Origin of the sequence: Flavonifractor sp. An82 (assembly GCF_002159265.1) — a bacterium.
GTDB lineage: Bacteria > Bacillota > Clostridia > Oscillospirales > Oscillospiraceae > Flavonifractor.
This window is the reverse complement of the sequence record NZ_NFHG01000006.1, coordinates 55,519-111,661: the sequence shown is the minus strand read 5'-3', so window position 1 is coordinate 111,661 and position 56,143 is coordinate 55,519. Positions and strand designations below refer to the sequence as shown.

Annotated in this window: 58 protein-coding genes and 1 pseudogene (2 of these 59 running past the window's edge); 8 read left to right on the top strand and 51 right to left on the bottom strand. The window is 59.9% G+C overall.

What is annotated here, in order from left to right; all coding sequences use genetic code 11:
* The 36 genes from B5G34_RS08605 to B5G34_RS08430 form a co-directional block, all read right to left on the bottom strand.
* Positions 1-66, bottom strand: the 5' portion of a protein-coding gene (locus B5G34_RS08605; RefSeq protein ID WP_087336118.1) for a GNAT family N-acetyltransferase. It extends 783 nt beyond the left edge of the window; 66 of the gene's 849 nt are visible here — the first part of the coding sequence; the start codon lies at positions 64-66; its stop codon lies off the left edge, out of view.
* Between the two features lie 163 nt (positions 67-229).
* On the bottom strand, positions 230-640 hold the full coding sequence (locus B5G34_RS08600; RefSeq protein ID WP_087336116.1) for an ATP-binding protein: 411 nt from the start codon (positions 638-640) through the stop codon (positions 230-232).
* Positions 641-645: 5 nt separating this feature from the next.
* Complete coding sequence (locus tag B5G34_RS08595) at positions 646-2,235, bottom strand: PP2C family protein-serine/threonine phosphatase (protein WP_162609454.1); 1,590 nt, start codon at positions 2,233-2,235, stop codon at positions 646-648.
* A 68-nt stretch (positions 2,236-2,303) separates the two neighbouring features.
* Positions 2,304-3,110: a GNAT family N-acetyltransferase gene (locus tag B5G34_RS08590; RefSeq protein WP_087336113.1), complete on the bottom strand. Its 807-nt coding sequence runs from the start codon at positions 3,108-3,110 to the stop codon at positions 2,304-2,306.
* Between the two features lie 123 nt (positions 3,111-3,233).
* On the bottom strand, positions 3,234-4,985 hold the full coding sequence (locus tag B5G34_RS08585) for an MATE family efflux transporter (protein ID WP_275532292.1): 1,752 nt from the start codon (positions 4,983-4,985) through the stop codon (positions 3,234-3,236).
* Positions 4,982-5,848: a phosphatidylglycerol lysyltransferase domain-containing protein gene (locus B5G34_RS08580; RefSeq protein WP_087336109.1), complete on the bottom strand. Its 867-nt coding sequence runs from the start codon at positions 5,846-5,848 to the stop codon at positions 4,982-4,984. Before B5G34_RS08580 ends, B5G34_RS08585 begins: the two co-directional genes overlap by 4 nt.
* Before the next feature lie 14 nt (positions 5,849-5,862).
* The gene (locus B5G34_RS08575) at positions 5,863-6,162 is read right to left on the bottom strand and encodes an STAS domain-containing protein (RefSeq protein ID WP_087336108.1); all 300 of its coding nucleotides are present in this window, start codon (positions 6,160-6,162) and stop codon (positions 5,863-5,865) included.
* Between the two features lie 71 nt (positions 6,163-6,233).
* Complete coding sequence (locus tag B5G34_RS08570; protein ID WP_087336106.1) at positions 6,234-6,644, bottom strand: ATP-binding protein; 411 nt, start codon at positions 6,642-6,644, stop codon at positions 6,234-6,236.
* Positions 6,645-6,649: 5 nt separating this feature from the next.
* Entirely contained in the window at positions 6,650-8,641 is a 1,992-nt protein-coding gene (locus B5G34_RS08565) for a SpoIIE family protein phosphatase (RefSeq protein WP_162609452.1), read from the bottom strand.
* Positions 8,642-8,696: 55 nt separating this feature from the next.
* A complete protein-coding gene (locus tag B5G34_RS19395) occupies positions 8,697-10,844 on the bottom strand; it encodes an ATP-binding protein (RefSeq protein WP_087336102.1) in 2,148 nt (715 codons plus the stop codon).
* Between the two features lie 23 nt (positions 10,845-10,867).
* Positions 10,868-11,254, bottom strand: coding sequence for a DUF4280 domain-containing protein (locus tag B5G34_RS08555; protein WP_087336100.1), 387 nt, complete (start codon positions 11,252-11,254; stop codon positions 10,868-10,870).
* A gap of 13 nt (positions 11,255-11,267) precedes the next feature.
* On the bottom strand, positions 11,268-11,996 hold the full coding sequence (locus B5G34_RS08550; RefSeq protein ID WP_087336098.1) for a hypothetical protein: 729 nt from the start codon (positions 11,994-11,996) through the stop codon (positions 11,268-11,270).
* The gene (locus B5G34_RS08545) at positions 11,993-12,583 is read right to left on the bottom strand and encodes a DUF4255 domain-containing protein (RefSeq protein WP_087336095.1); all 591 of its coding nucleotides are present in this window, start codon (positions 12,581-12,583) and stop codon (positions 11,993-11,995) included. The genes B5G34_RS08550 and B5G34_RS08545 overlap by 4 nt, the downstream gene beginning before the upstream one ends.
* Before the next feature lie 18 nt (positions 12,584-12,601).
* Positions 12,602-15,088, bottom strand: coding sequence for a hypothetical protein (locus B5G34_RS08540; protein WP_087336093.1), 2,487 nt, complete (start codon positions 15,086-15,088; stop codon positions 12,602-12,604).
* A 31-nt stretch (positions 15,089-15,119) separates the two neighbouring features.
* On the bottom strand, positions 15,120-15,518 hold the full coding sequence (locus B5G34_RS08535; RefSeq protein ID WP_087336091.1) for a hypothetical protein: 399 nt from the start codon (positions 15,516-15,518) through the stop codon (positions 15,120-15,122).
* A gap of 16 nt (positions 15,519-15,534) precedes the next feature.
* Positions 15,535-18,117 (bottom strand): hypothetical protein, encoded by a 2,583-nt coding sequence (locus B5G34_RS19390; protein ID WP_087336089.1) that lies wholly within the window; start codon positions 18,115-18,117, stop codon positions 15,535-15,537.
* Between the two features lie 38 nt (positions 18,118-18,155).
* On the bottom strand, positions 18,156-18,887 hold the full coding sequence (locus B5G34_RS08525) for a hypothetical protein (RefSeq protein ID WP_087336088.1): 732 nt from the start codon (positions 18,885-18,887) through the stop codon (positions 18,156-18,158).
* A gap of 43 nt (positions 18,888-18,930) precedes the next feature.
* Positions 18,931-20,709 (bottom strand): hypothetical protein, encoded by a 1,779-nt coding sequence (locus B5G34_RS08520; protein ID WP_087336086.1) that lies wholly within the window; start codon positions 20,707-20,709, stop codon positions 18,931-18,933.
* Positions 20,702-21,808 (bottom strand): hypothetical protein, encoded by a 1,107-nt coding sequence (locus B5G34_RS08515; protein WP_087336084.1) that lies wholly within the window; start codon positions 21,806-21,808, stop codon positions 20,702-20,704. The genes B5G34_RS08520 and B5G34_RS08515 overlap by 8 nt, the downstream gene beginning before the upstream one ends.
* 27 nt (positions 21,809-21,835) lie before the next feature.
* Complete coding sequence (locus B5G34_RS08510) at positions 21,836-23,905, bottom strand: baseplate J/gp47 family protein (protein ID WP_087336082.1); 2,070 nt, start codon at positions 23,903-23,905, stop codon at positions 21,836-21,838.
* 37 nt (positions 23,906-23,942) lie between these two features.
* Positions 23,943-26,861 carry a baseplate J/gp47 family protein gene (locus tag B5G34_RS08505; protein ID WP_087336080.1) on the bottom strand — a complete coding sequence of 973 codons (2,919 nt, stop codon included), beginning with the start codon at positions 26,859-26,861 and terminating at the stop codon, positions 23,943-23,945.
* The gene (locus B5G34_RS08500) at positions 26,858-27,277 is read right to left on the bottom strand and encodes a GPW/gp25 family protein (RefSeq protein WP_087336078.1); all 420 of its coding nucleotides are present in this window, start codon (positions 27,275-27,277) and stop codon (positions 26,858-26,860) included. Before B5G34_RS08500 ends, B5G34_RS08505 begins: the two co-directional genes overlap by 4 nt.
* 30 nt (positions 27,278-27,307) lie before the next feature.
* Positions 27,308-28,096 (bottom strand): phage baseplate assembly protein V, encoded by a 789-nt coding sequence (locus B5G34_RS08495; RefSeq protein WP_087336076.1) that lies wholly within the window; start codon positions 28,094-28,096, stop codon positions 27,308-27,310.
* On the bottom strand, positions 28,096-29,190 hold the full coding sequence (locus B5G34_RS08490) for a hypothetical protein (RefSeq protein WP_087336074.1): 1,095 nt from the start codon (positions 29,188-29,190) through the stop codon (positions 28,096-28,098). Before B5G34_RS08490 ends, B5G34_RS08495 begins: the two co-directional genes overlap by 1 nt.
* 29 nt (positions 29,191-29,219) lie before the next feature.
* The gene (locus B5G34_RS08485) at positions 29,220-29,951 is read right to left on the bottom strand and encodes a LysM peptidoglycan-binding domain-containing protein (protein ID WP_087336071.1); all 732 of its coding nucleotides are present in this window, start codon (positions 29,949-29,951) and stop codon (positions 29,220-29,222) included.
* A gap of 24 nt (positions 29,952-29,975) precedes the next feature.
* The gene (locus B5G34_RS08480) at positions 29,976-33,053 is read right to left on the bottom strand and encodes a hypothetical protein (protein ID WP_087336069.1); all 3,078 of its coding nucleotides are present in this window, start codon (positions 33,051-33,053) and stop codon (positions 29,976-29,978) included.
* Entirely contained in the window at positions 33,053-33,469 is a 417-nt protein-coding gene (locus B5G34_RS08475) for a phage tail protein (RefSeq protein WP_087336067.1), read from the bottom strand. The genes B5G34_RS08480 and B5G34_RS08475 overlap by 1 nt, the downstream gene beginning before the upstream one ends.
* A gap of 43 nt (positions 33,470-33,512) precedes the next feature.
* Positions 33,513-34,034 (bottom strand): phage tail protein, encoded by a 522-nt coding sequence (locus tag B5G34_RS08470; RefSeq protein ID WP_087336065.1) that lies wholly within the window; start codon positions 34,032-34,034, stop codon positions 33,513-33,515.
* A 19-nt stretch (positions 34,035-34,053) separates the two neighbouring features.
* Complete coding sequence (locus B5G34_RS08465; protein WP_204245934.1) at positions 34,054-34,260, bottom strand: DUF6760 family protein; 207 nt, start codon at positions 34,258-34,260, stop codon at positions 34,054-34,056.
* Positions 34,261-34,373: 113 nt separating this feature from the next.
* Positions 34,374-34,733 (bottom strand): phage tail assembly protein, encoded by a 360-nt coding sequence (locus B5G34_RS08460; RefSeq protein WP_204245928.1) that lies wholly within the window; start codon positions 34,731-34,733, stop codon positions 34,374-34,376.
* Between the two features lie 82 nt (positions 34,734-34,815).
* Positions 34,816-35,295: a phage tail protein gene (locus B5G34_RS08455; RefSeq protein ID WP_087336059.1), complete on the bottom strand. Its 480-nt coding sequence runs from the start codon at positions 35,293-35,295 to the stop codon at positions 34,816-34,818.
* Positions 35,296-35,337: 42 nt separating this feature from the next.
* A complete protein-coding gene (locus B5G34_RS08450; protein ID WP_087336057.1) occupies positions 35,338-37,101 on the bottom strand; it encodes a phage tail sheath subtilisin-like domain-containing protein in 1,764 nt (587 codons plus the stop codon).
* A gap of 120 nt (positions 37,102-37,221) precedes the next feature.
* Positions 37,222-37,647 carry a hypothetical protein gene (locus tag B5G34_RS08445; protein WP_087336055.1) on the bottom strand — a complete coding sequence of 142 codons (426 nt, stop codon included), beginning with the start codon at positions 37,645-37,647 and terminating at the stop codon, positions 37,222-37,224.
* 15 nt (positions 37,648-37,662) lie between these two features.
* Positions 37,663-38,049, bottom strand: a complete 387-nt coding sequence (locus tag B5G34_RS08440; RefSeq protein WP_087336053.1) for a hypothetical protein — start codon at positions 38,047-38,049, stop codon at positions 37,663-37,665.
* Positions 37,967-39,022, bottom strand: coding sequence for a DUF947 domain-containing protein (locus B5G34_RS08435; RefSeq protein WP_087336051.1), 1,056 nt, complete (start codon positions 39,020-39,022; stop codon positions 37,967-37,969). Before B5G34_RS08435 ends, B5G34_RS08440 begins: the two co-directional genes overlap by 83 nt.
* Entirely contained in the window at positions 39,019-39,381 is a 363-nt protein-coding gene (locus B5G34_RS08430) for a response regulator (protein ID WP_087336049.1), read from the bottom strand. The genes B5G34_RS08435 and B5G34_RS08430 overlap by 4 nt, the downstream gene beginning before the upstream one ends.
* 302 nt (positions 39,382-39,683) lie before the next feature.
* Here B5G34_RS08430 and B5G34_RS19480 point away from each other — a divergent pair, with 302 nt between their 5' ends.
* The 4 genes from B5G34_RS19480 (at position 39,684) to B5G34_RS08410 (ending at position 43,539) form a co-directional block, all read left to right on the top strand.
* A complete protein-coding gene (locus B5G34_RS19480; protein ID WP_087336048.1) occupies positions 39,684-40,898 on the top strand; it encodes a LuxR C-terminal-related transcriptional regulator in 1,215 nt (404 codons plus the stop codon).
* A 422-nt stretch (positions 40,899-41,320) separates the two neighbouring features.
* Positions 41,321-41,995, top strand: a complete 675-nt coding sequence (locus tag B5G34_RS08420) for a LytTR family DNA-binding domain-containing protein (RefSeq protein ID WP_087336046.1) — start codon at positions 41,321-41,323, stop codon at positions 41,993-41,995.
* A 39-nt stretch (positions 41,996-42,034) separates the two neighbouring features.
* Entirely contained in the window at positions 42,035-42,766 is a 732-nt protein-coding gene (locus B5G34_RS08415; RefSeq protein ID WP_087336045.1) for a LytTR family DNA-binding domain-containing protein, read from the top strand.
* On the top strand, positions 42,763-43,539 hold the full coding sequence (locus B5G34_RS08410; protein WP_087336043.1) for a GHKL domain-containing protein: 777 nt from the start codon (positions 42,763-42,765) through the stop codon (positions 43,537-43,539). The genes B5G34_RS08415 and B5G34_RS08410 overlap by 4 nt, the downstream gene beginning before the upstream one ends.
* A 98-nt stretch (positions 43,540-43,637) precedes the next feature.
* On the opposite strand, the gene B5G34_RS08405 is transcribed toward B5G34_RS08410, so the two are convergent.
* The 3 genes from B5G34_RS08405 to B5G34_RS08395 are packed head-to-tail and all read right to left on the bottom strand — an operon-like array spanning position 43,638 to position 45,195.
* On the bottom strand, positions 43,638-44,066 hold the full coding sequence (locus tag B5G34_RS08405; RefSeq protein ID WP_087336042.1) for a cupin domain-containing protein: 429 nt from the start codon (positions 44,064-44,066) through the stop codon (positions 43,638-43,640).
* Positions 44,053-44,469, bottom strand: coding sequence for a MerR family transcriptional regulator (locus tag B5G34_RS08400; protein WP_087336041.1), 417 nt, complete (start codon positions 44,467-44,469; stop codon positions 44,053-44,055). Before B5G34_RS08400 ends, B5G34_RS08405 begins: the two co-directional genes overlap by 14 nt.
* A gap of 12 nt (positions 44,470-44,481) precedes the next feature.
* Positions 44,482-45,195: a carboxymuconolactone decarboxylase family protein gene (locus B5G34_RS08395; protein ID WP_242956937.1), complete on the bottom strand. Its 714-nt coding sequence runs from the start codon at positions 45,193-45,195 to the stop codon at positions 44,482-44,484.
* A gap of 227 nt (positions 45,196-45,422) precedes the next feature.
* Between B5G34_RS08395 and B5G34_RS08390 the strand changes: the two genes are divergently transcribed.
* From B5G34_RS08390 to B5G34_RS08375, 4 genes are all read left to right on the top strand, one after another.
* Positions 45,423-46,274, top strand: coding sequence for a papain-like cysteine protease family protein (locus B5G34_RS08390; protein WP_087336037.1), 852 nt, complete (start codon positions 45,423-45,425; stop codon positions 46,272-46,274).
* Between the two features lie 146 nt (positions 46,275-46,420).
* Complete coding sequence (locus B5G34_RS08385; protein WP_087336036.1) at positions 46,421-46,936, top strand: YcxB family protein; 516 nt, start codon at positions 46,421-46,423, stop codon at positions 46,934-46,936.
* Positions 46,937-46,943: 7 nt separating this feature from the next.
* A complete protein-coding gene (locus tag B5G34_RS08380; protein ID WP_087336034.1) occupies positions 46,944-47,303 on the top strand; it encodes a hypothetical protein in 360 nt (119 codons plus the stop codon).
* Between the two features lie 443 nt (positions 47,304-47,746).
* Positions 47,747-48,646 carry a hypothetical protein gene (locus tag B5G34_RS08375; RefSeq protein WP_087336033.1) on the top strand — a complete coding sequence of 300 codons (900 nt, stop codon included), beginning with the start codon at positions 47,747-47,749 and terminating at the stop codon, positions 48,644-48,646.
* Between the two features lie 345 nt (positions 48,647-48,991).
* Here B5G34_RS08375 and B5G34_RS08370 read toward each other — a convergent pair whose 3' ends face one another.
* From B5G34_RS08370 to B5G34_RS08315, 12 genes and pseudogenes are all read right to left on the bottom strand, one after another.
* Positions 48,992-49,870: a DUF4261 domain-containing protein gene (locus tag B5G34_RS08370; RefSeq protein ID WP_087336031.1), complete on the bottom strand. Its 879-nt coding sequence runs from the start codon at positions 49,868-49,870 to the stop codon at positions 48,992-48,994.
* Positions 49,867-50,580 (bottom strand): hypothetical protein, encoded by a 714-nt coding sequence (locus B5G34_RS08365; RefSeq protein WP_087327705.1) that lies wholly within the window; start codon positions 50,578-50,580, stop codon positions 49,867-49,869. Before B5G34_RS08365 ends, B5G34_RS08370 begins: the two co-directional genes overlap by 4 nt.
* Positions 50,581-50,591: 11 nt before the next feature.
* Positions 50,592-51,071: pseudogene (locus B5G34_RS08360) on the bottom strand (hypothetical protein); the annotation flags it as partial.
* A gap of 27 nt (positions 51,072-51,098) precedes the next feature.
* A complete protein-coding gene (locus tag B5G34_RS08355; protein ID WP_087336029.1) occupies positions 51,099-51,743 on the bottom strand; it encodes a DUF3885 domain-containing protein in 645 nt (214 codons plus the stop codon).
* A gap of 14 nt (positions 51,744-51,757) precedes the next feature.
* Positions 51,758-52,117: a hypothetical protein gene (locus B5G34_RS08350; protein WP_087260317.1), complete on the bottom strand. Its 360-nt coding sequence runs from the start codon at positions 52,115-52,117 to the stop codon at positions 51,758-51,760.
* Between the two features lie 18 nt (positions 52,118-52,135).
* Positions 52,136-52,663, bottom strand: a complete 528-nt coding sequence (locus B5G34_RS08345; RefSeq protein WP_087336027.1) for a hypothetical protein — start codon at positions 52,661-52,663, stop codon at positions 52,136-52,138.
* Between the two features lie 75 nt (positions 52,664-52,738).
* Complete coding sequence (locus B5G34_RS08340; protein WP_087327686.1) at positions 52,739-53,356, bottom strand: DNA alkylation repair protein; 618 nt, start codon at positions 53,354-53,356, stop codon at positions 52,739-52,741.
* 101 nt (positions 53,357-53,457) lie between these two features.
* The gene (locus tag B5G34_RS08335; RefSeq protein ID WP_087336025.1) at positions 53,458-54,207 is read right to left on the bottom strand and encodes an SMI1/KNR4 family protein; all 750 of its coding nucleotides are present in this window, start codon (positions 54,205-54,207) and stop codon (positions 53,458-53,460) included.
* 25 nt (positions 54,208-54,232) lie between these two features.
* Positions 54,233-54,667 carry a hypothetical protein gene (locus tag B5G34_RS08330; RefSeq protein WP_087336023.1) on the bottom strand — a complete coding sequence of 145 codons (435 nt, stop codon included), beginning with the start codon at positions 54,665-54,667 and terminating at the stop codon, positions 54,233-54,235.
* Between the two features lie 16 nt (positions 54,668-54,683).
* A complete protein-coding gene (locus B5G34_RS08325; RefSeq protein ID WP_087336021.1) occupies positions 54,684-55,796 on the bottom strand; it encodes a hypothetical protein in 1,113 nt (370 codons plus the stop codon).
* Positions 55,793-56,071, bottom strand: coding sequence for a hypothetical protein (locus B5G34_RS08320; protein WP_087290187.1), 279 nt, complete (start codon positions 56,069-56,071; stop codon positions 55,793-55,795). The genes B5G34_RS08325 and B5G34_RS08320 overlap by 4 nt, the downstream gene beginning before the upstream one ends.
* A 28-nt stretch (positions 56,072-56,099) precedes the next feature.
* Positions 56,100-56,143: the 3' portion of a CbrC family protein gene (locus B5G34_RS08315; protein ID WP_087336019.1), read on the bottom strand. The gene runs 820 nt beyond the window's last position; the window shows 44 of its 864 coding nt (coding positions 821-864); its start codon lies beyond the right edge, outside the window; the stop codon is at positions 56,100-56,102.

Below are 56,143 nucleotides of genomic sequence, written 5' to 3'. Positions count from 1 at the left end.
GCCGGGAACATACTGCAAAAACGCACTGTCCGCAGGCCCAACCGTCCGCAAGGTCAGCCGTTCCATGCCCTTCCCTCCTCCCGCCGGTCCAGATTGGCCAAATCTCAGCAGAACGTTGTAACTTGATCCGGCAAGCAACTTATTTGTTGTCTATATTATACCATGTTTCCTTGTCCTGTTTTCTGCGTTCTGCCACCCTTGAGAGGCTTCTGTGCCACGTGGACCGGGTTCAGATGTTTTTCTTAATGGTGAGAATGTTCTTTCCGTCCTCATAGTTGTACTCCACTGCATCCATGCTCTTCTTGACCATCAGGATGCCCAGACCGCCGATCTCACGCTCCTCCGCTGAGAGGGTGATGTCGGCGTCCTCCTTGGCCAGCGGATTGAAGGGCTTGCCATTGTCCAGAAACTGGATGGTAATTTGGAGGGGTGAGCCTCCCACACAGCAGCGAACAGTGGCCTCGCCTACCTGCTCCGGACGGTAGGCGTAGTGGGCAATGTTGACAAAGATCTCCTCAACCGCCACATCCAACTGAAACTTCACTTTATAGGGGCAATGATACTGCTCCAGCTGCTCTCCGATAAATGCCTGGACCTGCTCCATCTGATCCAGATTGGCAGGAAAGTTTCGCTCCTCCACCTGCCTCACCCCTTCCCACCGTGATACTTGAGCCCCAGCATGGTAATATCGTCGAACTGCTCCGCCTCGCCCACAAAGCTGTCAATGTCATTCTTGATCTTGTGCAGCAGATCATCCACCGGCAGATCGGGCTGCTCATTCAGGGCGTTCTGCAGGCGGTCGTCGCCAAAGAGCTCCTGAGCTCCGTTGGTGGCCTCGGTCACGCCGTCAGTGTAGAGATAGAGGGTGTCTCCCTGGGCCAGTTCCATAACATTCTCCCGGTAGCGGAGACCCTCCATCCCCGCCAGCACGAAACCGGGCCGGGATTTGAGCCATTCAAAGCTGCCGTCCGCATGCCGCAGCAGAGGCGGGTTATGGCCGGCGTTCACATAGGTGAACTTACCGGTGCTGATCTCCAGTATGCCCATCCAGGCGGTGACAAACAGGCCCGCGTCGTTGCCTTCACACAGCTGCTCATTGGTCTGCGTGAAAACCTCCCCGGGGCAGTCCTTGTTCTGGGCGTGGTTTTTGATGAGGGTCTTGGCAATCACCATGAACAGCGCCGCAGGCACGCCCTTGCCGGACACGTCGGCAATGACCACCGCCAGATGGTCGTCGTCCACCAGGAAGAAGTCGTAGAAATCGCCGCCTACCTCCTTGGCAGGGTTCATGATGGCGTAAATATCAAATTCGGTGCGCTCGGGGAAGGCAGGGAAGATCCGGGGCAGCATATCCGCCTGGATCTGGGTGGCCACGTTCAGCTCCGCGCCAATGCGCTCCTTCTCGGCAGTCACAGAGGTCAGGTCCTGGATGTACTCATTGATCTCCAGCTCCATGGTTTTGATAGCCTCGGACAGAGCCTGGATCTCATCGCCGGTGTGGATGTTCAGCTGGGAGATAGCCGAGCGCTCCCCACTTTCACTGTCCGCAGCAGTACGGCGCACGCCGGTAGTGGCACCTCTGCCCTCGCTGGTCCGCCGGTCAGACACATACTGCAGAGCGGCCCGGGCCACCTGGTTGATGGGATTGACTACAAATCGGTTGACCAGTAGTACCAGAATGACACAAGCGGCAATCATAGCCAGAAGGACAGCGAGCAATACCGCCCGCAAAAATTCCATGCGATCGGCCATGACATCGTCCATGGAAATATCCACACTCATCATCGCATATCCTTCGCCCTGATCATCGTACATCCATACAAGGGCAGAACACAGCCATCCGTATTCAGTCTCGCTGATGTATACCAGATTTTCTCCGACCTTAACGGAAATGTACGCCGGTTCTATCTCCGCAAATTCTACTTCAGAGTCGCTGTCCATGATATCATAGATCGCATCTCCAATTTCTACATCTCCACCGTTCTGCGGAACCAGAATATACAGATACTGCGCCGCATCGTTTGCCTCAATCAATTCACATAATACAGCTCTCTGTTCCTCATAATCCTCATCCTGCTCCAGTGTCTTTGCATATTTTTGGACCTTTTCAGAGTCCAACATGGAAATAGCTGTCTCCGCAAGGTCGATTGCCATCTTCTCATAATGCTCATCCATGGTACCGGCATATGTACGATAAGAGAGCACGATCGCCACAGCACCGATGATAATCGACATGCAAATAATCCCAATAATTGTCTTTGTTCTAAGCGAGAGTTTCATATGCTCCTCCCCATTTCTCCTGATTATGCCAAGCTCAATCCCATCCACCCATTTTGAAAATTCAAGTGCCCAAAACTTCCCCCATTGGGGATCTTGTCCTCATCAGATATTATGGGAAACTGAAAAATAACCTCATCTGTATTCCAGGTCGCGCAAAAAAAGGGGGTCAGTTTTTTTGCAGTTTCGGGATCCAGCGTAGTTTCCAGAATTTCCAGTACGTTTCCATTCTTTCTGCCAAATATAATATTATCGTCATCTTCATGCGCAGTCACGATCTTTGCAAATCCGCCGCAAAAACGATTTTCTGCCAAAGCATAATCCACCGCAGCCTCATCCCACCGCAAATATGGATATGCCGAAAACTTTCGGTCTCTTATCTTTGTATATGACTCAGCATCCGCTTCATGAAGCTGGAAGGACATATATGTCCCTTCCTTTAAGAATTTCTTTCTGGAAAAGAAAAATGATGCTTGAAAGCCCCGCTTACGATAATATTCTTCAGATCCGCTGATTGGAACAAATATGAAGGTCGCATTTCTCTGCTCGCAAAACCACTCCGCGTAGTTCAGCAGGTTTTCAAAAATGCCTCTCTTTCGAAATTGTGGCAATACTCCACCCGCATATCCATAATAAGCCTTCCGGCCTTCAATGAGACATGGCAGCAGATAAACTACCCCCATAACCTGTCGGTCCTCCAGCCATACCAAAGGTTCGCATGTAAAAAACCTTCGCTCCATGAAAAGGCGGATATATTCTTGGCTATCACCAAAGCAGACCTCCCATATCCGGCTAAGATCCTGGATCATCCACTTCTCTCCCTTGACTACCATGAAATCATCCCCTCACACCAACATAGGCTTAGATTCTTTAGGTCTTCTGCATACCACACACATTGATTTTTTCGTCTTCCATATATGAAAACGCCACACCACTAGCAACCATATCTTTTTAAATCATATCCGTACCAGCAGGGTGTTAAAGCCTTGGAAGTGGCGATAGTAGAACTCTTTGGCTTTTTTCTTTACCATCAATACTCCCATACTGTCCATGGCCATCTCCTCGTTATCTGCTTCTGTGATGCGGTGCGTGCGCAACGAGAAGGGGTCAAAGGCCATAGCGTTGTCCCGGATATGGAGGTCAAATACCCCCGGTTCCGACTGAAACAGCGTGATCTGCATGTAAATGTCCTGGCGGCCAGACTCCTGGGCATGGGTAAAGATAGCCTGGCTCATCTCTTCCATGGCCATGGTAACAAAGAAGGTCTGCTGCATACTAGCCCCCTGCATCCCACAGAACTCCTCGCATTCTTCCAGCAGTCCGGACAATTCCTTTGTGTCCTGCTGGAGCATACGATGAAAAATAGGAGTCTCATCCAGATCGGCCATCATGAGTTCGCCCTTCTTGATTGCCAGCATTCTCCACATTCCAATAATGATCAGAGAGAGGTATTCGTTGGCAGGGTAGACCAGCCAGAAAAAGGACAGCGGACCCATAGAGAGCGGAACGGCAAGGGCCAGATATACCGCAAAGGAGCGCAAAAAGGTAAGCACCATGGTCTGAAATTCCTTGCCAATGGACTGCCAGTAGGCGGACAGCAGCAGACTGGCACCCGCTCCAATGCCTCCCACACAATACAACCGCAGAGCCAGTGCTCCCATGGCTACCATATCCTCCGATAAGCCGAACAGCCGGGCAATTTGAGGGGCAAGAAGGGCCACCGCCGCCAGCAGCAGCAGACCCAGAATTCCCCCCCATTTTAAAGCTAGATGTAAGGTGTCGCGCTCCGCCTTTCTGTTACGCTCCCCATGAAAAGTGGCAGCCAAAGGTTGAATGGTGGCAGCCACACCATCAAAGAGGCCCACCACCAGGTAGGAGATGTTGAGTACGACGTTGAATACTGCCAGCCCGCTCTCTCCATGGCGGCTGATGAGCAGGTTGTTGATGACCAGGAAAAAGAGGAACTGCCAGATGTACTGGGATGAACTGGAAAACCCAGTACGGTAACACTGGAACATGACCTTCAAATTAGGGCGGGGCAGGCCCAGACTGAGGATATTGGGCTTTTGGAAAAAATGGGGCAGATAAATCAGCACCGCTGCTCCAACACCTACAATGGTGGAGTACACCGCGCCGTTGATTCCCATACCGAAGCCCAGCACAAAGACAAAGGACAGCGCCACATCCAGCAGATTGGACACCGCCAGTCCCACACTTGCCCGCCGCTCCCCATCATCGCACCGAAGAAAATAGTAAAACAGCATGTTTAAAAAGAACAAGGGCGTCGCAGCCAGCAAACGTACAGCATAGGCACGGGTCATTACATAGACATCCCCCTGGGAGGGGTCTGCCCCCAGCAGACGAATCAGAGGTTCTACAAAAACCTCTCCCAAAACTGCTAACACAACGCTTACCATCAAGGCCAGCAGCAGCATTTGGTGGAATACATCCACAGCCTGCTTCACTTTTCCACTGCCCATGAGCTGGGCAAAAATTACTGAACCACCTACAGCCATACCCATATGGAGTACATTGAACACCATAAAGATAGGAGACACCAAACTGATAGCGGCCAGCGCCGACTCGCCCATCACCATGCCTACGCACAGGGCATCAGCAAGGTTTGCTAATCCCAAGCACACCGAAGCAGCTACCGCCGGGAAAAAAAAACGATAAAATATTTTGGTTGTAAACGCGGATTCCTTCATACCGGAATTCCTTTCCATAAAGGAGTAATCGCCACTGGAACTGCTTGAAGCTTATTATTCTTTAGTCCGGGCAAATTCAAGTCTTCTTCCAAGTTAATCCATTTTATCTGTTCCGGAAGGCGCCGATACAGTTCCCATTTTACATAATTCACCGTAGAAGGAATCAGTGTTTTCTCGACATGAAAATCAAAGATATCCGGTGCGATCGTTTTTCCAAACGCAACCGCCTGCGGTCCTTCTTCCGTCCTGGCCAAGATTCCTTGGAATCCAAGCGCCTCAAACTCTGTCAGCCCGATCAGCGCAGCATCGCCATCCCCCGTTCTTTCGCGGAGGGCCTCCCAGCTGAATAATACATGCTTGGCTTCTTCCATATTTTCAGGGCCCAGCGGCTCGATTATCCAGTTATGACGTTCACGGGCTTTCCGAACCTTTGCCCGCAGATTTCGATAGGCCCCGCCTTGCATCTCTATCTGTGCCATCCTGTCACAGATATACTCAGAATCTCCCCAGGCCTCTTCAAAGCGGAACCGATCCGGGAACTGTTTCTGGATAAAATCCATATCCTCCTGACGTACATAATGCAAGGAGAAATCCTGGCACTCCAGGCCCATCTGAAGAAAGCGAATCTGGGCCTCCTCGCTGCCGCATGGATAAAACCATGCATTTTCTCCTCGCAGCAAGAAGCGAATAAAAAACGCATCGTCTTCCAAACAAACGGATAGTTTCAGCGCATTCTGCCAAAGATACAGCGATGTAAACGCATGAGCGCTAAGAGTATGTCCCGTTTTGGCACGGATTTCATCGATGATCGGACGGTCTTCCAGCTGAATCGGCCGGCAACGCTGCTGCATGGTATCTAACATAAACGATCCCTCGATTATGACTCAATCGTCAGAATATCTACAAAACCGGTCACCTCAAAGACTTCCATGATGGTCTCATTTACGTGGCGCACCACCATCCGCCCCTGCTTGTTCATCCGCTTCTGGGCGGACAGGATCACCCGCAATCCTGCCGACGAGAGATAGGACAGCTGCTCCATATCCAGCGTCAACTGGGTAACGCCATCCAGGGAAGCTGCCAGCTCCCCTTCCAACTGTGGTGAGGTAGTGGTGTCCAGTCGGCCTTCCAGAAACAGAGTAAGGGCGGTATGGTCCATCTTTTTTGTGATCGTCATCTCATTTTACCTCATTTCTTTGATTTGAGACAGTGCAGAATTTGCTCATTATTTCGCATATTCTGCGACTTTTAAATATTTTTTGTCAAAGTCAGGACGTTCTGTCCATCTTCATAAGTGTACTCCACCTGATCCATGGATCGCTTGACCATCAGGATCCCCAGGCCACCGATCTGCCGCTCCTCGGCTGAGAGGGTAATATCCGCGTCCTTTTTTGCCAGCGGATCAAACGGAACCCCCCGGTCAACAAACTGCACGATGATTCGCGGGGGCTCCTCCTCCACCCGGCAGCGGATCAGGGCCCACCCGGGCTGGTCCGGCGGATAGGCGTAACGGGCGATGTTCACAAAGATCTCCTCCACGGCCACATCCAGCTGTGCACGGGTCCGTTCGGAGTAGGTATGGCCCTTCAGCTGCTCCAGCACAAACATCTGCACGGATTCCAACTGATCCAGAGCCGCGGGGAAACGTTTTTCTATCATAAGCGTTATCTCCTCGTTTGCTGTCTCGATCCGCTTTGAGCGGATGAGCCTGCTGTCAACTGTCGGGTCACGGTGATCACATCCATGTCCTCCAGGGATTCAAAGACCACCCGCTGGGTATTCTGGCGGATGTAGGCCGCCGCCCGGGCCGCCGCCTCGCCCCGGGTGTACTCCAGTGGATCTCTCCCGCCCATGGAGCCTTTGATCTGGAGCAACACGGTACCGTTCTCCTCTGTCACAGCACACTGGGCCAGGAAGCGGGCATCCGGCTCAGCCTGACCGCAGCACAGTACAAACAGCTCGTCGGCCAGCACCGATGTCTCGGCGATTTGCCGGCCGGTAAAGGCATTGGCCTCCAGCTGCCCCCGGAGGAAGTCCAGCAGCAGGCGCTCTCCTTCCTGCCCTGCATTCAACACACAGTGGGCCATGGCCCTGTCCCTCCGGCGATACTCCAGGGCCAGCATGGCATAGCCGTCCACCTGTACCTGCCGGGAGTAAGCCCCAGCTGTATCCCGCACAAACTCCAGTTGCCGCTCCACCCCCAGTCCCCGGCTCTGGCTCAGGTTCAGGGTGGCCCGAAGCTGGTCCTCTGCAAAGTCCTTGCCCAATTCGTTCTTGATCTCGCCCAGGGCCCGGGTATGGAAAAACATCCGGTCGCTCTGCCGCAGTTCCAGCTCCAGCACCTGATAGACCACGTTCTCATTCTGGCCCAGGGGGGCATAGGGCGGGGCCTTCACCCACTCATACCGGTCCTGGCTGCGCATAAGTAACGGAACCTCCTGTCCGGCGTTGATGCAGGAGAACTTTCCCGTCATTCCGTCCAGCACGCCCACCAGAGCGTGGAGGACAAAGGCCCCGCTCATCTCATGCAGCTGGCTGTTGGCGGCGGTCATAGCCGCCGCCAGGGACAGGCCGGAGCGCAGCTGGCTTTTGATGGCGGTCTGGGCCATGGCGGTGTAGAGGGCCTGGGGGATCCCCTCCCCCGGCACCGCCCCAATCACCACGCACAGCCGGTCCTGATCCAGCATGAAGTAGTCGTAGAAGTCGTACTCCACCTCACGGCCCCGGCACAGCAGGCCGTGTACCTCAAACTCATAGCCCTGCTCCCGCTCCGGCAGCTCCTTGGGCAGCATGGACTGGTTAAGCTCATTGGCCAGCTGCAGCTCGATCTCCAGCTTCTGCTCCCGCACCGCCAGTTCCTTCTGTTCAAAATTGTTCAGGTCGATCTCCACCAGCATCATGCGGAAGGCATCGGACAGGGTCCGCAGCTCATCATGGCTTTTGATCTTCACCTTGGTGAAGGTGGACTTGTTCTCGCCGCCCTCATAGTCCTGGGCCGCCTTGGTCAGCAGGCGGATAGGCCGGACCAGGATACGCCGGACCACCAGCATAAAGGCCACGATCAGGGCGGCAGCCAGGCAGACCAGCAGCACCCCCATGCTCACCAGAAAACCCTGTTCCCGTGCGGCAGCCTGCCCCATGTCCCGCTCTACCACAACATAGGCCGCCACAGCGTCCCCGGTCTGGGACACAGGGGCAACGGCAAGCATCCGCCAGCCCAGGTCGGCATCCTTCCAGAAGACGGGCTCGGGCTCCTCACCCTCCTGCAGCAGCTCCAGCGCCGTATAACCCAGACCTCCGGGCATCCACTTGTCTCCCGCGGCCAGCAGGCCCTCCTCCCTCCGGTCCCCGGCGCACAGCCGGATTTCTAATCCGTCGTCCTGAGGCTGGACCACAGCCACAAAGGAAGCGACCTCCTGCGTCACCGCCTGAGACAGGATCTGCTGGAGGCGTGCGTCCCCCTCCCCGTTCTCCGGATCTGCCTGTCCGGCCAGTTCCCGGGCCAGCGTCTGGCCCTCCTGTCCGTAAAGCATCCGGGTATCCCGCAGGTAGGTGCGGTAGCTCATGAGCAGTGCGGCGGTACAGAGAATCAGGCTCATGAGCAGCACCATGAGCAGCAGCTTATTCCCCAATGTAAAGCGCGCATTGCGTTTCAATAGCGGTCCACCTCGTTTCTGCCTCTGTAAAGCCGGTTCGGAACCGGAAGGCGCTTTAACCGTCCAGCAGGTCTGCGTATTCCCGCAGTTCCTCCCGAACGACCACGATCTCATTTTTCTTCAGCTCGCCCACCGCAGCCCGCAGCAGCTGGGACATGCCGATGGGCTGATCCTCCAAAGCCGCCAGGAAGGCGGCGGAGAGGACGATATTCTTGATATGTCCGCCGGAGAGCTCAAACTTCTCCGCCAGAAAGGCCCAGTCCACATCACCGGATACCGGCGCCTTTTTGGGAATGGTGCGGCGGTAGATCTCCTCCCGCATGGCCGGGTCAGGGAATGGAAAGTGGACCACATAGGTGATCCGGCGCATAAAGGCCGCGTCGATGTTGCCGATGAGGTTGGTGGCCATGATGCACACCCTGTCGTGCTCCTCGATCTGCTGGAGCAGGTAGGCCACTTCCACGTTGGCGTTGCGGTCGTGGGCGTCCTTTACTTCGCTGCGCTTGCCGAAGATGGCGTCGCACTCGTCAAAGAAGAGGATGCAGTTGGACTTTTTGGCTTCGGTAAAAACGGCCTGAAGATTCTTCTCTGTCTCACCGATGTACTTGCTGACGATCTGGGAGATGTTGATCTTATACATCTCCATATTCAGTTCATTGGCGATGACCTGGGCGCACATGGTCTTGCCGGTACCGGGCGCGCCGGCGAAGAGGATGGACAGCCCCCGGCCGTAGGTCACTTTTTTGTCAAAGCCCCAGTCGCTGTACACCCTGTGGCGGAACTTGATGTGGCCGCAGGCGTGCTGCAGAAGCCGCTTCTGATCTGCCGGCATCACCACATCGTCCCAGTGGAAGGCGGGGCGCACCGGGGTGGCCAGATCCCCCAGCTTGTGCACCACCTGGTGGTAGCAGCACTGGTGCATCTCCCGGCTGGGAACAGCCTTTTCCCCATCCAGCCGGGCCAACCCCACCGCCTGGCGGCAGGCCAGCTCCACCTGCCGGGGGGAGAACCGGAATTTGGAGGCCAGTTCCTCCACCGTCAGGCCGTCCCCCAGCGGCGTATCCCCCAGGAAGGCCCGGAACAGGTCGATCCGCTCATCCTCGGTGGTATCAGGCAGCTCCAGTTCCACACTCAGGCGGTCCAGCCGGGCCCGGATGGGCAGCTGGGAGAGGAAAAACACCTTCTCGTGGGCGGGCTCCAGGTCCAGGATGGTCTGGAGCAGCTTCTCCTCCGGCGGCAGCAGCTTACCCTCTCCGTCCCGCCCCTCCATGTGTCCGCAGCACAGGCAGGCCCCGGTGAGCCGGGCGGCCAGCACCCCTTCCCGGGCCAGTTCCTCCGGTTTCTGACCGTCCAGGGAGAGGAACACACAGCGCTGCCCGGTGCGGGCCATCAGGTGCTCCACCTGGAAGCGCTTGCCCGAGCCCGGGCCGCCGGTGATGCAGATCACCCACTCCCCCGGCTCCTGAAACAGCAGGTCCAGCCGCCGGGCGGCCTCCTGCCCGATAACCAGGGGACCGGAGGGCGCCTCCGCCGCCCCGTCAAACAGCCGCAGGCCGGGCAGAGGGGCCACCGTGCCGGTACTCAAAAACTCCAGCACCGTGGGGCACAGCACCAGCTGGCCCGCCGCCAGCCGCTCCCGGTCAAAGAGACTGGTAAAGGTGTCCCGTCGGGAGAATCGGGACAGGTATTCCTCCATGTTGTGCTCCAGGGGGAGAAAGAGCTGCACCGCCAGGGCCGGAGAGGGCGCCTTCCGGGTGATGTCGTCCTGGAGGTAGGCAAAGAGCTTCTCATACTTCTGATCCAGCACTCCGGCATAGGCCAGGGCCACACAATCCTGCTCAAAGCGGTCCAGGCCGCACCGGCAGAAAAGCCGCAGCAGAGGAAACTCTCCCTCCGTTCGGTCCAGCCGGGCCTGAATGGCGGTACGGGAGGCCTCCAGCTGGGCGGCCTCCTCCCCACTGAGTTGGGCGGACAGACCCAGCTGGGCGGCCTTGGCCAGGTTGTGCTCAAATTCCTCCCGGCTGACCACCAGACCCATCATGTTCCGCATGTCATTTTTGGGACCCAGCCACTGATGATGCTTATAGAAATAATAGAGCCGCAGATCCAGCCAGGCAAACAGATCGTCCATCAGATCCCACTGGGTATCATAGCCCCGGCCCATCTTCTCATAGGCCACATCCCGCAGGTCGTACTCCTCCATGGCACTCCCCCCTTTCCTGTATGTCAGGGCACCTTTACCGTCTGGGCCGGGGTGACGCTCACCTGGATCACCCCTCCGTAGGCGCACATGAGCTTGCTGCTGTTATTGAGCAGCGGCCGCTTGCACACCAGCACCGTGGGGCACCCCGGCATCCAGCTTACGGTGGCGGGCACACAGGGCGCCGGCGTCAGGGCCCCCATGGCCGCCGCGGTGGCTGCCGCCACCGCCGGATTGCCCAGGTTGGAGCACATGCCGAAGGTAGGCACGTTGACCATGCCTGCTCCGTCCAGGATGGTGGCCGCCGGCATGCCGCCTATGGCGACGGTCATCTGGCTGGTGACGGTAAGGGGCGCGGGAGCCGCGCCGAAGGAACACTTGCATACGGCGGTCTGGACTGCTGGCTGTGCCATCTTCCTTCTCCTCTCACAGTGAAATGGTCTTCTTGTTTTCCCCCGGCTCCAGGGTCAGGCTGGCAATTAGGCCCTTTGTCTCCGAATAGAGCTCCAGCTTGCAGGCAGACCGGAATGCAGCGGACAGACTGCCATCCGGCCCGGTGTGATAGCACTGGGCGGGCAGCAGGGAACGGCTGCGGCTGTGAGTCCGACTCAGGGGACGGGCCACCGTACCCATTTCCTCCGCCAGCTCACGGAGCAATACGATCTCGCTGTCTTCCCCGTCGGCGATCAGGTAGGGTCCCGGCGGAACCTCGTCGGGCGAGCCTTTGCAGTAGATCCGGAACTGATCGCTCCCCGCCTCCGCCTTTGTCTGGGCGATCTTCAGATCCCACCGGGCGGGAACCGCCAGCCAGAACTGCATCCCGGCGGCGGGGCCTCCACCCTCCGTCAGGGTGAGCGCCAGCCGAGTGACCGCCTCCCGGAAGGGGTAGCCCTCCCCCGGCTTCATGGCGGCCTCCAGCTCCTGGGTACCCCCGTCGGCCTGGAAGTCCACCCACTCCTCCTGGTAGCCGTGGCTGTGCAGGGCCAGCCGGTGGGGGCCGGGGGCCAGATCCAGCAGCACCAGCAGTCCCCCGGGTTTGGACAGGGGCCGCACCGGCGCTCCATCCAGGGTACACACCAGGGCGGAACTCTCCAGAGGCTGGCCGGTGTAGCCGTCCCGCACACGGCAGACGGCGCTGGCGTGCATGGTGATCATGATCCCACACCTCCCGGCTTCTGCTGGGTGTCGATGGTGACGTCGGTGACCCGGCTGAACCGGCGCTCCCGCTTGGAGTCGATCTCCACCCCGGTGAGCAGCACCACAAAGGACAGCTTATAGGTGGTGGAGTTGTTGTTCCAGATCTTCAGCAGCTGGTCCTGGGTGGTCTTCTCCAGCACCACATGGATTCTGGCGTTCTGCTCGGCCAGGGACCCGCTGAGATACTGCTGGTCGATGACCGGGTGGTCCCGGAGCACCTGCAGGGCGGCCCCCACCATGCGGTACTGATCGGCCTCCTTCAGCTGGGCGGGAGCCTTGGAGTGGGCGGTGACCAGAAAGCGCAGGTTATACCGGGTGGGGCGTACCCGCTCCACCTCCCGGCTCACCTGGTAATAGCCGCTCTGGGCCCCCTGGGTATCCTCCTCCACCTGATAGAGGTAGAGGGTGAGCTGATTGTTTTCACTTTCATGGGGGGAGCAGAGGGCAATGAGCTCCCGGTTGCCGATGGGCTCCGGCGTCAGGGTGTCCCGAAGCATCTCCACCAGGGCGTTGCCCGCCTCCACCAGCGCGGTATAATCCGCCATATCTCCCGCTCCCTTCTCTCAAGATCCCTGGGCCGTCTCCGTGGGGGACGGCTCAGGCGACTGCTGGGTCTCGGTCTCCTCGGGGGCCTGGGTCTCCTGCTGGATGGCCTGGGCCGCTTCCTCCTCCTGCCGCCTCTTTTCCTCCTCGGCCTGGCGGGCTGCCTCCTCACCCCGCAGGATCTCGCTCTGGAACAGGGTCCCAAAGGTATCCGACATCCAGTCGTACTTCTCTGCCACCCAGCCTCCGGAGAGGGTGTTGAGGCTGTTTGCCTGGTGGGCAAAGGTGCCCATGGCCTGATAAAGTGCGGCAATGGCTTCGTCCCGGGCACACTGGGCGGCATACAGTGCCGCCTTGTCCGCCGTCCCTCTGGCATAGGCCTGGGTGACCTGATCCACCTGACCGGCGGCATCCACCGCATCCTCCCGGGCGGTCCGTACCGCCTCATAGGACAGGCCCAGCTCCAGCACCGCCGATTTGACCTGCCGCTCCAGCGACGCGGCATCCACCTCATATCGTCCGGCAGCCACGCTCTGGGCGTAGGTCACAGCCGCACTGCACAGCCCCGACACATCCATCTCCACCGGGTCAAAGGTGAGGATAACGGCCTGGAGGTCGTAGTTTGCCGGGTCCAGCTTGCACAGCTCCTGCACGGTAAGACTGGCCTGCTCCTGTGCCGTACGGTACTGGGCCAGCCGGCGGTCCAGTTCGTCCAGGTCAGCCTGGGCCTGATCCACTGCCTCCTGGCTCCCCTGGCCCCGCTGCAGCATGGTCTGGGCCTCTGCCAGCGTCTGCTGCAGGAGGGGCTGGCTGGTCTCCAGGCAGGCGGCCATCTCGCCGTAGCTATAGAAATCGATGAGGGCGTCCATCAGGTCCTCCCCATCCTGGGCAGTGAGCATCAGGCCAAGCAGCCGCTCCACATCCTTCTCAGAGGCGGCGGCGCTGCCTCCCGACCCGCTTCCGCCGGAGGCCCCTCCCGCCCCATCCAGGGCGGCCAGCAGCCCGTCCAGCCGCTCCTGGGCCTGGGCCGAACCCGACTCCACCGGCAGGCCGCCGGTCTGGGTCATGTCCCGGCTCCAGCACAGCTGGACCGGGGGCTGGCTGCTCTGCTGGCTGAGCAGGTTGCACACATAATCCTCATAGCGGTACTGCCGCTGGTACCAGTCTCCCCCTACCGTGCCGTTGGGCTGGAGAACGCCTCCCTGGAGCACGCTCTCCTCCGGCTGGCTCTCCCGGTCCTCCACCGCCCACAGCGCGGCCTGGGAGCCGCTCTCCCAGGGCAGCAGCTCCGCCCAGATACTGTCGTCCTCAGGGGCAAACCACAGACGGTAGACCTGGGCCTCTTCCTCCTCCTGCTGATAGCTGCACAGGGCAGTCAGGCCCAGCGTGGTATGCTCTATCACAAAGCCCATCTCGCCGTCCTGTTCGGTGAGCTCCGCCTCCCCAAAGGCCTCCCGCAGCTGGGCGGCGGTAAGACTCAGCAGCCAGGCGCCGTCCAGGGTGCCCTGGTCGAACTCCCCGGCGTAGACCGCCTTGCCGCTCTCGGCGTACAGGGTGCCGTACCCGTCTGGGGTCAGATCATCTGCCCCTCCATCATACCACAATTTGCCTTCCTGATACCACTGAATTGCTCCGGTGGTTTTTCCCGCGGAAAACTCCGCCCGAATCTGATCGCCGTCACTGCGGTAAATGGTACCGCTTCCCTCATACAGTCCCTCGGCAAAGGAGCCCTGATAGCACATCCGCCCCTCCTGGTCGTACTGGGTACCCTCTCCCTCGTACAAACCGGCAGCAAAGCTGCCCACATAGGACCGGGTGCCGTCGGGGTAGTAGGCAGTGCCCTCTCCCTCATAGAGGCCGTCCACAAAGGTCCCCTGATAGTACTTGACCCCGTCCTCGTAGGCCACGCCCGTACCGTTGATCTGTCCGCCGGAGAACTGACCCTGATAGACCAGCACGCCCCCCTCATAGAGGGTGCCGTCGCCGCTGCGCTGGCCGTCCACAAAGTCTCCCTCGTAGCGCAGCAGGCCCTCCTCGTCGTACTCCTTTCCCTTGCCCTGGAGCAGTCCCTCCTCCAGGGTGCCCTGGTACATGGGGTTCTGCTTTGCCTCGTCATAGTAAACGATGACCCGCCCAGACCAGTCGGCCAGCCGCTCATCTCCCTGATAGAACTTGGCCACGAAAAAGTGGCTGAGCAGGAAGGGCCAGACCACAAAATAGATCAGCAGCCCCAGCAGGATCAGCCCCACCGCCAGCAAAATGAGGAAGGACTTGGAGATAAACAGGCGCTGGGTCTCGATATAGTCCGCCCGCTTGGTGGGCTTCTTGACAGCCACCGCCGCTCCCTGGAAGGACTTGGTCGCCACCTTGGTGGCATGGCGGGAGAAGTTGGTGATGCGGCGCAGATAGGACCAGGCCCCCACCAGCTTCCGGGTAAAGAAGGCCCGGATGGTGCGGAAGAAGATCCCGAAGGAATTGGTCAGTTGTCGCAGCAGATAGCTCAGCAAAGGAAGTCCCCCTATGTATGGTCTGGCGGGCTCAGCGCCCGAAAATTCCCAATCGGTTCAGCAGATAGATCCCCACACCGATGGCTGCCACCACGGCTATGACAGTGACCACCCGCAGCACCTGCCGCTTCCGGTAGCCCTCCATCACATGGAGGGGCTGCACAGGAGAGCGGCGCACATATCCGTCGGGCGCCGGCCGGACCGGTCCCGCCGGTTCCGCCGTGGTCCGGCCGGGCGGCGGCGTGCGCCCTCTCCGGCGGCCGCTCCGACTCCGCAGGGCTGCCTCCCCCTCGGTCATGGCCCGTCCGGCCCAGCGGCTGGCCTGGTTGACCAGACTGGTCTCCCGGCGCACATTGCCTCTTACCCGGGCGGCCGCATTGCGGGCGGCTGCCTCGGCCTGATTTCGAATGATATCAAATTGTGTGGCCATGGATCTTCGCCCTCCTTCACTGCCCGGAATCCAGACTGATCTCATCCTCCGGCCGCTTCTCCAGCCGGTCGGCCAGATACAGGTAGTACCGGGCGCCGCCGTCTCCCGTGTTGTGGTGGACCAAATTGAGGAAAATACGCTTGGCCTGGGAGAAATCCCGGCTGTACAGGGCATACACACCCTGGGAGAATCGCTCCCCCGTGTCCTCCTTCACCTTACGGATCTCGAAGGCGTCGCCGTCAAAGATCTCGTAGGTCCGGATGGCCTGGCCGCCCTCCATGCACTTGCCCATGTACCGGCTGCCGTAGCCCCGGGCCTGCCGGATCACCGCCTCGGTACACAGGATGTTGGCCTCCAGCCGTCCGCACAGCTCCACCAGATGCTTGGCCACCGAGAAGCTGGAGGAGATAGAGGCGGGCTCCAGCTGGTTCTCGTCTCCCACCACGCCCAGCATCACATTGCCCTCATCCAGGGCGATGCGTACGGCGACGGGGGGGCGGCCGTTCAGCTCTCGTTCCCGGTTGATCTCCATGATCACCTGCTGCACCGCCACCGCGGTGCTCACCGCCGCGGCGCTTCCCCCTTCAAAAACGGCGTCATAGCCGTCATAGGCAAAGTTGAACACCGCGCCCCCCTTCTGGGTGACGATGGAGGCGGTGCGCTCGATGATCTCATTGATGTTCTCAAAAAGCTCCCGGCCGCTGCGCTCATACACCTGAGCCGGGAAACGGAACCACAGCATCATGGCCGCCAGATCCCGGGAGACAAAGGTCTGTTTGTCCACCTCCTGGATGGTGGTCTTGCCCAGCAGGGAAAGTACCCGCTCGGGCACGAACCGCCGGTAGGACTGGGCCAGCTCCTGCTGCTGGGACTCCACATCCTGCATGGCGGCAGACAGGGCGTTGACGTCGTCGGCCAGACTGGCCAGTTCGTCGCCGCCTCCCACCCGGACCCGGACCTGCCGTCTGCCGGCCGCCAGCTGCTCCATGCCCCGCAGGGACTTGCGCACGCCCAGGGTGATCCAGCACAGAATGGCCAGGGTGAGGGAACTCAGCAGGGCCGCCAGGGCCACCAGCCCCCGAACCATCCATTGGGTGGCTGTCCTGCCCGCCTCCAGCAGTGGGCCGCCGTCCACATCCACCGCCAGCAAGTACTCTCCCAGAGCCTGATAGAGCACATAGCGCACCTGCCCGCTCCGGCTGTCTGTCCAGAAGAGGCTGTCCTGGTCCATGGCCTGCTCCGCCCGGATCCGGTCAAAGCTGGCCGTCAGCTCCCCCCGGAGACCACTTGCCTGTCCCGTATTGCTCTCCGTCAGGACCCAAGCCCCTGTCTCCGACCGGGTATAAACCGATACGGCGGCGTCCCGGTACAGCTCCGAAGCGCCGGCCAGACTGCCGCCCAGCTCCAGTGGCAAACCCTCCCCCGGTTCCATGTAACCTGCGGTCTGTACCGCAAGGGCACGCATCAGGGAGTCCGCCTCCCGTTCCGCCGTCTGCCGGCTGGCTGCGTCCACCGGTCCCTGCACCAGCGCGCCGGTCCCCAGAACGGCCACGGCCACCACCAATGCACCCCAGCGCACCAGCATGGGCAGGCGGAACCGGCGCTGCTCACACACCGCATACCACAAAACCACGGTGATCACCACAATCCCCAGAGCCAGTCCCGCCAGCTTCAGCGCGCACTGGGCCGCCGAGGGATAGAGCATCCTGCTCAGGTCGGACACCGTACTGCCCCGGTCCAACAGAAGGGTATCCCCGTCCATGAGCAGCAGGACATCCCCCTCCCGGGTGACCCACAGATCGGTACAGCGGTCCAGGTCATAGGCCTCCTTCTCCAGGGACAGGATGGGATAGGGGCTCCAGTCGGCAAAGTCCGTATAAAACACCTCAAGACCGGCACCATCCACATAGCAGAATCCTGTGCCAGCCTGCGCCAATTCTATTACAATCTCATTTCCCTCCAGGGGAATCACCGTTCCGTCCGTCCGGACCAGTCCCTCATCCCCCGCCAGCACCTGGGTGCCATCGGACAGGGCCAGGGCCGCCTGCAGACCGTCCTGGGTGCAGGTCTCCACCTTCTCCAGGCCGCCGGTGGCTCCGGTCCGCCGGTAGAAGGTGGCGGTATCCTCCTTCATCACCGCGAAGGTAACCACGCTGTCCACCTGGGAGAAGCTGGACAGCTCCACCGCCGCCATCTGCTCCCGGAGGTTGTCTCCCGGACAGGACTCGCTGAGCAGCAGCTCCGCCGTCTCCCCCTTCTGGGTGATCCGATAGAGCTGGAGGGTGGTGTTCTCCCCAATTTCATACAGGCCCAGGTAGATGGCGCCCCCCGCCGCCGGAAACAGAACGGCGGGTACCCCCTCCTGGGGCAGTTCTTCCGCAGTTAGACGCCAGCGGGCGGTCTGCTTTCCGGTCTGATCTCCTACCGCCAGCACATAACCCTGCCGGTCCCGGCCCAGCACATAGACGCTTCCCTCCGCGTCGGCGGCAGCCAGCAGGTAGCGGGCCTGCCCCTTTCCTGTACGGAGGATGGAGATCTGCTCCGCCGCGGTCTCCCGGAAAAGGAGGGCGGCGGCGCCGCTGAGCAGCGCCAGGATCAAGATAAATATGCTCCACCGTTTTACCTGTTCCGTACCGATCACCTCGCCTTCCGCCGGGCGGCCCGCCGTTTTACGCGGCCCACCAGCAGGGAGCACCAGCGGCGGACCACGTTCTTCTTCTGCAATGCTTCACAGGCGGTCCGGATCTGCTCCTCCCGGCTCCGCCACAGGGCGTACAGCTGCACCGGACTGGTGCAGCGCCCCTCCTTCAGTTCATCCAGGAAATCCAGTTCCTCTCTGGGGGAGCTCCAGCGGGGCCGCAGGATCTTAAAGGCCTGGTCCCCCGCCAGATAGGCCGCCTCCCGGGGATTCATGTCCTCCATGGGAACCATGTGGTGCCGCAGACAGATCTGCCGGTTCGTCAGATCCACCCGCACATTCTCCGACAGCAGCAGGGCGCAGGCCATCTCCGCAGGCAGGTCGGCCAGGTTGAGCACCTGCTGGAAAAACTGCCCGGCGTAGTGCATCCGGTCCTCCCAGCTGTGCCGGTCCCCCTTGTAGAAGACCTGGTCGATGGGGACCCCGCCGCAGTCCTGGAAGACGGCCACCAGGCTCTCCCCCTCCAGGAACATGCCCTGGAAGGCCGCGCAGCCCTCCAGCCGGTCAAAGCAGGAGAGATACCGGCGGAGAAGGGGGCCCTCGTAGAGATTGAGCAGACAGCCGCCCATCTCCCGGTCCAGGATATCCACCGCCTCCGCAAAGGCGTAATCCTCCCGGCTGTCGGCCACCCGGACCACCTTATAGCGCTCCCGCACCAGCATGGCATCCACGGCGTTTCCCCCTCTCCGCCGGAACTGGTCCGGCTCTTCTTCCTTACTCCACGATAACAAAGGCACTGGCGCTCACCGAGTCGTCCGCCCCGGACACCGCCACGATCTCATAGGTGCCGGGCTGCTCGGGGGCCTGGTAGAGGCCGTTGCGGTCGATGACGCCGCCGTTGTCCTCCTTGACGCTCCAGATGACACTCTTATCCTCGGAGCCCACCACCTCGGCCTGGAACTGCAGCTTCTCCCGGCAGCCCAGCCGGGAGAACTCCGGCGTCACGGTGAGGCTCACCCGGCGCTGGGACAGGATGCGGCTGGTGTCCCGCTCCGGCTTTTGGGCAAAGTAGTGGACCCGAATCAGATTGCCGTCCACCGTATCGTGGAGCCACAGGCCGATGCGCATGGTCCCCCGCTCAGGATAGACCAGGGCGGCCGCCTCCACCCAGGGGGGCGCGCATTTCATGGACTTATGCTTGAACACCTCGCTGTTGCCGCACAGCAGGGCGATCTCCTCCCGCTCCTTGTCCACAAACTCCACGCTCAGCCGCACGTCCACCGCCCCGGCCCCCAGGCCGTGGGCAATCTCTTGGGAGAAGACCCGGCTGTTCACCCGAATGCCGCCGGGCATGGTCAGGTCCACGGTACCGTGGGCCACGGCGTAGTCGTACTGCTCCGGGGAAGGGATGCCGAAATCCAGATGGAGGGCCCCGGAGGAAGGCTGGTATACCGCCTTCACATCGGGCTTCTGCCAGTACTCCAGGCTGCGCACCGAGGTGGTCACCGTAAACTCCCCGGCTGCAGAGCCCTTGGCCGCCCCCTCCGTCTTTACACTCTGCTGGAAGGGCAGGCTGGTCACGCCTCCCACAAAGACCCCGCCGGCAGAGTGGATCAACTCCAGCTTGGCCAGATAGAGAGGCAGGTCCCGGCCCCGCAGGTGCCGGCTCAAATCATCCAGCCGCATGCGGCGCAGACGGCAGTCCTCCTGGTCCCGGCACAGGTGGACGGCGGCCTCCACGTCCAGATAGTTCTTGTAATGATGGCTGCCCAGCTCCACGTTCAGCTCGCAGCCGTTGGGGAAGAGCCGGCTGTCCACATCACTGAGGGCCTTGGCCCGCAGGGGGAACTCCACCGTGTAGACGCACCGCTTCTCCTCCCGGCTCTCCCGCCAGGCCAGGCGCACCCGGCCGTTGTCGCTCTCCACGAAGGTATTCTCCCCCTCCAGGGAGAACTGCACCGGCGGGGTGTTCTCGTTCTTCACCACCAGCACCTGAACCTGGAACTCCTCCCCGGCACACAGGGTGGAGGGGACGGAGAGCACCAGAATGAGCTCCTCGCTCTGGTAGAGCACCGACACATTCTCCCGGCCCTCGGTCTCCAGCAGGCTCTGGTAGGCGGGGGGCTGGGCGGTGAGGAACAGACGGAAGCCCTCCCGGGTCAGATCAAACTGCCGCTGGGAGCCCACTTCGGCGCCGGTGGCATTTACCGGCTCTACATCCTGCTCATCGTAGGCCAGGCACAGATAGGCGTCCTGCTTGCCCGCCAGGGTCTCCTGCCCCTCCAGCATCTGGAGCTTGCGGAAGAGTGCCTCGGGGACGATGATCTCCCGTCCCTGGTAGTCCAGAGCCATGCCGCTCTCGATCATCAGGGTGGACTCATCGCTGGCGGTGACTCCCAGGCCGCACACCACGCCGGCGCCGTGGACCAGCCGGTTGAGCAGCTCCCGCTTGGTGCAGTGGTAGCGCTGCTCCACTTCAAAGTCCCGCACCGTGAGCAGCTTCCCGTAAAAGTACCGGTTGCGCTCAAAGGGGAAAAAGTTGGCGTTATTCATGGTTGGCTCCTCCAATCGTGGTGTCGTAGTGGATGGTGGCCTGCTCGTCGATCACCGCCGGCACATAGCCGCCGATCCGGGCGTTAATGCCCAGGTAAGTGTGCCAGTCCAGCTGGACACAGGGCTTGAGCTGGATCATCTGCATGGTCATCCCGGCGGGAATGACTTCCTCCATGTCCCGCTGGAACTGCTCCCGCTCCTTCTGGCCGGAGAAGGTGTCCTCCGGCAGCAGGACGAAAAACCGGTAGGGGTCCTCGCCGTACAGCCGCCGGTAGAGCACCGGGTCCCGGCAGTCGGGCCGGTTGGGGGAGACCTGGAAGGGCTCGATGAGGATAGGCTCCCTTCCGGTGAGGCGGCGTACGCTGCGCCGCACCCCCTCCACGGTGTACAGCTCCTCGTAGTCGGGCAGGGCGGTGGAGATGCGCTCCCGCAGCTCCTTCTCGCTCTCCCCCCGCTCCACGCACACCCAGGAGGCCAGATACCGCAGCAGGTCTCCCTCCGCGTGCCGGTAATCGGCCTGCCCGGAGAGGGCGTCGATGGCCCGGTCCATGTCGGCGTACATACTGTCAAAAATGGACAGGAAGCGGTAGGTGAAGTCCTCCCCCTGATAGATGGCTGGGAGGTAATCGGTCATGTGGTCGCCGCCCATCCACAGCCGCAGCTTACGGATCACCGGGGCCCGTGCTCCGGTGGCTGTCAGCTCCAGCATGAGCCATAAATAGCGGCCGGTACAGGGCAGCAGGCAATCTCCGCTCTCGGAGACCGGCGGGCCGAAGATCTCCCGCAGGGCAGGGACCGGGTCCCCCTCCAGGGTGCGGATGCCCTGGTCCAGGTCGGACCAGTCCCCCCACCGGCGGGTGTCGGCGGCCCGGGCGTAGATCCGCAGGGCGGTGTCCGGCGGCAGATCGGCCTCCACCGCCGCCCGGCCCCAGAGAAAGCCCGTCTCCCCGCTGTCCACCGCCGTCAGGCAGTACACGCCGGTGGACGCCCGGCCGGGATCCAGGCGCAGGCCGTCCTCCCAGGGCTCCACCTGGAAGAAGTACCCGCCCATCCACTGCTCCGCGCAGCAAAATACCATCTGTGCCTGGATCGGCTCCATACCGCGGTTCCCTCCTTATCCTCGTGATCAGCGGCCGCTGCCCGGCTGGGGCAGCCGCTCCACCCGCAAACGCTCCAATCTGGGAATGGCCCTTCTGGGAAGACGGATGTCTCCCTCCTCGTTCTGGTAACAGCCCGGGGCGGCGGTGCGCAAAGTAGCCTCCCGGACCTGAAGCACGCCGGGGGCGGCCTGGACCAGCGCCAGGGCGTCTCCCGCCCGCAGGGTGCCGCCGATGCCGTTCTCCGCCAGCCAGGTAGAAAAACGCTGCCGGAGATCTTCCTCCATCTCCTCGCTACCCCCCCGCAGGACCACCTCCGCCTCCAGGTCCACATAGACCGGCGGCACCACCTTCACCTGGGTACCGATGGGGCGTACCCGGTCCATCTGTGCCTGCACCGCCTCCAGGAAGCGCCGGTCGGGCAGGGGGCGCTCGCCCGCCCCCGCCGGCACCGCCACCACCGTTACGGTGGGCAGGCGGCTGACCCCGGTGGGCTCCTCCGGGTCATAGCCGGGCAGAGCCCTGGCCGCCGCCACCCGCAGGCCCGGCGTCTCCCGGGCCAGGCGCTCATAATCAGCGGCGGAGACGCACTTGCGGGTGTGGTCCAGCCTCTGCAGCAGCCTGGCCTGGGCCTGCGCCGTGGTCTCTCTGTCCCGGCCGCCCCGGGCGGCCTGACAACAGACCGTCTGACCGTCCTCAAAGGCCAGCTCCGTCCCTGCCGGAATGTTGCCGCCCGCCCCTCGGGTCAGGGCCAGATCGGCCACTAGCACCGCCCCCTCTCCCGGATGGAGCAGGGCGCCGTGTTCTCCATCGCCGAAGGCGATAGTCTCCCGTATCGGGTCGTAGGTAAATACCCGGTCTCTGGGACCGCAGGCATACAGATCGTCTACGCACCGCCACAGAGTGGGACGGACCTGTCCGTCCCGGTCCAGGGTATCGCACAAAAGAACCATGGACTCCGTCAGGGCTACCCGCCCCTTCAGGTCCAGGAAAAACCGCTCGCCGGGCAGCCCCTTGGCGTCAAAGAGAAGCCTGCTGCTGTGGACTGCGTCCAGAGCCACCACCAGCACATTGTCCTCCCCGTCCTCAAGGGCGGCGCCGGTATCCATCTGAATCACCCGTCCATCCTGGGTTGCGGCGGCCTGCCACAGCCCGGTCTGCTCCCAGCGCTCCTTGGTACGGAGAAAGACCGCCAACTCTCCGTCCCGGGCCAGCCCATCGGGCAGACAGACGATCCAGTCGGGCCGGGCCGGCGCCCGGAAGAAATAGCTTTTGGCCCAGGTCTCCCGCTGCACCGCGGGCCACCGCCCGGCGGACAGGCCGGACAGGCGGACCTGCTCCTCACAGCCCGGGTCCTCCAGGGTAAGCACCAGCCAGTGCAGCCCCTCTTCATCCGCCGGCCATGTTCCCTCCGGCCGGAGGGTCACATAGCCGCTGACGCTGAGGGCGTGGGTCTCGTCCTCCAGAAAGGTGGGCCCCTCCGCCCCCTGACAGGTCCAGCGGATCAGCCGGGGAACCTGCTCCAGCGAGGCAAAGGGATTGCGGGCTACGCCCGCCGGGGACTCCACATCGAACCACAGCCGCAGATCCCCTTCACCCAACTGGGAAAAGCCGATATACAGCTGAGAAAAGCAGCCGTCCTTTTGGCTGAAGGGCTGGAAGGTAACGTGCCGGTCCTCCAGCAGCGCCCCCACGTCCATCCGCTGTTCCCCCTGGACGATCTGGATGCGGGCCACCGCCGGGCGCAACTCGGGCATGGTCTGCTCCAGTTCAAAGGGGATGCCCTCACGGGTGGTCAGCCGCTCCCCCGCCAGCCGGGCGGGGCTCTCCGGCCCCAGCTCCACCGCGCACCGGGCAGGGGCAGCGGGAAGCCTGGTCACACCCGCTAAATCAAGCAGCTTGCACCGCAGGGGATCGGTGAACTGATTCATGTGGTACTGCTGCATCTCCTTGTACCAGGCCATCAGTTCCAGAATGGTGATCCCCGGGTCGTGGGCGTTGTGGTCGGTCCAGACCGGGCACAGCCAGGGCAGACGGCCCTCCGCCGATTTTACGATCTCCTCATAGGTCTGGTCGTCCAGGTTCCTGGCGTTCAGCATGGGGCCGTCCCTCCCTCTCGTCTCAAATCTATCATCCTTACTCCACCTGGATCAGGTGGAGTCCGCTTCTTACCGTGGCATAGGGGAAGGCGCCGTCCTCCTCCAGAGGCACCACCCGGGGTATGCCGGCCTGATCGTACCAGCCCTCCAGCAGGATGCTGCGGACCAGGCGCACGTTGGGCGTATCCCGTACCGTCTGCCACACCTGGGCAATGCGGATCTGCTGGCCGATCTCCCGCTCCCGCCAGCGCACGTTGATCAGTTCCTCCAGCCGCTGGGCGATGGCCTGCTGGGTGGCGGCCCCCTGGTCGGGATCGGCCATCTCCACCGTCACCGTACTGCTGACGGTGATCACGGTGGAGGCCACCACATGGAGCCGTCCCTCGGCGGCCATGACGCAGTCGCACTGTTGGGACAGTCTGTCATAGATCCGCTGGCACAGGTCCTCGGTGACCCGCCGGCTGTCCAGGTCGCATCCCTCCACCACCACGCTCACATGACCGGGGGCGTAAGCGCCGGAGGCGTCCCGGCTGGGGAAGCACTTCACGTGCCGGGCCTGGGGAAAAGACTGGGAGACGATCTCCTCAAAATCGCTCACACCGGCGGCCCGGCCCCGGTGACGCAGGGCCTTGCTGCCGATGGCGTCCACCTTTTCCGGCGTCAGGCGGTCGGTGCCGCCGCTCATGGGGGTGATGTTCTCCACCCAGCTGATCCGGGGCAGGGCCCCCACCAGTTTCGTGACCGAACCGGCGGGCTGGTTGCCCCGGGTGCCGCCGCCAAACCAGTAGCGCACCCGCAGGTTTTCCTCTCCCTGGGGCGGGACCTGCCCGTGGATGCCGTCACCGAAGGTAATGGTCCCCTCATAGGGGTCCAGGCTGTAGCAACGCTCCTCCGGCCCGGCCAGGGTCAGCTGATCCCGCCGCTGCCAGAGTACCCAGCAGTGGGTGATGATCCGGTCCTCCCGCTCCAGCTCCACCCGGTCCGGCTGGGTCCGGGCCAGCTCCTTCATATCGGACACCGCCAGAGCGTTCACCTCATCCACCCACACCTGTGGGTCCAGCACCGGGCTGTGGAGCAGCTGCAGGGTCTTGCCCGCCTCGTACGCGCCGGAAGAAAAGCGTTCCTCCTCCGCCCGCTCCCGCTGGAGGGCAGTTACGGTATTGAGCCGGATGGCATTGACCCTGGGCCAGCCTCCCGTGTTGTCCAGGTAGGAGCTGCGGGTCAGCCGCAGCCAGCAGCCCTCTCTGCCGAACAGGGTGTGCTGGGGCAGAGGCTGAGACAGGTAGAGCAGCATCATGCCGGGGCTGAGCAGGTTGCGGGTCAGATCCACGGTGCGCACCGGCTCAAACCGGCTGCCTGTCCAGGCCTCAAAGCGCACCTTGTCCTCCAGCTTCACCCGCCCCGCCAGGTCAAAGAACAGGGACAGGGGCATGGCGTTGGGGGAGCGGTCAAAGCGGAAATACATGGCCTTCGGATGCTCCTCCAGTCCCACCAGGGCCGGGAAGGACAGCCGCTCCACCCCCTCGGTCTCCTCCATGCGGACCATGCTGCCGTTGTTTTCTGACTCCAGCCCCTGGACCGGAAGGCCCCGGTCGTAGGCCCAGGTACACCGGGCGTCCTTCAGAAAGGGAACCACCCACCGTGGCGTCATGGAGAACTCATTTTCCACATGGACCACCCGGGCCCGGATGTACCAGCCCAGCTGGGCGTTGACCTCTGTGGGGGTCAGATCGGCGGGCACGTCGAAGACCAGCTCCAGCGGTCCATCCTGCTTGCAGGAGAAGGGATTTCTGCTGCCCGATACCGGCAGGGTATGCCAGCCCAGGCCGTTGAAGTACTCCCAGGCCACCTGGGAAACATAGACGTCGTCGGGCACCACCGCCACCGCGTCCCGCTTGTCGATGATGTGCTGATTGAACTGATAATGGGGCTCCTCCCCGTTCGGATCGGTGACTACCGGCGCCACCTCCAGATGCAGATTCACCCGGGCCCCCCGCTTGCGGAAGACCTGGTCGGCCCGGAAGTAGCACAGTGCGTAGGCGGCAGGCCGTCGGCCGAAGCAGTAGCCCCCCTCCTCCAGATCCAGAGGCACGTCGCCGTTGGACACTCCGTCCACCGGCAGCCAGCCGGCGGGCCGGCTGCACAGGCTGACCCCGTCCAGCAGCAGCGTGCCGCTGCCCAGGCCGCCGGTGCAGGAGATCCGGTAGTGTCCCTCCTCATCCGGTGTAAAAGCCGCCTTTCCCTCATAGGTGAGCAGCAGCCGGTTCCCCTCCGCCCGGACGGCGGTAAAGGGCTCCTCCCCCTCCTGGCTGGGGAAGCTCCACCGGACCAGAGATGGGTCGGCCAGCCGGGCGGCGGTCTCCGCCGCGGTAAAGCCGCCGTCCTGCCGCAGCTCCACCTCCACCTGGCAGGGGCCCGCCAGAGAGAGGGCGTCGTCCTGATACAGGGTAAACCGGTGCCGCTGGAGGTTCTCCCCCTCCACCGGGCAGAAGAAGGGCTGGGACTTGGCCAGATCCAGCTGCTGGATCACCTCCGCCCGGGGGTCCACATAAAAGACCTCCTCCAGCTGGGCCGGGGTGGACTGGATGGGCCGCTGGGTCTCATAGACGATGTGCTCCCGCTCCTCATCCTCGGTAAACACCTGGGTGCCCTCGGGCACCGGCACCGGCTCCTCCACCGTGTCGTGGGCGGTGAACTGAAGCAGACCGGAGGCCGGCATGGGGTCCGGCATCTGAAAGCCGGTCAAGTTGAGAAATTCCGTGTGCAGCTTGCCCGGCACCGAGTTGAAGCGGTCCACCGTCTGATAGAACATCTCCCCAAAGAGGGCCGCCAGAGCGGAGCCCGGGTCGTCCTCCGCCCCTTCGTACCGCCATTCCGGCGTATAGGCCCGGGCACGGGCCGCCACCTGCGCCATGACGGCCTCCCGGTCTCTGGGGTCCAGAACCGGCAGTCTCATACCGCGCCCCCTCCTTCCGAACCCTCCGTGGCATAGAAGGGATACACATGGTTATAGCGGTTGTTGGTGCTGCGCACCGTGTAGCTGATCTGGATCACCACCGCGCCGCTGTGCTGATCCATCTGGTCGCACCAGATCTCCACATCCTTGATGCGGGGCTCCTGCTCCAGAAGAATGAGGCGCAGATCGTGGGAAATGGAATTGGTCATGGAGCTGGAGGCGGAGGCAAAGGCGTAGTCCATGGTGTCGGCGCCGAACTCGGGCCGCATGACCCGCTCTCCCCTGCCGGTACGCAGGATGATGCCGATGGCCTCCCGGATGTCCTCCTCCTGGTCGGACATGGCGATCTTGCCCGTCCTGGGGTCCACCTGGAGGGGAAACTTCAGCCCCCGGCCCAAAAATTCCTTTCCGTTCATCCGCTCCCGCTCCTTTCACCGGCGGCCCGGTCAGTTGATATTCACCATGCTGCCCTTCACATTGGTTATGCCCGAAGCCTGGAGATCCAGCGTACCGGTAGCCTTGACCTCTACCGCACCCCCCTGAACGGAGACCTTGGCGCTTCCCTTCTCCGTCAGGGTGGCAGTCTCGATTCCGATCTCCTTGGTGGCCTTGACGGTGAGATTGCCGCCCGATTCCATGGTCACGGTGGTGCTCCCCGCCGACAGCTCCAGCTTGGTCTTGGCCTTCAGGGTGATGTTGCCTCCCTTCAGGTCCATGTTCAGGGCGTTCTCCCCATTTTTGTCCTTCAAGGCCACCGCCTGGTTCTCATCGTCGATGGTCAGCACCGTGCCCGAGGGCAGGGTGATGGTCACCTTCTGCTTTTTGGGCTCGTCGTAGAACAGCAGCTCCGTCCCCGTGGGAGTTTTGATGGAGTAGTTATGTACCTTGCCGTCCTGGATGGTATAGGGAGGCGGGACCTGGGCGGTCCAGATGGCCCCCAGCACCAGGGGCCGGTGGGGATCGCCTCCCAGATAGGCCAGCACCACCAGATCGTTCACGCTGGGGAAGAAGAACTGGCCGTGCTCCTTGCCGCCCATGGGAGCCATCACATAGCACCAGTCGGTCTCCTCCACCTGATTGTTCTCAATGGGCAGGCATTTGACCCGGTTGAGCTTCTGGTCGTCGTTGATGTTGGTCACCACCGCCAGGGACAGCCCGGGCCGTCTCGTCTGCCACTCAAGGTTGTTCCCGGCCGCGGACATGGCGGCCTGCAGTTCCTGTGCGATGTTGTACATCAGGCCTTGGCTCCCTTCACTTCAAATTGGGTGTAGTAGCCCTCCCCGGTAAACCGATGGCGGACCTTGGTGATAAAATAGCTGCCCTCGGTGTCGTCGTCCAGGCCCTTGATGGTGATGTACCGGCCGGGGATCAGCTCAGGGATGCCCACGCAGGTCCCGGAGCCCGATACAAACTCCAGCGCCCTGCTGTCCAGCCGGGCCTGGGCCAGCTCCACACATTGCTTTTCGGTGCGGACGTACTCGTTGTACTCCCGCAGGGCCGTCTGCTTGAATTTGGGGGCCAGCTGTACGGCACTCTTGCCGGAGCCGCCGATGCTGACGCTCTTGGCCACCCCTTTGATGAACTTCTGTTTCTCATCCCGGCCCCAGATCTCCACCTCCCCCACCTGGCCCTGGAGGGAGAGCCGCCGCTGGAAGTCCAGCAGGCCCATGCCCACGGTCAGGCTGATGAGGGGGCTGCTGTTGGCCACCACGTTGTCGAAGATCAGCTCCCCCGCCACCGAAAAGAGGCTCATACAGTAGCGCTCGGACATCAGGCGCAGATATTTGTAGTCGTCCAGCCGCTCCTTGATCACCGGGACGTCAAAGCCGGAGAGGGTGCCCACCGTCTTGCTCTTGGCGTAGCCGGCGGATACCGCCTTGGTCAGGATCTCCTCCACCACCTTCTGGGGCGTCTTCTTGCCGCCATAGATGGGTTCCTGACAGCTCATCAGATAGCCGAAGCCGTCGATCCCCGTCACCGCCAACCGGGGCGGGGCCGAGCCGCTGTACTCCATGGAGTACTCGTCCACATAGCCGTAGAAGATCAGTTCCTGCTTCACATAGCCGCCCAGCACCTCCAGCTTGGCGCCTACCTGGATGGTCTTGGCCAGGTTATTGATCCACTTGGACTGGGAAAAATCGTACAGGCTCTCCACCGAGAAGTGGCAGCCTCCCGCCGAGCCGTCGGCGCTGAGTTCCACCTCCAGAGAGGCGATGGGCATCTCCGCGCTGTTGAGCTTGGTCCCATCCACCTTGATGGTAAAGGCGGGGCCCCGGAAATCCTCATATTTGCTGCTCAGTGCCTGAAAGGTATAGGAGCCTTTGTCCACCCTTCCCACCTCCTCTCACTGCTTGCCGTCTATCCCTTTTTAATGGCGGGCAGTACCAGCCGGTCTCCCGAGCGCAGTGTCCTGGGGTTGGCCAATCCGTTGGCATCGGCAATGGCCCGCCACTGCTCCGGCTGCCCGTACTCCCTGGCCGACAGAGACCACAGGGCGTCCCCCTGGTGGACCGTGCGGTACTTGGTGGTGTCCGGCGACTCCAGTGGGCGGGGCAGGGTGGCCTTCTGGGGCGGGATGAACTCCTGGAACACACAGTCCAGCCAGGCCCGCAGAGGGATGCCCTGCTCGTTGAAGCGGACAAAATTCTGCTGGCAGCTGATCAGATGGCCGGTAAACTGCAGCGACGCCCATTTCAGCTTGAGCAGGGGCGGCACATGCTTGTCCGGGTCGATCTCCATGAGCTTGTAGACCTTTTTGGTGTATTTCCGCACATCGACGATCTTGGTGATGCTGGGCAGCAGGCTGTTGGCGGTAAACTTAAGGCGGTCCGTCAGGCCGCCGCCCACCTCGCTGCCGGCGGACATACTGTCAAAAAAGAGGCGGAACTGCAGGACCTCCAGACTGCCGCCGGCAAACTGGGATACCGGGGTGTTGGTGGAGATACCGCTGGACTGGGCATAGCGGACACTGCGGCTCTGGACATAGCTTTCAGGGTTATAGAGCACCTCAAAGGACGACTTTCCCTTGGGCTCAATGGTCATTTTCTCCAAAGGCGCCATGATGTTGGGGTTGGGTGCGCCGATATACATTCCTCCGCCTCCTCTCTTCTTTTCTTACAGGCCCAGCCGGCGGCGTTCCCGCCGGATGCGCTCCTCGATCATGCGGTAGACCCGGTCGGCAGTCCGCTGAAGCTCTGTCTCGCTGATCTGGGGCTCCCTTCTGCTGGGGGGCTGAACGCTCTTTTCCTTTTCCCGGTAGACCACGGAGGCCTCCGGCGGATGATAGTTGGGGGCCGTCCACTGGACCTGCTCCTCCGGCTGGGGCAGCACGGCGATCTCCCGGGCCACACCCATGGCTCCGGAGGAACCGCTTTCATTCCAGCTGTTCTTTAAAAAGTTTCTTGCCCAGTCGGGCAGATTGCGTACATATTCCGACTCCTCCTGCTCCGGGGCGTCCGGGCTTCGGGATGTCGCCTGACTCTCCCCGCCTGCCCCGCCCTGGGCCGGTCCGTAGGTCAGGGGGACCGGCTCTACCGGGAATACGGGAGTACCGGCATGGCTTTGGTTCGCCTCTGTTTTTCTCTCTGCGGCCAGGGGCAGATCTGTTATGGAGGTTGTACCATCTCCGTCACCCGAGCGGTTCAGAATCAGCCCGGCCGGTGGGAGGGACCATCCGGAAGCCTTTGTTCTTTCCGCTCCCTGCGGGGTCTTCCCGCCGGTCCGGATATCCCGGGCCGTGATGCTTCCCGTTCTCCCCGCTGCTGCAAAACCGGGGACAGTCGTTTGCTGTTTCCCGCTCTCCGGCAAAAGATCCGAAGCTGCGGCAGTCACCTTCTGGCCGGACTTTGGACTCGGGGCCGTCTGACGGCTGCCGGAGCGGCTCGTCTCCGGCTGTTCCGTTTCCCGCTCGCTCCGGTGCTCCAGTTCCACCGGGCCATAGGCGGGAAGCACATGATCTGCTGCCGGAGCCTCCTTGTCCTGTCCCACTGGTGGGGCGCTCACCCGGATATCACGGGCTGTTTGAACTTCTTCCCGGCGTACCATGTCCCACCGTCCTAACGATTGAAAGATAGCAGCAGTGCTTTGCTCCGTCCTGTCTTTCATCTGGCGGTAGGAGCGGTCTGTCTGCCTAGCCTGTTCAGCATGGGGTTTCCCGGCGGTCTGATGATGACTGACGGAGTGGCTCGTCTCACGTTGTTCCGCCTCTCCCTCACTCCGGTGCTCCAGTTCCACCGGGCCATAGGCGGGAAACACATGATCTGCTGCCGGAGCCTCCTTGTCCTGTCCCATCAGTGGAGCACTTACCCGGATATCACGGGCTGTCTGGACTCCTTCCCGGCGTCCCGCTATTGGAGATACCGCCGCAAAGGTTTCCTCTGTCCGACCTTCCGTCTGGCGGTGGGAACGGTCTGTCTGTCCAACCTGTTCAGCGCGGGGCTTCCCAGCGGTCTGACGGCTGTCGGAGCGGTCCGTCTCCCGCTGTTCCGCTTCCCCCTGACTCCGGTATTCCAATTCCACCGAACCATAGGCGGGAAGCATACTGTCCGCCGTCGGGAGCGTTTCATGTTGTCCCACCGGTGGGGCGCTCACCCGAATATCACGGGCTGTCTGGACTCCTTCCCGGCGTCCTGCTATTGGTGATGCCGCCGCAGAGATTTCCTCTGTCCGACCTTCCGTCTGGCGGCAGGGGCGGTCGATCTGTCTGCTCTGCTCAATGTGGGGCTTCCCGGCGGTCTGACGGCTGCCGGAACGGTCTGTCTCCCGCTGTTCCGCTTCCCCCTGACTCCGGTATTCCACTTCCATCGGGCCACAGGCGGGAAGCACAGCATCCGCCGTCGGGCGCGTTTGATCCTGTCCCGCCGGTCGACTGCCGGTTCTTGCTGTTCCTGCCGCTCCGGTCACCAGCGCCGCCTGACCCATTTCTTTTCCGGAAAGGGGCAAAGGCGCTATGGACTTTTCCACATGTTCCACATCTCCGAAATGTAGCCCGCCGCCCATCCGGATGTCTCTGGCTGTGTGGGCAATACTTTGGGAAGCAACAGCATTCCCTTTCTTCTCCGCCCCATTGGCATACTGTCGGTCCGGTCGGGATGGTTCCGGCTGCTCTGCCCTTCCCTTTTCTCCTTCCTCCTCCGTCCGGTGGGTCAGCTCCATGGGCCTGTAAGCAGAAAGGGGGCGGTCTGCCGGCGGCATTGTCGGAACCTCTCGCCAGGGTATCGCGCCGGTCTGAAGGTCTTCCGCTGTCCGTTGGTCTTCACGGAAGAGACGCTCCGGTGTGCCGTGCCCCTCGGGCCGGTCCGCCATAATTGTATGAGATCTCTGTTCCATGATTCCGGGCCGGTCTGCTGTACGGGGTGTTTGCTCTGCGGCTCCAGCCCGGACGGCCTCTTCCACTGTGCGCTCCACCAGGCGCCCCAGGCGATCCGCCTCACGTTGGAACACCTGGCTCTGTGTCTCTTCTGCCTCTCTTCCCGCCTCTTCCAGTAAGGTCAGCTCTTCCCGCGGAAGCAGCTGCTCTTTCGCAAAAGAAGGTCTGCGGTCTGCCGCCGGTGCAGAAGTGACCCGTTCCCCAGTCATTCCGGAGTTCTCCTGTTCCGCCACAGGCAGAACCACCGCCTGGCCCTGAGGCAGCGGGATCTCCTGCCGGGACGGTCTTCCCTCTTCCCGCAGAAGCTGCAGGTTTCGGGAAAAGGCCTCAGCCTGCCGTGCCAGCGCCCCCGTCGGGACCTGTCCCCGGCTGTCGGCTGCGGCCACATGAAGGTTCTGGGTCAGGCTCTGATGAAATTCCTGTCGGATGATCCCCGTCCCATAGAGAGGCCGGATGACGGTCTGGCTGACCGTCATCTCCACAGCCGGACCGGGTGTCCGCTCCTGCTGAAGCCGGAGGAGCCGCTCCACGATGCGCTCCGTGGCCCGGTGCTGTTCCGTCCGTCCTTTCTCCCGGCGCAGGGCCTCCAGCACCAGCTGAAGATCCACATGCAGCTCCACTCTGGAGGGCGGCGACGACGGGAGAGGCTCCTCCCCCTCCTCCAACAGCTCCAGCGGCACATAGGACCACCTGCCCTCTCCCTGCTCCGCTCTGGCCAGCAGTTCCTCGCCAAAGGCCTGGGCCAGCGCCCCGAAGGGAGAGAGGGGCAGCCGCTGCCGGGAGAGTACCCCCATATCCGGTTTTGTCACAGCGATCGATTTCATCAGAAGCACCCGTTATGGATCAGCTCGATGCGGCTGACGGCCACACTGGCCTGGTTGCTGTTGAGCTGGGGCCCCACATACTTTTGCAGGTAGGCCCCCACGATGGTCCAGGTCCGCTTGGGTGTGCCGAAGCTGTCCTTCAGAATGATGGTACCGGCCAGCGGGATGGACATACCCAGGTTCACCATGGACATCAACAGAGAGACGCTGTCGATGGTGGTCACCACGCCCTTCTCCAGCACCAGGTGCTGGGGCTTTACATTTTTGAAAAAGAAGCGGGGATAGCTGCTCCCCCCTTCGGTATAGACCTCGTAATCGGCCTCCATGTCCAGGCCGGACACCGCGAGGAAGTCGCCGGCCAGCACAGCCCCTGGGCCAACCAAAAGCACATCGAAATAAGCGCCGGAAATGGCCATGCTGTCTTCCTCCTTTTTATTTGACTCAGTCTTAACCCGGAATCTATCCGGAATCAGTATTGGAATCCTTGTCTGTGGGCAGCGGCTCAAATGTCCGCTTGACGCCGGTGATGGCGAAGGTGATGCTCTCGGTGAGCACCTCGCTGCGGCCGCTGTCCATGGGGGAGAGCTGATACCCGATGGGCATGGCTCCCTGGAGGGTCCAGGTTGCCCGCTCCACCCTCTTCTCGTCCAGAGCGACCACATCAATGGTCCGCCGCAGTTCGTTGTCATTGGGGCCGGTGAACTCGCCGGCGCTGGCGGAAAAGACCCACTCCAGAAAGGCGTTGTCTCCCATCACACCCTTGCTCAGGGTCACAGGAGCATATTTGGTAAACACCGGGATATATTCCTTCACGCCCCGGCTGTCGCTGCCGCTGCGGACCTGGATGGTCTCCATCTCCATCTGGATGCCGGAGAACCGGGCAAAGGCGGCAGATACTTCTCCCCCCGCCCCCATCTTGACCAGAAAGCGAAAGGATCGGAGGGGGTCGGTGCGGGGAGGCTTGTAGGTGGGGTCGGCCATGGCTCATCTCACCTGCCCTTCACTTCAGTTCAAAGGTTTTCTGCTCATTTCCGCTGAGCTTCTGGTTGATCCCTGACACCTCGCGGCACCAGCGCCGCCGCTCCCAGTGGTCCAGGGCCATCAGGTCCTCGTTGGACCAGTGGAGGTAGTAGGCCAGAAACGCCATCTCCTGATAGAGGCGATCCTGGGGATAGAGCGACATCCCCTGGGCGGACTTCCGGGACAAGGGGCTGTCCAGGCGGCGGGGCAGGTCCCGCCAGGCGGCCGGGTCCTCTCCCGGCCTATCGGGAGGCGCCAGACGCCGGATGGGGAGTCCCTCGTCCTCCCCGGAAGCCCACTCTAGCCCAGCAAAAAATCCAGCGGCACCTCAAACTGCTGGTTGCAGTGGGGGCAGGTCAGCTGGTAGTGGGGCATTTCCGACATATTGATGCGCTGGTACATATCCTGGAGATAGGCCAGGTCCATGGTAAACAGGTTCTCGATGACCCGGGTGTTGACCGCACTCAGGGTGCCCAGCCGGGTGACCACCCGGGAGAGCAGGATGATGGTCAGATAGCCTGCGTTCTGCTGGACCCGGGGGTCCCGCAGGGGCAGGATCTCGTCTGCCGCAGTGGCCAGACGCATGGTGCCCTTCTTATGGACCTCTCCGTTGGCGTCCACATAGCCCTTGGGCAGCTCAAATTCAAATTCTGTCTGCATGATTGTCCTCCTCCGCCGGGCGTCCCCTGACGGCTCACAGGCGGGAGGGCCCGTAAGCCGTCAGAGTCTGCCTCGTCAATGATCAGATGTCAGCGGGCGCGCCGGCCACGGAGCCGGGGATGTGCTCCAGGCCCTCGTGGCACAGCTCCAGGGACTGGATGGCCACTTCGCCGCCCAGGCCGTTCAGGTCGGGCACGGTATAGCCCACAGGCCAGGCGTTGATGAGCTGCCAGGCGGGGCCGGGATTGCCGGCGTCGTCGATGAGGGTGATGGTCACGTTGTGGCGGACCATGCCGGTGGGAGGCGCGGTGTTGGTGGGAGCCACGGAGTTGAGCCACTCCAGGAAGTCGCTGTCATCGGATACGCCCCAGCGCAGGGTCACGTTGCCGTACTTGGTGAGACCGGCCAGCTTGCGGGGAGTGTTGCGCAGGTCGTCGCCTTCGCGGTATTCCACGGCGTCGGTGGAGGCGCTCATGCCGGACACTTCGGAGAAGCCGGCCCGGCTGATCCCGTCGATCTCCACCTGGTACCGAAATACTCTGTATGGATAATTGATGGCCATGTTTTATTTCGTCCTTTCTGTATCAGTATGGGAGACTGGAGATCATTCGGAAGCGGTCTTCTGGGTGATGCGGAAGATGACGAACTCGGCGGGCTTCACGGGGGCGATGCCGATCTGGCAGATCAGCCGGCCGTTGTCGATGTCATCCTGGGTCATAGTGGTGGGGCCGCACTCCACGAAGAAGGCCTGCTCGGGGGTAGCGCCAGCCAGCGCGCCGTCCCGCCAGCAGGTGGCCAGGAAGGCCTCGATGGTGCGGGTGACCCGGCTCCACAGGGTGGCGGAGTTGGGCTCGAAGACCACCCAGTTGGTGTTGGCCTTGATGGACTCCTCCACATAGATGAACAGGCGGCGGACGTTGAGGTACTTCCACAGGCCGTTGGAGCTGATGGTGCGGGCGCCCCACACCCGGATGCCCCGGCCGGTAAAGGCCCGGATCAGGTTGACACCCATGGGGTTGAGGATATCCTGCTCGCCCTCGTTATAGGCGCAGGAGAGACCGGTGCAGCCCCGGACCACTTCATTGGCAGGCGCCTTGTGGACGCCCCGCTCGATGTCGGTGCGGGCATAGATACCGGCCATGGCGCCGGAGGGCGGGAAGTAGGCCGAGCGCTTAGCGCCGGCGTCGTACATCTCCAGCCAGGGATGATACATGGCGGCGTAGGTGGAGTCATACATATCCCGGAAGTTGGCCACGTCGTTGGTCTTCTTGAGCTCCAGAGGCACGTCCAGAATGGCGAAGCAGCTCTTCTTGCCCTCGCAGAAGCCGATGAGGGCCGCCTGGACCTCGGGGGCGGTGATGCCGGGGATGGCCAGGATGGATACATTGCTGTTCTCCTGGAAGGCCTGCAGGCCGGTGCGTCTGCCCGGGCCGTCGTCCTTGCCCAGGAAGGCATCGGCAGCGGCGTTGAGCACAGAGCCGTTGCTGCCCCCCTGGAGGGTGAGCACCAGTTCCTCATCTCCGCCGCCGCACAGGGCGAAGGGCACGATGGAGGCCGCCTTGGGCGCGGGAGCGGGAACCTCCTTGCCGTCCTTGTCCTTCTCCTTGGCCGGGGCGGGAGCCGCCTTGGCGGGCACCACTTCCACGGCAATGAGGTCGGACTTGACCGTCCTGGCACACACATTGTTCAGTGCGTCCGGCTTGAGGGAGAGGTTCTCGTAGCTCTCCACATTCTCGCCCAGGCGGGCAATGATGGAGATCTCACAGGTCTTGATGTACTTGGGGGTGCCCACGCGGGTATCGGCCACGTCCAGAGCACAGGGGGCGTCCAGGGTGATGACCTTATCCAGCACGCTCTTGATGGTGGCGTGGGCGGCGGTCTTGCCGTCAAAGAGCTCCACCACGTCGCCGGGATTGAAGCCGTCGGCATTCTTCAGGGTCAGTTCGGCGCCGTTTGCCGCCAGGACCTGGGTCTTGGCCTTGGAGGCGGGGGCGACGATCACCCGCAGCTCCTCCGCCCAGGCGCCGGGGTTGGCGGCGGTGATCTTCAGAACGCCGCTGGTGATGCTGGCCGCCCGGGCGTCGCCGGGCACCGCCCGCATGATGTAGGCCCGGGCGCCGCCGTTGGCGAAGAACTGCTCCACCGCATAGGGCAGGAAGCGGTTATTGCCGTAGGCCGCGTCGCTGAGATAGCCGCCGTACATGCGCTTGTAGTCGGAAAAGCTGGTGACCAGCTGGGGCTGCCCGATCACCGGGCCCCGCTCCGCAAAGCCCACAAAGCCCGCGGTGCTGGTGCTGACGCCCTGCATGGGTGTTGCGCCGGAATCGTACTCCTCTACGTAGACACCCGGGGAAAGATACTCTGCCATGCTGTTGCTTCACGCCGCATATCATGGCTGGGGGCCGGACGTGAAGCGCCCCTCCTTTCTTTTTTGAAATATCGCCTGCTGATGATATCCTCCAAAACCCCAGCCAGCCGGGATTCGGATTCAGGGTTGAATGGTGAGGCCCTGGGCCTCGGCCGCCAGCCGCTCCCACCAGTGGGAAAGGACGGCGGCGTTATACTCCAGCGCGGCGGCAATGCGCGCCTGCGCCTCAAAGCGTTCGGTAAGCAGTGCGCTGGTGCGGAGGACGAAGTGTCCCTCCTGAAGGAAAAGGCTTCCCTCCACCAGCTGACTGTTGAGCCGGCTGCACAGGTCGGCGGCCCGCCCTTCGTCCAGTACGGGAGCCGGATGGACGCCGTAGACCAGCACCCGTTCCTCCCGGCAGCGGCACACCATCTGCCAGGTACAGCCGCCGCCGGTAAAGCGAAAGCGGAACTGGTCCCCCTGGCGGACATAGTCCACACCGCTGCGCTCCAGCAGGGCTGCCAGCTCCCCGCCGCTGTCCGGCGGCAGATCGAAGGTCTCATCCATGGACTCCCCTCCTTACTAATACACAAGTCCCGCCGGATCGAAGGCCCTGCCTCCCTGCTCCCCCGCTGTCAGGTCCGGGGGCGGGTCCGACAAAATCAGCTCTCTCTCCGGCACGGGCCAGGGAGTGGTCCCAACGGGCTCCGGCAGGGTAAAACGGGTCTCCTCCAGCGGAATGGACTGCTGCTCCAGCAGATCCGCCATCCCCTGGTTTCCCATGAGGGCGGCCAGCTCCTCCAATCGAAGGGGGGGCAAATCCAGAAGGGAAACGCCCGCCATCAGTGCCTGGGCCAACTGGCCCGGACCGCTCAGCCGCTCCCGTTCAGGGTTCCGTTCCCGGGTCTGGGCTGTGTGCTGTTCCTCCGGGCGCTGCCGCTCCCGGCCCTGTTGTGTCTGCTGCTCCATCTGTCCCGCCGCCTCCTTCCTCGGGGGGCGGCTCCTCCGCCCCGGTGGCCTCCCGCAGCGCCTGGTCCAGAGCCCCGGCAAAGCCGGGAGCCTCGAAGGCCTCCAGTGCCTCATTGGCCCGGTCAGAGAGGAAGCGGAGCTTGTTGATGAACTCCTGCTTCATCTGGGCCTTTTTCCCCACAAGGGCTTCCATCCTTCCGATGGCGCTCTGGAGGGCGGCCTTTTCCTGGGTGTCCCCCGTCTCCTTCAGCTGGTCCCGGTACTGCTCCAGCAGCTCCCGCTCCCTGCTGTCGTCCAGAAAGGGGTACATGGTCCGCAGGGTATCCGCTCCGGCCTGGCCCATCTCGCTCTTTCCCAGGGCCAGATCCCGCATGTCCTCCACCGTACGCCGGGCGTCCCGCAGGGTATCCACCACCAGGCCCACGGCGCTGTCGGTAAACCCCCGGTTGAACACCACTTTGTCCGGACTATGGCCCGGCACGTTGCGCATGGGGGAGGCTTTCTCAAAGAGCTTGCGTTGCTGCCACTTGTCAGGCTGGGACTGGCCCACCGTCTTTTTCAGGCAGGAGAAGAGCATCATCTGCCCTGTACCCTGGAGCACCGCTCCGGAGAGGGTGCCCCGCTGGAAGGCAGTCTCGGAAAACCGGCGGAGCATATCCTGATCTTCCGGCCGGTCCCGCTCGTAGAAGGAACGGGCCGAGGTGGGGTCAGGGGTCTGTTCCCCCTGCCGCTCCGTCTCCCCGCCGGCAGGCTGCTCCTTCTCCTCCGTTTCCCCGCCCAGCTGGGCGGCATGACGGCGGCCCATGGCGTCAAAGGTCTGCTGAAAGGATTCTGTTACATGGTACAGAGGGTCCCGGTGCTGAAAGAACTCCGTGCCCGCCGCCCAGGCCATCTGGCCCCGCAGCTTTTGCTCCAGCCCGCCGGGTCCCGGCCCCCCAGACTTTCGCCGCTTTACCTGCAGCCGCTCGATCACATCCACCCCCTCAGCGCCAGGTTCATGCTCCGGACAATGTGCCGGAACTCCACCGGGCGGAGAATAAAGTCTGTGCAATGGAGACGCATGCCCCGGACCGCATACTCCTGGGTGTCATCCACCAGGATGATCTTACAGTCCGGATCCCGCTCCCGCAGCTGTCGGGCCAGATAAAACCCGGTACTGCCGCCGGAGCAGAGATAGACGATATCGAACGGAGAGCCGCTGGCAGAAAACGCGGTGGGGGAAGAAAAGCACTCCAGAACAGCGGGCACCCGATAGAGCCTGCAGTACTGCTGGATCCAGCAGCGCATTTGCTCCGCCGCCGCCCCGCTGTTTTCACAAACAGCGATGTTCAATGTTCCACCTCCGGCCTGTCTCCATTTCGTAGTCTTATTGTATGAAATGGAATTTGGCCTTTCAACGATTCTGGCACGAACGTCCCTTTACGGGTGCAAAACGCATGGTCTTTTTATGGCAGCCTGTCCAGGTGCACCGCCGAAACAAACGGCGGATTTAGTCGATTCTGTCAAATCCGCCAGCGGTATCCGGCCCACATGCCTCCATCCAAACCCGCTTCCCTGCCCGCATTGCATATTGAAACTCTGTGCAAAAAAGCATATAATGGAAGTCCAAAAAAGATCCAGCAAGGGGGAGTTCCATGGAATATATCACCGTCCAGAAAGCAGCGCAGAAATGGAAGATCTCTCAGCGTCTGGTCCAGCAGTACTGCAGAGACGGACGGATCCAGGGCGCCATCAAGTTTGGCGGTTCCTGGGCCATTCCGGAGGATACACAGAAGCCTGCCGAACAGCGGGGGGCGCCACCGGCAGATCCCCCCCAGCAGCCCGTTCTTTCGTCTCCCCCGGAGACCGCTCCTTCCCTGCTGACACCCATGCCCCTGATGAACACCGCTTTCATCCCCGGCCAGTGTCTGCAATTTGTGGAGGGAATTCAGGACCCCCGGATGCGGGACATCGCCCGCTCTGAGTACTACTATTTCAGCGGTCAGCCGGAGAAGGCCGCCCAAACGGCGGAGCTCTACCTCTCCCACCCGGAACTGCCCCTGCGGCTGTCCGCCTGTCTGATCTACGCCTATTCCAACCTCTCTATCGGTCAGATCCAGCGGACCCGATATACTCTCTCAGCGGTACGCAACACACTTACCGCCAACCCGGATATGCCGCCCCAGCTGCTGGCTCTGGCCACCTTCACTGTCACCACCGCCTCCGTACTGCTCCACCTGCCCCTGCCCAACGGCGTGAGCTCCCTGCAGGAGCATATCCGTCTGCTGCCCCCGGGGCTGCGGATGTTCGCCCTCTATGTCCAGTCCCATTACGCCTATCTGCAGGGAGACTATGGAAAAAGTCTGGGCATCGTGGAGACCGCCTTCTCCATGCAGCCCCAGATCTACCCCATCCCATCCATCTACATGCATCTGGCCGCCGTCATGGATTACATGAGTCTGAAGCAGCCGGAGCAGGCCCAGTCCCATCTGCTGGCTGCCTGGGAACTGGCCCAACCGGACGATCTGATCGAGGGGCTGGGAGAGCATCATGGCCTGCTGGGGGGCATGCTGGAAGCTGTACTCAAAAAGGACTGGCCGGACGATTTCCGCCGGATCATTGCCATCACCTACCGCTTTTCCTCCGGCTGGCGCAAAGTCCATAATCCAGTCACCGGTCATGACGTGGCCGACAATCTGACCACCACGGAATTTGCTACCGCCATGCTGGCAGCCCGGGGCTGGACCAATCAGGAAATCGCCGACCATATGGGGCTCTCCCTCAATACGGTCAAGCAGTATATGTCCGCCACACTGCAAAAACTGAGCATCAAGCAGCGAAAAGATTTAAAGAAATATATGCTGCTCTAAGAACTATGCCTGCGGTGTGCCGCAGGCATAGTTCTTTAATATGTCGAAAAATATTTTTCGACATATTAAAGAACTACTTGATTGGACGCGAAAGACAACCCTGACGGTTTATCTCCGCGCTAAGTGCCGCCACCTCGTGGCGGTTGCGCTCCGAATCGCCCTACGGGGCAGTCTTTCACACTATCTTTCCCTCCGAATCCTTCGGCTGACCTTGTTTATCAATAGTCTGGGGAACTATGCCTGCGGTGCGCCGCAGGCATAGTTCTTTTTGGGGGCTGAATCGGGTGATTTCAATTTTGTAAATCTATGTTAAATTTAAATAAAGATACACCATATCCATGCCCAGCCCCCGGAAAGGGTCTCCCGCGCAAAAGTACTCCTGCCGCTGCCGCCCTGTCCGGGTCAGAAAGGAGTGAAGGGACATGCATATTCTGGTCTTCCTTCCTGATCCTGAGGAGCGGGCAGCTTTGTGCGAAACCCTTAGAACCTGGATGGCGCTGTCCTGTGTCTCCATGGACATCGTGGCTGTGGAACAGGCGGTCCCCCCTCAAGGTCCTGCCATCCTCTTCTGGGATCTGGACAGCGCTCCCCCGCCCTCCTTTCCGCAGGACGGAAGCAGCGCCCTGTTCCTCTGTTCCCGTGATCCTCAGCGGGCTATCGACAGCTACTCCTTCCACCCCGATGGTTTTTTTACCAGGCCGGTCGCCATGGACAAGCTGTGGAACGCCATGCTCCGCTGCGCCCGGCTGTGGTTCACCGACCTGCTGCGGCTGGAGATCCTCAGCGAACGCCTGAAGGTGGGCATCCCCTTTCAGAACCTGATGTGGCTGGAAGGTACCCGCCGGGGCTGCCTGATCCACACCTCCCACCAGAGCATCGCCGCCCGGGAACCCCTGTACCAACTGGAACAGCGTCTGCCTGAACTCATCTTCACCAGATGCCAGCGCAGCTTTGTAGTCAATCTCACTTATGTACAGGAGCTTTCGGGAGGCAGCCTGTTTCTCAGCGACGGCACCCAGCTCTCCCTTGGACGGGGAAACAAGTCCAGCGTTGCGGAGGCCTATCGCCGGTACCGTCAGCTGCGTTACGGCAGCTAGCCCCGACCCTTACACAGCAGCAGGAAAGGAGGCAGCCCCATGCCGGAATTCTCCATCGCCATCTGCGACGATCTGGAGTCCGAGCGGATCAGTCTGGCCAGAATGGTACAGTCCTATGTCCGCGCCAAGGAGCTGTCCGTCCAACTGCAGCTTTTCTCCAGCGGTGAAAGTCTGCTGGCAGCCCTGGAGGGCGGCCAGCTCATCCATCTGCTTTTTTTGGATATCTACATGCCCGGCCTGTCCGGGGTCGAGACAGCCCGGCGCATCCGTTTCACCGGCAGCGAGCTGTCCATCATCTTTGCAACTACCAGCCAGGACCACGGACTGGACAGCTTTGAGGTGCGGGCCTCCGACTACCTGGTAAAGCCCTTTCAGATGGAGGACGTATCCGTCTGCCTGGACTGGTTTTTCTCCCACCTCCCGGAGCCCCACCGTCTGCTGTCGGTCTACTCCGAAGGGGAATGGCAAAAGCTGCCCCTGTCCTCCATCTGTTATGTGGACGTGTACGGCCATCAGGCCCGTATCCACACGGCCCGAGGCGTCATCATTACCCGCCGGGGCCTGGACGATCTGGAGTCCGCCATCGACAGTCAGGACTTCCTCCGCTGTCACCGCAGCTTCCTGGTCAACCTCAACCATGTGGCCGGCATCGAGGGCACCGATTTCCGCATGACAAACGAGGAGCTGGTCCCTATCAGTTCAGCCAATATGTCCCGTATCCGCAGCCAGTTTATTGACTGGACCTATATCAAGGCGTGGTCACAGACATGAAACAGACTGAAATTATTCTCATCATTTTGGCCGCAGCCGGCTTGCTTCTGTGGCTTCTGTGGCGGCTGGGCCGTCTGCGGGATGCGCTGCGCCGGGAGCGGGAGGAAAACCTGCACCTGAGGGAACTGCTTCAGATGGGCAACCAGATGGCACAGACCGATTTGGAGCAGCTGCGGAAGCTGCGGCATGATCTGCGCCAGTATCTGATCCTGACGGAGGAGCGGTCTCTCTCCCCGGACAGCGCCTCCACCCTGCGCAATGCGCTGGAGGAACTTCCGGCTGAGTCCCGCCGGGAGAGCTGGGCAATGTCCGTGCTGGAACAGTACTATCTGGACCAGGCCAACGCCCTGGGCTTTCAAACAGACCTGCATATCACCCCGCCTCTGGACTGGGAGGGCGCCATACCTGATCTCTGTCTGGTGCTGAGTAATCTGCTGGAAAACAGCCTGGAAGCCCTTCAGCGGGAAGGCGGCGGCTGGCTCAGGGCCAGAAGCGTCTCTGCAGCAGGCTACTTCTCGCTGGTGATCGGCAACTCCTGTACCCGGCCCCTGAGAACCTTCAACGGGCGTTACCTCTCCAGTAAAGCGCCGGGCCGCTTCGGCATCGGGCTGGACACCGTACGGGAAGTGGCCCAGCGGTACGGCGGTCAGGCGGAATTCACAGTGGAAGACGGCGCTTTCCGTGCCTCTGTATTTCTGCTCCGGCCAGCACGCTCACCTTCAGCAAGGAACGCTCCCGCAAAAGCTGCTCCGCTCACTACCCTTCATTCCTGAGCATCATTTCTCTGACCTTTACAGTAAACAAACAGCACCTGGAAAAATCCAGGTGCTGTTTCTGTTTATCGTATTCGCTTCGCCGGCTCCCCCGGGCATCAAGCATTGTGCACGCAGCTCTTGGGCAGGCTGTCGTACTCCTGAGGACTCACCGGCTCACACCATTCGTTGACGGTCTCCTGACCGGGAACCTCTATCGCCAGATGGGCAAACCAGCTGTCGCTGGCCGCGCCGTGCCAATGCTTCACCTCCGGCGGGATATTCACCACATCGCCCGGTTTCAGCGCCCGGGCCGGCTTGCCCCACTCCTGATACCAACCCCGTCCGGCAGTACACAGCAGGATCTGTCCCCCGCCGCTTTTGGCATGGTGGATATGCCAGTTATTGCGGCAGCCCGGCTCAAAGGTCACGTTGCCGATGACCACCCCCTGGGTACTCAGCATATTCAGATAGCTGGTGCCCACAAAATAGGCCGCGTAGGCCTCATTTTCCGGTCCGCGGGGAAATACGCTCTCAATCGCTTCCATGTGTGCTCTGCTCCTTTCGTTCTCCAGCCCGGCGCAGCTGCTGCTCCTTGGTCATCAGCCCCTGCTCATACCGGTCGATCTTGTCATTCAGACGGTCCAGCGAGCGCTGCATATCCGCCATGCGCTCCATCAGCTGGTCCCGCTGCTCGATCAGGATGGCCTTTCTGGCATCGATGGTGTCATCCCCCTGCTGAAAGAGGGCCACATACTCGATGAGCGCCTCGATCTGCACCCCTGCCGCCCGCATGCACTTCATCAGCTCGATCCAGCCACAGGACTCCTCCCCATAATCCCTAATCCCGCTTTTGCTGCGGGGTACCGGCGGGATCAGGCCGATCCGCTCGTAATACCGCAGGGTATCCGGAGAGATATCGTACTTTTTGCTCACTTCCGCAATGGTCATGGCTGTTCCTCCTTACTGTCCCGCCGCCTGCTCCAGGCACCGCAGCGCATTGAGGCTCCTGGGGTAACCGATGTAGGGCAAAATATGAAAGATCACCCGGATCAGAAAGGCTCTGTCGTTACCCAGCCGCAAATTGGCCGCCGCATGACTGGTCAGCTGGGGCTCGCAGCCTCCCTGGGCCGCCAGAAAACAGAAGGTGATGAGCTCCCGCTGCCGGTAGTCCAGCCCTCCTCTGGTATAGTAATCTCCAAAGCAGTTGCCCGCCAGCCAGCGGTTGATGGGCCTTGTATCCTCCGGGCCGCTGTTCTGGAAGCCCCGCATGCCCTCGCCGAAAATGTCCACCTGGGCCTGATTTCCAAGCTTCACCCGGTCTTCCGGCGTGGTGCGCCCCTGCCCAGGTAGGGGCTGCGGTATTCCCGCCTCCGTCAGAAGCTGGTCCGTAATCTGAAGGAAGGGGTATACCCGACCCATGCCCAGATACGCTGTGGCCTGGTACACCACTTCCTTCAGCTCCACCGGCGTGATTCCATGCTCCAATGCCGCTCTCGCCGTCTCTTGGTACATCTGGATGCCCTGACAGCCCATCAGGGCGGCCAGCAGGGTGAGAAATCCGGTCCTGTCATCCAGCTGAGCCTGCTGCTCAACCTCATCCAGGGCAAAGGCCGCAAACAGCCGTGCAAACTCCGGATCACAGGTCTCAAACGGGGTCCTGCACACCCGGTCCATAGCTTCCCGGAAACCTTCTGTCTGCCGTTGCTCCGCCATATCCTATCGTCTCCTTTCCTTTGCTTAGACCATATCACCTGGAGTACACTCCATGTCAAGTGCTTTTCAAAAATTTATTTTTGAATGTCCCAGATCATTGGATATTTCTTCTTGCATTTTCCAACGGATTCCGCTATAATTTCCATCACTGCGTTTTCGCAGAATCGGATTGAAAAGGAGATCGAGAAATGAAACAACAAGTCACTCTGGCGCTGACCCTCACCCTGACCGCCGGCCTTCTGGCAGGCTGCACCAATGGAGGGGCACAGCCGACTGGGGCGGCCCAAACATCCCTTGTGGATGCCACACCTGACAAGGCGGAGGTTTCCGCCAGCTTCACCGACGAGATGAAGATCCCCTACGCTGTGGACCTGTCCCCCGAGGACGGCGCCGACTCGGTAGAGCGGCTGGGTGATCACCAGGATTCCCCCTACTTCGCCCATCCCGACTACTACCACATGGAGTCCACGGACACCCTCACCATCCTGACGGGCTTTGAGACCATGCAGCAGACCAGCGAGTGGGCCTGCGGCGTTACCTGTGCCCTGATGGTGCTCAACTGGTACAATCAGCTGGGCGACTGGAATGAGGAGAGCCTGGCGGCTCTGCGCCACTCCCTGGAGGGCACGGAGCTGGCCGAGTATCCCGGCACCACCCTGAAACAGGCCATGGATATTTTTGACGGCGTAGGCGGCTTTACATACACCAGCACACTGGACTATGAGGACCCGGCCTCCGAGGTCTGGATGGACACCATCCAGGGCTGGCTGGCCGAGGGCAAGCCGGTCATGGTGTGCTATAACGACTGGGGCGGCCACTGGCAGGTCATCATCGGCTATGACACCATGGGCACCGAGACCCAGCAGGACGACGTGTTCATCGTGGCCGATCCCTATGACACCACCGACCACTGCCAGGACGGCTACGGCACCCTGATGGCCGAGCGCTTTATGTACAACTTCTCCATGTACGGCGCTTTCCCGGAGTCCGAGGGCGGCAGCGATTTCCTGTTCCTGGTTCCCTCCCCCGCTGAGACCTGATTGCATCCCATATGATTTGACAGCGCAGGGCATTGCCCTGCGCTGTTTCTTTGCCATTTTTAAGGTAAACGTAAGGATTCCGTACCACTCCTCACAGGCAGAAATGATATACTGATCCCACATCATTTCCACTTTCAGGAGGTTTTATGGAGCTTACCGTCCACACCACCTATGATACAAAAGCCCTGACCGCCCTTGCCAAGGCCCTGCGAAAAACGGTGCGGGTGAAATCCTCCCGCATCACCCATCTGATCGCTTTGGGCATCATACTCCTCTGCCTGCTCCTGATCTGGTGTTCTCTGAACGAGCCCTGGTCGGTGGTCCAATATGCGTTCGTCATCATCCTGCTGGGGGTAATATCCTGGAAGGAGGATGCTCTGAACGCCTTTTTCGCCCTCCGGAAAGGCATGCCTGATCTGAAGGAGTGCACCACCGTCTTTTCGGAGGATCACTTTGAGACCTCCCTCTCCGGCGTGGTCAGCCAGTGGGCCTACAGCCGGATCATTGCCTTGGCCGAGACCGATGCCTACCTGGTGCTCATTCTGAGCAAAAATCAGGGACATATCTGCGAAAAATCCAGTCTGGACAGCGGCTCAATAGAAGCGCTCCGCAGCTTTCTGGAGGAGAAGACCGGCCTTACCATCCAACGGATCAGGGGGTAATCAATCTATGAAGAAGAAAAAATCCATTCTGTTGTGGGGCGCTCTGGCTGCGTGCGCCGGAGGTGTGCTCTGCTTCCGGCGGAGCATCCGCATGCCTCTGAAGGAATATACCCGTTATGCGCTGCTCATGGCTGTGCTGGATGACGAGATCTGCCGCAACGAGCTGCAGGGCCGCCGCTTCGGCGGGAACACCGTCCTCTTTCCGCCCAAGTCGGAATCTCTGCAATACCGGTATCATCTCTTTCTGCAGATGAACCGGAAAAAGAGCCGGGCTCGTTTGCAAATGGAGGCTGACCAACTGCAGCAGCGGCTGGAAGAATCCAGAATATGTGCCGCCGAGGACTCTGAGATCCTCTCAAATGAATAAATACAAAAAGGACCGGGCACTGCTGCCCGGTCCTTTGATTTTCTGATGCAATTTGTGATCGTCCTTCCCAAAACGGTCGTTTGTCCAGCCATTTTGACCACAAGCTGCTGGCCCCATCTTTTTCGAAAAAGTTCTAAATTAGTTCTAAATCAATCCAAAACCCGGGCTAAAAACAGGAAATAAATAAAAAAAGAGCCCGGGGAAACGAATTTCCTCGGACTCTTTTGTGAGTCATTATTTAGGGACAATGTGCTTGTTTGCGGGGGGACAAGTACATGGTACCTTAGGAAATTCGTTTCTGTTAGAGAAATTATAGCAGTTCCTGTTCTTATTTGCAAGATAGAAGTGGTAAAGAGTGGTGGAGAAACTTTCTGCCAATAGGTTTGAGTTGTTTTGCTTATAATCGACCAGTAAGTCAAATCTTTTGGTTTGGAGGCAAGTCCATGTACCCACCTAAGACTCCAATGGATGGTATCTATCGAGTAAAACTTCTTTCTGCCGAGCAGGATGATGTGGCCTATTATATCCGCTATGACATATCGGTTGGCCCATGTGTGGGATGGGCTACCTATATGTATCAGCAGACCGGCAAGTGGCCTCTGGTCTGGAGACTGGATAAGCACAGAGGTACCACTGCCATCCGGTGTGCACTGGATGCGCTCAATCGCGGCAGACATGCCAGGATACAATCGTTGGTGGAATCAGTGGGACATCATATATGTCTGGAGCTCCATCGTCGGATGGGCACCAGATATATAGATGTAAGGAGATCATTGCCAGCATCTGCTTATCAGGTTACTCCAGATGATATCCGTGTTGGGACTGAAGGTGGCTGGCGGCAGGGCGATCCTAACTGGCGGCACGCATTGCTGTTAGCAAACTTGTCCGGGCTGCCCGTACTTAGTAGCGACAGCCGCGAAGGTAAATCTCCCATGGTCGATTGGTGTGCCGAGCATGGTGTTATTATTCTGCCGCAGTACTTACCTGCTGGAGATTATACTTTGTCAGGCAGTAATGTTATTGTAGACCGCAAAGATAACATCCTGGAGCTCTACAAGGATTTTGCAGGATCTCAAAACAGACAATCCTATGAAAATGCCGCACTCCTTACACAAATAGCTGGTAAACAACTGGTGTATGTGATTGGTACTGCCCCAGACGATCATGTGGTACAGATTTCGGATTTATCCCATTGGCAGTTCACATTTAAAAATCAGACTTTTGTTGGAACCCACTTATACCAACAGGTATTGCGGCATCAGGCCATGTATCCACATATCAGCTTTACTTTTGTAAAGCGAGAAGAGGTCTGTCAGACAATTTGGGACACGCTCTCAGTGTGAGGCCTGTGATGAGATGTTGCCTATCCGTACAGTAAAGTCATAAGTATTATATGCGGTATCACAAACTCATATTTTAGATCCTCCGAGAGTAACCATTTTGATGTATAAAAGCAGATCTTTTTCACAAAAAGCATCATTAAGGTGGGAGACAGTGCCACATACAACAGCTTGATTGGTTTGGCTCAATGTTGTGAGCAACGAGAAGTCTGTCTGCTGTTTTTAACAACAGGTCACAACTGCATGAGCCAAAAATACGCAGCATGATGGCGCAAGTCAAAAAGCAATATGCCCCTACTCTTTTGTATATAAGAAAAGCATCCCTATCTGCTCCAAACGCACTATATTTTACCGCTGCCCAGCAGCAAATTCTCCCATATGGATGTCCAACACTCCTCTGGGTGGCTGGATCAGGGCATCCTCATACTGGCACTTCCACTGGATTTCCCGACTCATTTGGCCATCCGCTACGCCGTCTACCGTTTCCCCATCCTTAATAGGGTTGTCATGCTCCAGAATATAGGACGCCACATTGTAGGCGTGGTTTACCACCCAGTTGGGGTTCATATCGTAGAAATGGTACTGGAGATCCGGCAGGAACAAAGTACTCATGCCCACCGTATCGATGAGCATATCCTCGGTACCCTCAATGTTGAAGAAACGGACATTGACGCCAAAACGGATGAACCGATCTGAGCCTTCGATCTGATGGGAACGCACATCCTCCGCTAGTAGGAGCTTGCCGCAGTTCTGGAAATAGAACGCCTCACAGGTGGGGTACAGCTCCGCAAGGGCCTCCACAAAGTCGGCATCCAGGTTGGCCCGCTCCAGTGCCGGAAGCGCCGCAGCCAGCATATCGGTGGCCACCACCTGATACCGGCACTCCCGGAAAATCCGCTCCCGGTCCTCCTGGCAGTCCCACATCTGACTCATCAGGAAGGCGTCAAAGCCTTTGCCATTGAACTTGTCGCATTTCATCACCATCAGCTGCACCGGGCATTTGCCATCCTGAAATTCCGCGATATGATCCAGGGCGGCAAAGCCAGCCATCTTTTTATCACGGCAGAAACACTCTACAGCGCCAATGTGCTTTTCCATTACAGCGGTCATTTCGTCCTTGTCCGGCATATCCACCGGCTCTTTGAACAGCATCTGAATGAGATAGGGGCCACCAGGCTGGTGGCCTTTTTTGTCATTCAGGTTTTGCTGGAACACTTTATTGCTCATACTTGTCCCTCACTTCTCCTGATGGCATCCTCGATCTGCCTGCTGGCGGCATCCATGTAGAGATACACCCCATCCCGGTCGCAGTGGTACAGGTTTGAGTAGCTCGTACTCTCATTGGGGCGGATAGGGTTAGGTTCCACCACCTCAGTGGCTTCCAGCAGACCGACACCCAATTCTGCCGCAGCGACAAGTGCCTTTTTCAGCACCGCAAGCTGCCCATCGCTCCAAACTCCCTCCAGATCTTCCAGCACCTTTGGTTCCTGCTCTAGATCCCGGAGGAGCTGTGTGACCTGATCCCGAGACAGGTACACACCGGAGCAGTAGTTTTCGATGATCTGATTTTCTGCCGGATTGGGAAAGGCTGTTGGCACCACCTGCGCCCATGGGGTGAAGTACCGGACATATTCCGGCTTCTCCTCCATCAGAAGGGAAAAACTGCTCCCTCTAGTGTAATAGTAGTCCCGGAAGAAGCCTTGGATCACCGCAATGTAAAAGCCATGGCTCTTATCAAATAACTCATCAGGCTCTGTCTCCGCCCCGACTCGCAGGGTGTCCAGATATTTTTCCGCGTAGAAATCCTCCATTCCGTGCTGCGCGGCAAGGGCCAGCACCTTTTCCTCCTGCCCCTGCTGTATCCAGGTAAGCGGGGTGAAATACCATTCCCGCATTTCTTCCGGTGAAATCGGGTGAAAACTTACATCATATCCCATAAAATCCCTCCTCAGTAATCCAGCAAAATGGGTACCTGCTGTTCCTCGGCAAACCGCATGGCACGCCAGAACATGGAGAAGGCAAACTTGGCAAGGGATTGGGTGTCATACTGGGTGTGTTCCGGGATGTCCGCCTTGCTATACTGTCCATCTGCATCTATAATTCCGTCTACCGGGTATCCCTCCGTGTCTGCCCAATCAAGGATGGTATCCTCATCGGCCTGCCACGCCAGCTGGTTCAGCTTCTCCAGCTCCTTCCGCAGTCCGCCCAGGGTGGCGATCATCGCCTGATCATCGGTGGGCAGAGGCGCCTGAAAGAAGAAGGCATCCGCCAGAGGCAGCCACCAGGTTGCCCCACGGAACAGGGACCACACCCGCTCCTCATCCGATCCAAGGCGGGCTACCAGAGGATGCTCTCCGAAGTTCCAGTCCTTCTCCACAGTGGGGGGCACCGGCTCATCGTATGTATGGCAGGCGGCCACCAGCAGCATAGTGATGCCTCCTTCTCTGTTATGCGGTCATCCTTTTGCTGGAGCGAACAGCCTGTCGATTTTCTCCAGATCGTACTCCAAGATCCAGCCATGAAACTGATGGTAAAGCGGCAAAAGCAGTTCTCTGGAACTGCCCAGCACATCCAGCCCCCGGTCATCGTACAGGTGGTAGAGGAACGGTCCCGGCCCTGTCAGATAGACGCTGGACACAAAGCCGCTCCAGCCTCCGATATCCCCCAGAATGATTTCCTGTAGAAGTTGCTCCGGCTGAAAGGTAATCCCGCTGAGATCCCAGTAAAACTGCACTTGTGCATGGGTATCCCCATCTTCATCCTGCTCTATGGCCGGAAGTTGCTCATCGGGAACCGGGAGTCCCATTCGCTGCCGGATAACTGTCAGCAGGGACTCGGCAGGTTCTTCATCGGGATACCCGTCGATCCGCAGAAGGTCCGGCACTGCCGGAAGTGCCTGATAGATTGCGGCGGCCCGGTTCAGCGCCCCCTGAACATAGGCGGGGTTGGTTTTCAGCTTCGCCGCACTCCTGTCCAGATAAATTGGTTCCTCCCCGCCGATTTCAAACCGGATGCCCACCGGCGCATGGTAGAACAGAGGGTGCTCCAGCCCAGCCATGCCCAGATCATGTAAAATGTGTTTAAACCGCTTTGCCAGCATGGTATCCCTCCGTCTTACAACATTTCATACAGCAGTGCAGCGTCGCCCTGCACCAGTTCCAGATGGGAGCGCAGCGTTTCAAGTCCGCTTTGTACCGCCTCGGTGAGTAGATCCCAGTCTGTGGCAATTTTAGCGGCCAGCTCCGGGAGGTTCTGCTCCCGCAGAGCTGCCAGCAGTTTAGACGCCAGCTCTCCCTTCAGCAGAGTGCAGTCCAGGGTTTCCTCCGTCTGGGGAGCAGGAAAACGGACATCCAAATCCAGCTCGCTCTCACACCAGTCCCAGATGGCCATATAAACCGCACCAGAGCAGTCGCCATTGGACAGTTCCTGCCGCCGGCCGTCTTTGAGAAGATAAAAGGATGCGATCTGTGACATGGCAGTTCCTCCTGAATGTTATTCCTTTTCCATTAACCCTTCGGCCTGCATCCGGATCACATAGAAGGCCCGCACCCAGTCCAGTTCTTGCTCCATGGATTCCTCCAAAGGCAGCAGGCGGCGCTTTCCCAGCCTGCGGTCCAGGAGGGCAAAGATGCGGACAAGAGGATTCTTGCTGACAAGGCTTTTCTCGATGCTCTGGTTGTCAAATTCGTGAAACGCCTCATAGAAAAAACCGTTGTCAAAACAGCCGTCGCTTAGCGTCCCTTCATGGGCCAGCCGGAAGGGGGCCTTCGGGTCGACCTCTCCGACACCCTCCCGCCGCAGGGCCTGATATCTGTTCCAATAATGCTGTTCATAGGCATAGTAGTTGCTTCGCAGCACCTCCACGCCGTCCAATCGAATGGCCGCCCGGCCTGTTTGGTCATGGCTTTCCCAGTAGCTGGTGGCAAAATACTGGATGCGGCCCCGGAGCGCCGGGCACAGGTAATCATTCTCCAGTTTGTTTCGGATTCCGCTCCAAGTGGCTACCCGGCTGTTTGACATGGGGATTGTCTCCTCTCTGCGGTTGTTAGTATCCTTGACTTTGGCAGAAGCGTCTCTCAAACAAAATGGAATTCGCTACTTAATAAATTTGATTGCCAATTTATATACTTGATTGATTTCTTTCCTATCCAATTTCCAACGATTTAGTTCAGCCTCAATTAAATCTGGAAATTTTTTGCTTATATCTCTCAAGGCATTACCTACCGACTTCCTGACATATTCACTGGAATCCTCTCTCAAACCAGCTAACCGTTTAATCGCTTCCATAGGGTTCTCTTTGAAATATGGTCTGCTCGTCCAAATCCGCAGACCTTCTGTAACAGCCCTCCGGGTATTGGGATTGCTGCTTTTCATCCATTCATCAATCGTTGGAAGAGCATTTTGATATCCTTTTCGCTTACAGAACTCATCAAACGACTTTGCTAATATCTCCTGAACTCTCCAGTCATCGTCTTTCGAGACCTCATCTCTCATGAATACTAAAATGTCATCATCTTCTGATAAGTAGCCCAAAAGGAATACGCCATACATTCTTACCTGATATACTTCAGATTTGTACGCCAAAAGCGCCAACTCTTTGATGTATTCACGATCATGAGCCTTATAATCATCCAAAGCTCTTTTTTCTTCAACCTTAAAGCCGTTTTCTATCAAGGAAAAGTCGTGCTCTAAGCTCTCAATGTCTTCTCTCAAGTGAACTCACCGTCTTTTAAAGTCAGTTTTTTGGTCAACATTATACCGCATTTATATACTGCGCCCGCCAGTCCCGATAGCGTTTTTCATGGGCGATATTTTCAGTGCTCATTGAGATACCTCGCCAGTTTCTTCTCCAGCAGTTCTGCCATATCATTGCAGAGGCGCTTTACCTTGTCCTGCTCATGGGCGTAGTACCAGATGGTTTCCTCTCCGGGACGGAGCAGAAGTTGGTCGCCGTCCGCTTCTTTCCAGAACTCGCCCAGCACACAATACCGCTCTCCATGGATGGTCAGATCAAACATCCCGGCAAGGGAAAGGATCACGCCTGTGGACGCCTGGATGCCTGCGGTCAGCAGGAAGAACTCCCGCACCTGGGACGGGAGCGTGAAGTCCAGCGCCCTTTCTCGGCCTGCGATTTGCTCCTCCGTAGCGGTAGGCCTGATCTCATCAGCGGGATCCAGTACCTTTGCCAACGCTTTGGAGAACTTGGGGTATCGGCCAAACAACTCCGGGTTGTTGGTCTTGAATTTCGTTTGCTTTTCCCGCTGCACTCGCTCCTGCTCCTTGCAGAAAGCGTCCAGCTCGGCCAGATACCGCTCCTGGTAGAGATTGCTGGCCTCAAATGCAGTGCCGCTCTTTTCCAGAATGGCGATGGCTCCCTTTTGGCTGCCAAACACCGGGACCCACTGGAAACCATGTCGGCAGGGCTTCAGTTTCAGAAATTCACCCCGACTCAGCAGGGCTTCCAACTCCGTCTCATGTTCGTCCCACCAGCTCCTCCAGGTTTCGGGAGTTTCCCGCCCCTCGACCAAGTCCAGGAGTTTTTCAGTCAATGATTCTTTGTTCATAGGTGTCCACGCTCTTTCTCCGCCATCACGATACTTGTGATTCCATGACTTCGCCATCATCGTTAATATAAGTGTAATGAATAAAATCCTCGTCCACAAGCAACAGGTATGGACTGAAAACTTCCCATGCATCATGATCGCTCATGATGTCAGAATATTTGCCAAATACATAAATCTCAAATAAGGCGTCTGTTCCCATTAAAAAGCACAAGTAGGCATTTCCATGGGGATATGGGCAAACTTCTTGGATCGCCAGCTGCCCCGGCTGCTCAAAATTGAGTTTTGAGATAAAGGTTTCAATTTTGAGTGCTTCCGCTTCATCCGCATATCGGTATTTTTGAGAAAAATGTTCGATACTTTTTGTGAGACGGTCCTTGTATTGCTGTATCTCTGCTCTTTTCTGTTTTATCTTGAGCTGCGCTTTTTTCTGAGCCAATAGATTTTTCCTCTCATGATCCATAGGTCACTTCTCCGTTTCAGAGGGCGCAGGAATAGATGCTCATGGCCCCGTAATCGGTGTGCAGGACAAGTCCGCTCTTGGTAAAAGCAAAATTCACCTGCCGCACCACAAAGGGGTCATCAATGGTGGCCAACAGCTGGCCACTGCTGGTATCCCACAATTCTATGGGGGAGTTGCCCCGCTCCTGCTGGACAGCCATCAGGCTGCCCCTTGTCCGCACCATACAGGTGTCTGAAACACTCAGCCCCTGCCGGACAGAAAACGGGAAAGGATTGGCTATCTCCTCTCCGGTCTGGGTCAGATAGAACTTGCCGCCCACCGAGAAACACTGGTCATCCGGAGAGAAGAAGGGATGCCAGCCCGCATTGGGGATCACGACTTTTTGGCCGGACTTCAGATCGACCAGCACATACTCCCCCTCGGTAACGCGGTAAGCCGCTTTGCTCTGCCGGGGAGAGAGCATCCCGAAGCAGTAATAGGCGAAATTCGGGTCTTTTGACTTCTTGCATTTCACCATTTCCCGCCACACCTCTGTGTTGCTGGCAAAGTCAAAGACGACGATCTCCTCTCCTGTGTACCACAAGGTCAGGCTACCGCTCTGGTCCAGCATAGTCCTCATGCTGTTTTTCTTGTTGGCAAAGGGCGTGATCTCATGGGTGTGGAGTGAAAACTGCTGGAGAAGATAGCTGTTGTTCAGCAGCAGGGTATCATTGGGGCAGAGGACCTGCTCATAGGTCATTCTCTTTGCACCCAGGGAAACTGTTTCGAAGATCTCCCCGCTGCCATCGAAGTGATAGAGGGTTTCGTCCTCAAAATCTCCGACCACCCTCGTCAGGAAGAAGTCGTCCCGTGTGAGGGCGGCAGCCAGGGGCATAAAGCCGTTGCTGTCCTTTCCGACAAATCGGTGGCACCGCGCCTGCCCAACAGCGGCATCCGGATTCTGATAGACAAATCCTTTCCGCATCTGGCTCATCATGGCGCTGGCAGTCTTGCTCTTGACCTGGAAGGCGGAGTCGCACAGGATCTCCTTGACCTTCCCGCCATTCAAGCAGGTTCGGATGGTATGTCCGTCAATTTCAATCCGCCACTGCTTATTTGTGGCGGGGTTGAGGAAGGTTTTTTCAATCATGGTTTTGGCCGTTCCTCCTTTCGGATCAGGATGCTTTTTCCCTCGGAGTTGATGCTATACAGGTCATCCAGATGGATGTGGAATCCATCCCCGCGAAGAGTTTCTGCCATACCCAAAGCGGCTTTCGCCAATAGAAGCAGCCCCGCCCGGTTTCCCGTTAGCTCCAATTCATTTCCATCAGCATGAGTGGTAAAGGAGAGGTGGGCTTCCGGTTCCACTGGAAGGATGGGCAGTTGTTCATCATTCAGTTGAATGGTCAGTGTTTTGGGTTTCATCGCTTGTATCCCACCTTTTGAAAACTCCTCAATCAAAATCCATCCAGACCAGGTGTTTTCCGCAGTGGAGGC

Bases quoted from the DNA above. Each gene is read 5' to 3' on its own strand.
- B5G34_RS08515 (WP_087336084.1), bottom strand. From the start codon at position 21,808: ATGGAGCCGATCCAGGCACAGATGGTATTTTGCTGCGCGGAGCAGTGG.
- B5G34_RS08580 (WP_087336109.1), bottom strand. From the start codon at position 5,848: ATGTTAGATACCATGCAGCAGCGTTGCCGGCCGATTCAGCTGGAAGAC.
- B5G34_RS08380 (WP_087336034.1), top strand. From the start codon at position 46,944: ATGAAGAAGAAAAAATCCATTCTGTTGTGGGGCGCTCTGGCTGCGTGC.
- B5G34_RS08365 (WP_087327705.1), bottom strand. From the start codon at position 50,580: ATGGGATATGATGTAAGTTTTCACCCGATTTCACCGGAAGAAATGCGG.
- B5G34_RS08500 (WP_087336078.1), bottom strand. From the start codon at position 27,277: ATGAACGGAAAGGAATTTTTGGGCCGGGGGCTGAAGTTTCCCCTCCAG.
- B5G34_RS08520 (WP_087336086.1), bottom strand. From the start codon at position 20,709: ATGAATAACGCCAACTTTTTCCCCTTTGAGCGCAACCGGTACTTTTAC.
- B5G34_RS08585 (WP_275532292.1), bottom strand. From the start codon at position 4,985: ATGAAGGAATCCGCGTTTACAACCAAAATATTTTATCGTTTTTTTTTC.
- B5G34_RS08575 (WP_087336108.1), bottom strand. From the start codon at position 6,162: ATGACGATCACAAAAAAGATGGACCATACCGCCCTTACTCTGTTTCTG.
- B5G34_RS08455 (WP_087336059.1), bottom strand. From the start codon at position 35,295: ATGGCCATCAATTATCCATACAGAGTATTTCGGTACCAGGTGGAGATC.
- B5G34_RS08475 (WP_087336067.1), bottom strand. From the start codon at position 33,469: ATGGCCATTTCCGGCGCTTATTTCGATGTGCTTTTGGTTGGCCCAGGG.
- B5G34_RS08400 (WP_087336041.1), bottom strand. From the start codon at position 44,469: ATGACCATTGCGGAAGTGAGCAAAAAGTACGATATCTCTCCGGATACC.
- B5G34_RS08385 (WP_087336036.1), top strand. From the start codon at position 46,421: ATGGAGCTTACCGTCCACACCACCTATGATACAAAAGCCCTGACCGCC.
- B5G34_RS08550 (WP_087336098.1), bottom strand. From the start codon at position 11,996: ATGATCACCATGCACGCCAGCGCCGTCTGCCGTGTGCGGGACGGCTAC.
- B5G34_RS08410 (WP_087336043.1), top strand. From the start codon at position 42,763: ATGAAACAGACTGAAATTATTCTCATCATTTTGGCCGCAGCCGGCTTG.
- B5G34_RS08480 (WP_087336069.1), bottom strand. From the start codon at position 33,053: ATGAAATCGATCGCTGTGACAAAACCGGATATGGGGGTACTCTCCCGG.
- B5G34_RS08370 (WP_087336031.1), bottom strand. From the start codon at position 49,870: ATGAGCAATAAAGTGTTCCAGCAAAACCTGAATGACAAAAAAGGCCAC.
- B5G34_RS08375 (WP_087336033.1), top strand. From the start codon at position 47,747: ATGTACCCACCTAAGACTCCAATGGATGGTATCTATCGAGTAAAACTT.
- B5G34_RS08590 (WP_087336113.1), bottom strand. From the start codon at position 3,110: ATGGTAGTCAAGGGAGAGAAGTGGATGATCCAGGATCTTAGCCGGATA.
- B5G34_RS08510 (WP_087336082.1), bottom strand. From the start codon at position 23,905: ATGCTGAACGCCAGGAACCTGGACGACCAGACCTATGAGGAGATCGTA.
- B5G34_RS19395 (WP_087336102.1), bottom strand. From the start codon at position 10,844: ATGGAGGAGTACGACCTGCGGGATGTGGCCTATGAGAAGATGGGCCGG.
- B5G34_RS08355 (WP_087336029.1), bottom strand. From the start codon at position 51,743: ATGCTGGCAAAGCGGTTTAAACACATTTTACATGATCTGGGCATGGCT.
- B5G34_RS08485 (WP_087336071.1), bottom strand. From the start codon at position 29,951: ATGTATATCGGCGCACCCAACCCCAACATCATGGCGCCTTTGGAGAAA.
- B5G34_RS08470 (WP_087336065.1), bottom strand. From the start codon at position 34,034: ATGGCCGACCCCACCTACAAGCCTCCCCGCACCGACCCCCTCCGATCC.
- B5G34_RS08345 (WP_087336027.1), bottom strand. From the start codon at position 52,663: ATGTCAAACAGCCGGGTAGCCACTTGGAGCGGAATCCGAAACAAACTG.
- B5G34_RS08390 (WP_087336037.1), top strand. From the start codon at position 45,423: ATGAAACAACAAGTCACTCTGGCGCTGACCCTCACCCTGACCGCCGGC.
- B5G34_RS08495 (WP_087336076.1), bottom strand. From the start codon at position 28,096: ATGTACAACATCGCACAGGAACTGCAGGCCGCCATGTCCGCGGCCGGG.
- B5G34_RS08505 (WP_087336080.1), bottom strand. From the start codon at position 26,861: ATGAGACTGCCGGTTCTGGACCCCAGAGACCGGGAGGCCGTCATGGCG.
- B5G34_RS08325 (WP_087336021.1), bottom strand. From the start codon at position 55,796: ATGATTGAAAAAACCTTCCTCAACCCCGCCACAAATAAGCAGTGGCGG.
- B5G34_RS08450 (WP_087336057.1), bottom strand. From the start codon at position 37,101: ATGGCAGAGTATCTTTCCCCGGGTGTCTACGTAGAGGAGTACGATTCC.
- B5G34_RS08320 (WP_087290187.1), bottom strand. From the start codon at position 56,071: ATGAAACCCAAAACACTGACCATTCAACTGAATGATGAACAACTGCCC.
- B5G34_RS08330 (WP_087336023.1), bottom strand. From the start codon at position 54,667: ATGGATCATGAGAGGAAAAATCTATTGGCTCAGAAAAAAGCGCAGCTC.
- B5G34_RS08555 (WP_087336100.1), bottom strand. From the start codon at position 11,254: ATGGCACAGCCAGCAGTCCAGACCGCCGTATGCAAGTGTTCCTTCGGC.
- B5G34_RS08395 (WP_242956937.1), bottom strand. From the start codon at position 45,195: ATGGACCGGGTGTGCAGGACCCCGTTTGAGACCTGTGATCCGGAGTTT.
- B5G34_RS08350 (WP_087260317.1), bottom strand. From the start codon at position 52,117: ATGTCACAGATCGCATCCTTTTATCTTCTCAAAGACGGCCGGCGGCAG.
- B5G34_RS08415 (WP_087336045.1), top strand. From the start codon at position 42,035: ATGCCGGAATTCTCCATCGCCATCTGCGACGATCTGGAGTCCGAGCGG.
- B5G34_RS08570 (WP_087336106.1), bottom strand. From the start codon at position 6,644: ATGATAGAAAAACGTTTCCCCGCGGCTCTGGATCAGTTGGAATCCGTG.
- B5G34_RS08595 (WP_162609454.1), bottom strand. From the start codon at position 2,235: ATGTCGATTATCATCGGTGCTGTGGCGATCGTGCTCTCTTATCGTACA.
- B5G34_RS08405 (WP_087336042.1), bottom strand. From the start codon at position 44,066: ATGGAAGCGATTGAGAGCGTATTTCCCCGCGGACCGGAAAATGAGGCC.
- B5G34_RS08420 (WP_087336046.1), top strand. From the start codon at position 41,321: ATGCATATTCTGGTCTTCCTTCCTGATCCTGAGGAGCGGGCAGCTTTG.
- B5G34_RS08460 (WP_204245928.1), bottom strand. From the start codon at position 34,733: ATGCAGACAGAATTTGAATTTGAGCTGCCCAAGGGCTATGTGGACGCC.
- B5G34_RS08335 (WP_087336025.1), bottom strand. From the start codon at position 54,207: ATGAACAAAGAATCATTGACTGAAAAACTCCTGGACTTGGTCGAGGGG.
- B5G34_RS08445 (WP_087336055.1), bottom strand. From the start codon at position 37,647: ATGGATGAGACCTTCGATCTGCCGCCGGACAGCGGCGGGGAGCTGGCA.
- B5G34_RS08545 (WP_087336095.1), bottom strand. From the start codon at position 12,583: ATGGCGGATTATACCGCGCTGGTGGAGGCGGGCAACGCCCTGGTGGAG.
- B5G34_RS19480 (WP_087336048.1), top strand. From the start codon at position 39,684: ATGGAATATATCACCGTCCAGAAAGCAGCGCAGAAATGGAAGATCTCT.
- B5G34_RS08535 (WP_087336091.1), bottom strand. From the start codon at position 15,518: ATGGCCACACAATTTGATATCATTCGAAATCAGGCCGAGGCAGCCGCC.
- B5G34_RS08440 (WP_087336053.1), bottom strand. From the start codon at position 38,049: ATGGAGCAGCAGACACAACAGGGCCGGGAGCGGCAGCGCCCGGAGGAA.